Source organism: Dorea sp., assembly GCF_977044405.1.
The window spans coordinates 1-57,671 of the sequence record NZ_CDRRQK010000014.1 but is presented as its reverse complement, the minus strand read 5'-3'; the positions used below and the strand labels follow the sequence as shown (position 1 = coordinate 57,671).

Sequence of the window (57,671 nt, the reverse complement as noted above, 5' to 3'; positions counted from 1 at the left end):
AGATATTTTTTTTCTGGAAAATGTTCTTTTAAAAGATCTACATATACGGTATATCCGACGATCACATCACATTGTTCCAGTATCCGGGCTGCCTTTACCGTCATCTGTTCATACGCTCCCGGTCCCATTCCGATTACATATACCTTATTCAAATCTTACCCTCCATGGTTTCCATGCCAGTGCCACTGTGACACCATTTTTTGCCTGTTTTTTCACATGCAGACAGCCGCCACCTGCACATACTGCGCTTCTTTCGCACACATTATCCACACCGGTAACCCCCTGTACAAATGCTGACGGGCTGAATGTTCCCGGTACTTTTCTTAATTCTTCCGCTGTATAAAACTCCGGTTCGATCTGCTGCTTTCTGCAAAATGCAAGTAATCCTTCTTCTTCCTTTTTCAGATCTATACTTGCGATTCTTCCGATGCTTGCCGGATGGATCTGTTCTCTTTGCAGTACTTCCCGGACACTTGCCTCAATTTGTGTCAATTCTGTTCCTTTTTTACATCCAATCCCTGCCGATGCAGCTCTTGGAACCAGTTGTAATATAGGATTTCCACCTTCCATCAGTCTGTATTCCGGCTTATGGATTCCTACATATATATCCATCTTCTCATCCGACTCCGGTACAAGCTCTACTTCTTCCGGAATCTCTCCGATTACCGCTTCTACTCCGCCTTCCACAGCCATCCGGATCTTCTTTCCTTCCAGAATATCTGCTGATATCTTTTTCGCCAGTGTCATATCTTCTATATAAAGATGATTCTTTTTTGCAAATACATCTACTGCCCATCTCTGATTGATATCTGTCGCTGTTGTAATCACCGGAAGTGCACCTGTCTGCTTTCCAATCTCTACCGCCATCTCATTTGCTCCACCGATATGCCCGGACAAAACCGGAATACAATACTGTCCTTTTTCATCCATTACAAGAACCGCCGGATCCGTCACTTTGGATTTTAGAAATGGTGCGCTCAGACGTACGGCGATCTGTAAAGCTCCGATGAAAATCAACACATCCTGCGTCCGGAACATTCCTGCGGTCCAGTCTTTTACACTCATGGCCATAGACTCTTCTAACTGCTGACATTTTACACTTTCCAGAACCTCATGTCCACTTATTCTTAACTTTTCTGCCAGATCCTTTTCAAGATTCCTCCCGCGTCTGGTAAAACAGAGCATTGCAATCTTCATTTTTATTTCCTTTTCCTGCATATTATTCCGTTTTCGTTATTCCCTGCCGGAACTCTGTCGTAAACTCCGGATCATACAGCTTCGACCGCTCATATCTGTGATGCGTCACTACATCCCCGACAATAATCAATGCCGTCTTCGTGATCTGATACTCTCTTGCTGTCCTGGCAAGTGTGCTGATCGTGCAGATATGCGTCTCTTCCTCCGGCCAGGTTGCCTTATACACAATTGCCGCCGGCGTATCTGCCTTATATCCGCCTTCCATCAGCTGCTTTTCCAGTTTATCCAGAAGTCCTGTACTTAAGAATAGTACCATAGTTGCCCCATGACTTGCAAATGACGCTACCTTCTCCTTTTCCGGTACCGGCGTCCGCCCTTCCATACGGGTAATTACCACACTCTGTGACACCTCCGGCAGTGTATATTCCAGATCCAGTGCCGCAGCCGCTCCGCAAAATGAACTCACCCCCGGACACGAATCATACGCAATTCCAAGTCTGTCCAGCTGATCCATCTGCTCCCTGATTGCTCCATACAGACACGGATCTCCCGTGTGCAGCCGCACTGTCATCTTCTTTTCTTTTTCTGCATCCATCATGACATCCAGCACTTCTTCCAATGTCATCTTCGCACTGTTATAAATCCTGCATCCTTCTTTTGTACTTTTTAAAAGCTCCGGATTTACTAAAGATCCCGCATATATCACCACATCTGCCTGCTCCAGAAACTTCTGTCCCCGGACCGTGATCAGATCCACGGCTCCCGGTCCTGCTCCTACAAAATGTATCATTGCCTTTTCTCCTGTCTTTCTTACTATCTATTTTCCATCTGTATATCAGCTTCTTTCCTTAACGAAAGCATATATCAGCTCTTCCGCCTTATCTGTCTTTCCCAGAATTCCGTATACATTGGAAAATGTAACCACTCCAATCTCCATCTCTCCTTTTGTACGGTAATTCAGGTATTCCTCCATCCGTATCATCAGCTGTTCCATAATCTTCTTCCGTTCTTCTTCGCTGCACTTTTTCAATGCATCATCCGTTGTCACACAGTCTAAAAATGCCCTTGCTTTTTTGCCGTCTATCCCTGCTCTTAGTGCTGCTGTGGCAAAAAGATCCATCCGGCAATCCGCCCATCTGGAATGGGTATTCATAATCCCGCCGGCAACTTTAATGAGTTTCCCGATATGACCGGCCAGAAGCACTCCTTTGCATCCCTGCTCCATCGCCATATCTATGGTCTGACCAATATAATTACTACATTTTACCACATCATTTTCTTCTATACTATACTGTTCTTTTAAAAAGTCCAGACCATAATTGCCGGGAGCTATGATCAGATATCTATATTTTTCCGCCAGGCAGACTTTCATCTCTACTTCAATGGTATCGATCAAAGCCTGTTCACTCATCGGATTCACAATTCCGGTCGTTCCAAGTACCGATAAGCCGCCTTCTATTCCCAGTCTCGGATTAAATGTCTCTTTTGCAAGACGTACTCCTTCCGGTATCGAGATCACTACATCAATCCCTCCGGTATACCCGACTTCTTCACATGCTTCTTCCACTTCTTTCCGGATCATCTGCCTTGGCACACGGTTGATTGCGGCTTCTCCTACCGGCTGGTTCAGTCCGGGCTTTGTCACTCTTCCAATCCCGGTTCCACCATCTATATGGATTCTGTCATATTTTTTCTGCCCTGCTCTTTTCTTCCTGTTCGAAGCTTTTGCTTCACAAAATTGTTTTTCACATTGCCCTTCTTCCGGAACTTCCAGCGTATTCTTTTTTACTTTGCTATACACCAGCACACCATTCGTAATATCCGGGTCGTCTCCGCTATTCTTTTTTACCGCACAGGTTACTTCTTCCGGAAGGCTTTCATCTTCTTTGTATTCCATCCGTATATCCACAATATCCAGCTGCAGGTGCTCTCCCTGCGGAAGTTCAACCGATATCTTTTCTACTTTTTCTCCTGTGAAAAGCATCTGCATCGCAGCTTTTGTTGCAGCCTGCGCACAGGTTCCTGTTGTATAACCTTTTGCAAGTATTTTCTTTGGCATATCCGGCGTCCTTTCTTTTACATAATTCTGCAAAAATAAATGGAGGCATGCATTTATTTACATCCTCCACCAATTCTAGCGTTTTCACGCTTCCATGTCAAATTTTACTATTGGATAAACATGGCATCTCCAAATGAGAAAAATCTGTATTTTTCTTTCACAGCCTCTTCATAAGCCGCAAGTACATGCTCCCTTCCTGCCAGTGCAGACACAAGCATGATCAATGTCGATTCCGGAAGATGAAAGTTCGTGATCAGGCAATCCAGCACTTTGAACTTATATCCCGGATAGATAAAGATCTGTGTCCATCCACTCTTTGCTTCCAGATGACCATTCTCATCCGCTGCCGACTCTACCGTTCTGCAGCTTGTGGTTCCCACGCAGATGACACGGTGGCCGCTCTCTTTTGCACGGTTAATCTTTTCTGCTGCTTCTTCATCGATCATGAAAAATTCCGAATGCATATGATGCTCTGTAATCTCATCCACTTTTACCGGACGGAATGTACCAAGACCTACGTGCAGCGTAACTTTTGCAATATCCACACCCTTAGCCTTAATCTCTTCCAGAAGTTCCGGTGTAAAATGAAGTCCCGCTGTCGGTGCTGCCGCAGAACCTGTATGAGTTGCATACACGGTCTGATAACGGTTCTTATCTTCCAGCTGATGTGTGATATATGGAGGCAGCGGCATCTGTCCCAGCTGATCCAGAATCTCCTCAAAGATTCCGTCAAAGTCGAATTTGATCAGACGGTTTCCTTCTTCTACCACATCGATGACTTCTCCCATCAGAAGACCATCTCCAAAGCTGATCTTCGCTCCAACTTTTGCCTTCTTTCCAGGTTTTACAAGTGTTTCCCAGACATTGTTTTCTTTTCTTTTTAACAATAATACTTCAATTTTTGCATTGGTCTCTACTTTGGAACCAATCAGTCTTGCCGGAATTACCTTTGTATCATTGATTACCAGACAGTCTCCCTCATGCAGATACTCTGTGATCTCTTTGAACACATGATGGGAAAAAGCCCCGGTCTCCTTGTCAAGGACAAGAAGTCTGGAGCTCGAACGATCCTCTAACGGATCCTGGGCAATCAATTCTTCCGGTAATTCATAATAAAAATCCTGACGTTTCATAATTATGAATCCCTTTCCTTTATTCTTCTGTATCTGTTCCCGATACAGCTTCATCTACAATTGCTTTTGTCTTTATTTCATTTTCTACCAGACGATAGCCATTATACACATTTTTTTTCTGTTTCTCAACGACTTTTTTCAGATATACCACTCTTGTATCACAGAGCATATCATGAAATCCGCGCTTTTCCGAATCAATTCCGGCAACGATATACCCGATATTCACAGGAAGACTACATAAGAATCTTCCAACTGTCTCACGATACACGACATCCAATAAAGTAAGCTTCCCGTCCGGATTTTTCGAAACCACCCGAAGATTCATCGCACGTTTTCCAAGTGTCGTCCCTGTCAGATAGGTAAATGCAATAAAATACAGAACTTTCAATCCATATAATACGATATCTTTTAACGAATAATGGAACAATATATCCATTCCTGTTACCGCACCGCCGCCAGCCAGCGAGATTCCCACAAAGATCAGTCTGACGATCAGAAGTCCCGCAAAGACGATCAGACTGTCAAGCGCATAAGCCGCAAACCTGGCCCAGAATCCCGCATACACAAGACTCTCCTGATTTTCCATCTTTGTCTGCCTATCCTTATCTTCCTGTTTTTCCGGAGTTTTCTGACTTTCGAAGCTTATCTGACTACTGTAACTGTTCTGCATAATACATCGGCACCCCGCTTTCTACACTTTTGGCGGTTTCAGTCAGAATCTGTGCTTCTGACTTCGGAACTAATGATTCAGCTTTGGAAAATAACGTCTGTAAAAGTCCTTCATCGGCTTCCATCTCATAAAACGTTGATGTTCCAAGTTCTTTACTCATTGCTTTTTTCATATACGGATACAGACTGATCTCATCGATCAGACCATTTTCTTTAGCCTGTTTTGCAGTGTACGTTCTTCCATCAGCCAGCTGTTTTACCGCATCCTCTGACATATTTCTTCCATCAGCTACAATACCTACGAATTTTTCATAATATTCATTGATCTGGTCCTGATAGATTGCGATCTGTTCGTCTGTGAATTTGCTACTATCCTTATTCGCACCACTTGTGATACTTACGTAACGGATGCCAAGCTTCTCATAAAGCCCGGACATATCATACCCGGACATGATCGCACCGATCGATCCGGTCGTTGTATTCGAATTGGCATAGATTTTATCTGAAGCCATCGATACCATGTAACCTCCGGATGCCGCATAATGCGCCATATAATCCCAGATCGGACGTTTTGTTTTCTCTTTATATTCTTTTAATTTCAGATACAATTCTTCTGACTCATACACCGTCCCACCCGGAGAATCCACATATAAAAGAATGCCTTTATTATTCTCGTCATCCATCAGTTCATCGATATAATTCATCGTCGAATCATGCTGATATCCACTGGACGTTTCGAACACACTGCTCTCTGTCTGCTCCTGGATCGTACCTTCCACTCTTACAATTGCAATATAATTTCCAGACGGTGGATCAAATTGATAGGAACCACCAAGATCAATTGCATCCTCCACACTGCTCTGAAGCAGATTTTTAGAAATATTGTTGGTAAATACGCTGGCAGCACTGACTCCAACAAACAGTGCTGCCGCTACTACCAGACCTATGATCTGTTTTTTCTTCATACGTAACCCTCTTATTTACGCAGTTCGATACCCATACCTTCCAGTGCTTTTAAGATACGGTCCATTGCGGCAGATACGTCCGCATCTTCCAGAGTCTTATCTTTTGCACGGAATACGATAGAGTATGCAACGGATTTGAATCCGGCCTTGATCTGTGCACCTTCGTAAATATCAAACAGTGCATAGCTTTCCAGATATTCTCCGCCCTTGCTCTCAATAACATCTTCAATCTGTCCTACCAGAATTTCTTTTGGCATTACCATACTGATGTCACGTGTAACAGCAGGGAATTTTGCAATTCCTGTGTACTTACGGTCGAATGTAGCTCTTGCTACGATCTCCGGCATATCGATAACTGCAATGTAAGCTCTTGTTCCGATTCCATAGTTATCTGCAACTTCCGGATGAACTTCTCCAAGGTATCCTACAACTACACCATCATAGATGATGTTAGCCTGGCGTCCCGGGTGAAGGAATGATTTTCCTGCATTTGGATCGTATTTCTCTTTCTTATGAAGACCAACTTTGTCGAAGAACTCTTCTACAACACCCTTCATAGTGAAGAAATCGCCCTCTCCATACATACCAAGTGTGAACTGTACTCTTTCATCCGGCAGTTCTGTAAGTGGAAGTGCCTTTGGAAGGTAAATATTAGCCAGTTCGTATAATTTTACATCTTTATTTCTTCTGTTATAGTTTGTTGCAAGTGATGTCAGCATACCATTTAAAGAAGATGTACGCATAATACTGTAATCTTCTCCCAGTGGGTTCATGATCGGAATAGCCTTACGAAGTTCTGAATCTTCCGGAATCAGAAGCTTGTCAAATACCTTCGGGCTTTCGAATGAATATGTCATTCCCTGACTGAATCCACAGAACTCTGCGATATCACGGGCAACCTGCTCTACTCTTAACTTGAATGATAATTTTCCTGTTGTAGCTTCTCCGCTTGGAAGTGTAGTAGGAATGTTATCATATCCATAGAATCTTGCAACCTCTTCTGCAAGGTCTGCGATACGGAATAAGTCGTGGCGGAAAGTAGGCGCGATCACTTCGCTTGTCTCTTCGTCAAATTCCAGATCGATTTTCTTGAAGTATCCAAGCATCTCTTCTTTGGAAATATCTGTTCCAAGAAGTTTATTGATCTTATCTGCATCAAATGGTACTCTTACAGGTTCTTTCTTCTTGCTGTATACATCAACCATTCCTCCGACAACTTCACCTGCTCCGAGTTCTTCGATCAGCTGGCATGCACGGTCGATAGCTGCTTCTGCATTGTTTGGATCCAGTCCTTTTTCGAATTTACCGGATGCATCTGTACGAAGTCCGATCTTCTTGCTTGACTTACGGATATTTGTTCCATCAAAACAGGCTGCTTCGAATAACATTGTCTGAACATCATCTGTGATCATAGAGTTTTCCCCACCCATGATACCTGCGATACCGATGGATTTCTTGCCATCACAGATCATCAGTACAGATTCGTCCATCTCTCTTTCCTGTCCGTCAAGAGTTGTGAATTTTTCTCCCTTTGCTGCAGTACGTACTACGATTTCTTTATCTTCGATCGTATCAAGGTCGTATGCATGCATTGGCTGTCCATATTCTTCCATTACGTAGTTTGTAATATCAACCAGGTTGTTGATCGGGCGGATTCCTACAGAAGCCAGACGTCTCTGCATCCATTTTGGGGATGGTCCGATCTTAATGTTCTTTACGATTCTTGCGCAGTATCTTGGGCAAAGTTCCGGATTCTTTACTGTAACCTTGATATAATCTGCTGCGTTCTCATCGTTACCTGTCGGTGTTACAACCGGTGGATGGAACTCTTTATTAAATGTAGCTGCTGCTTCTCTTGCGATACCTACTACGCTGAAGCAGTCTACACGGTTGGATGTTACTTCGTATTCTACGACAACGTCATCCAGACCAAGTGCTTTGATTGCGCTCTCTCCTACAACTGCATCTTCATCGAAGATGTAGATTCCGTATTCCGGAGCTTCCGGATACATGTCTCTGTTAGAACCAAGTTCTTCGATGGAACACATCATACCGTCACTTTCAACGCCACGGAGTTTTCCTTTTTTAATCTTGATTCCGCCTTCTACACGCTGTCCTGGCTCATGTCCGCCTGCTACACGTCCGCCTGCTAATACTACAGGTACTTTGTCTCCTTCTTTTACATTCGGAGCACCTGTTACGATCTGAATCGTCTCAGTTCCGATATTCACCTGACAGATGATCAGCTTATCTGCATCCGGGTGTTTCTCGATCTTGTCGATCTGTCCGATTACGATCTTATCAAGATCTGCATCTAATTTTTCAAATCCTTCGACTTTTGTACCAGACAAAGTCATTGCATCTGTATATTCCTGGGCTGTAACATCAAGATCCGGAACATACGCTTTTATCCATGATAATGAAGTATTCATTTATAAATCTCCTTTTCGTATTATTACTCCAAAATCCAGCATCTGCGATGCTGCCGCATCATTTCATGATGCTCTTCGATTTTGTCGTGCCGTTCGCACAAAGAAGTAAATACTCACTTCGTTCGTGCTTCCTTCTTTTTGTGCTCACTAAAACTGTTTTAAGAATCTGATATCATTTTCATATAACAGTCTCATGTCGTCGATCTCGTACTTCAGAAGTGCGATACGCTCCAGTCCTACACCGAATGCGAATCCTGTGTATTCTTCCGGGTCGATTCCGCACATTTCCAGTACGTGTGGATGTACCATTCCGCATCCAAGAATCTCGATCCATCCGGAACCTTTACAGAAACGGCATCCTTTTCCACCGCATTTGAAGCAGCTTACATCCATCTCGGCACTTGGCTCTGTGAATGGGAAGTGATGTGGTCTGAATTTTGTCTTTGTATCTTCTCCGAATAACTCTTTTGCGAATACTTCCAGTGTTCCCTTTAAGTCTGCAAATGAAATATTCTTATCAATGATCAGTCCTTCGATCTGGTGGAAAGAAGGTGAATGTGTTGCATCTACTTCATCTGAACGGAATACACGTCCTGGTGACAGGATGCAGATTGGAAGTTTTCCCTGCTCCATGATACGTGCCTGTACAGGAGATGTCTGTGTTCTGAGCACGATGTCTTTATTGATATAGAATGTATCCTGTTCATCTTTTGCAGGATGTCCATCCGGAATGTTCAGTTTACGGAAGTTATATTCATCGTATTCAATCTCCGGTCCTTCTACAACTTCGTATCCCATACCGGTAAATACACGCTCTACTTCTTCCAGTGCGATTGTATTTGGATGACGGTGTCCGACAGCATTTTTCTTAGCCGGAAGTGTTACGTCGATGACTTCTTTTTTCAGCTTTTCTGCACGGATTGCTTTTTCCATCTTCTCTTTATTTTCTTCCAGAACAGCTTCGATTGCTGCTCTTGTCTCATTTACCATCTGTCCAACCTTCGGTCTGTCCTCAGGTGCAACGTCTTTCATACCTTTTAATACAGCGGTAAGTTCTCCTTTTTTACCAAGGAACTTTACACGCACATCATTCAGTTTTTCAGGCATATCAGCAGATTCAATTGCTTTTAATGCTTCTTCTTTGATGTTCTGCAGTTTTTCTTTCATCATTTTCTTCCTTTCTTTCAATACAGAGTATCTACAGAACCTGCCACCGGCAGCTTCTTTCGAACGCATGGCGATAAAAAAAGTCCCGTCCCAAAAGGGACGAGACATAAAACCCGTGGTACCACCCTGATTTCCGTAAGTTCTCTTACGGACACTCATTGCTGCGTAACGTGCATCATACGGCATTCTCTACTGCTATTTCAAGAACACAGCTCACGCGGGAAATTCATTCACCATCTGAACCCAAGGGAACTTCCAGCCTGTCGATTCCCTCTCTCTATCGGAAAATGGGTCATTACTTACACGGTCATTGCTTTTATCTCATAATACTTAATTATTGTATCACATGAGCCAAAGTTGTCAAGGTTGAATTTCTCCCTGCTCTAAATCTCTTATCACAACATTAACCTCTCCACCAAGCAATATGATGTACATACTAAAATAAAGCCAGAGCATGATCAGCACAATCGTTGTAAGACTTCCATACATAGTAGAGAATCCCTTGAAAATATCCAAATATACAGAAAATATCCACGAAAGTATCATCAGCCCCACCGCAGAAAATGCTGCTCCCATCAGCTGCACTCTGAACTGCACAATATGGTTTGGCAAAAACTTATAGATCATCATCGTAAATGCAAACAGTAAAACCGGAGTGATCACTCCACGGATCCGTATCATCTGATCCGCGAACCGTTCCATTACCGGATAATGTTCTGTAATAAATATATTCAGTGTATTACCGAATACCGATAATACCAGCAAAAATATAATTACTATAATGAATGCTACGGTATAAAAAGTAGCACGGATTCTCAAAATAAAATAATTACGTGTCTCTTTACACCCATATACACAGTTCAGTCCTGTCGTAAGTGCAAGTACACCTTTTCCGGCAGACCATAATGCCACGATAATGGTTAATGAGATAATTCCTGTAGATTGATTATAGACCTGATTCACAATTGATACGATCAGGCTGTCAACGGTTTTGGGAAATACCTGAAGCACCGCTGTCATAACATCTGCTTTTGTAACCGGTGTATATTGTACCAGTGTGATCAACAGCATGATGATGGGGATCAGACACAGCATGAAGAAATACGCCGCCTGTGCCGCATATGCCCCCACATGGTCTTTCCCAACGCTTCCGGATATTTCCATCGCCTTATTATATAGAAACTTTACCTTTTTCATTGTTTACTCCCAAATCATTCGTTTCTATATTCTACCCGATTTTACCTTATTTGTCTATCAAAATTATTTTTCTGCCTTTTCTTCCTCACTATTCAATAACTGTCCCCGGATAAAATGTCTGTAATATTTCCTGATAATTCTTTCCTTTTTTCGCCATCTCATTCGCCCCGTTCTGGCTCATACCTACCCCGTGGCCATATCCACCGCCTTTTATGGTGTAGACATTCTCTTTCTTTTCAATGGTAAAAAATGCACTTGGAAGCAGCGCACTGCTTTTTACTTTTTTTCCATCCTGTCTGCAGATTTCGTATCCTTCTCCGCCCAGTGCTCTGCGGATTTTATTCTCTGTATCTACGGTTACTGCACCTTTATCGCCGGTTGCTTTTATCTGAAGTACAACGTCTCCCGGACCTTTCTTTGTGATCTCCAGATTCTGAAGTGTTCCGATATCTGTCTTCGTATTCACACAGATCAGCTTCGACAGGACATCCGCCGATATGTCAGCCTCCCACCTGTACCAGGGAATCTGCGCTTCATAATCTCCATCCTGGTCTTTCACTTCTACGGATTGCAGGTAAGCATTTTCCGGACTGTCTGCATCTCCCCAGGCCTCCATGGTCGTCGTCTTTCCACAGGATGTAGAATAATAATATGTCGTTACGATCTGTCCCTGATACTTTACCAGCTGCCCTTTTGTCTCCTGCACCGCCTCCGATGCCGATTCCTGAGATGCCGAATTATTATATACCTGAAAATCCGTACTGTCGTTGACATGTGCCTGATATTCCGGATATGCATAATCTTCCATCTGGCGTCTCGCATAGTTTCTCGCACAAACTGCCTGCGCTTTTAACGCTTCCTTCTGATACGCTGCCGGCATTTCACTTGGTACTACTTTACAGAGATAATCTTCCACCGGAAGCTCATTTACAATCACAACCCCTTCCGAAGTCCTGTATAATTCCAAAGCTCCTGCATAAGACGGCGTCCCATATCCTCTCTGCAGATTTTTAATCGTAATCTCTGCATTATTCCTGGCTTCAATCTTGATTGTACCATTCTGAAATCTTCCATCATCTGCCGCTATCCGGACTTCCTGATTACCGGGAATTTCTTCTGTCTGTTCCACCCCTGCACTATTTTCCGGTCCTTCCGGCGAAATACTGCGGATTACCAGTCCCTGATCTGAGGAAAGTACTGCTTCTTTATGTACGATTTCCTGATAACCGTCCGTCATGATCAACACGCGGATCTTATCAGAGTTTTCTATCGTCCCATCTGGTTCCGTCTGGTTTTCCCCGTCTGTATTTTGTGCGCTTTCATCCTTATTTTCTCCTATTTTAAATAATTCTTCCAGCCGGCTCTGTATGGAGATTCCTTCTTCTTTTTTATGAACATCAGAGACACTTTCTTCTATTCCGGTCTTTAGGCCTGCGATCATACATAGTAACAATAAAATCCATGTAATATATACACTATAATGTCTTTTCTTTTTCACATTTACCGCCTCTCCACAATCTTGCTTTCCTTTTTCGCACTTACTGTCTATCAACCCATTCACAGGTATTATTTGCAACATTGACCTCAACACGACCAGCCCACTCATCTACTCTCCTGGAAGTCATTTACAGATAATCAAACATCAGATAGCATTTCCTACATACTCCAATATCTCCAGAGCTTGCCGCCCAGATTGTCTTGTATACTTCGCACGTCGAAAAAAAGACAGCCGTACGAGACGACTGCCTTTTATCTTTTGTATATTCCCCAAAATGCCGGTTCCTGTATTCTGACTCCTAGCACCCAGCTAGGTGGGTATCCGCATCTGCTTTTCTGCCTTCCACTGCGAAATCGATGGCCTGACATATTACAGAGATGTAAGACTCCCGTTTAAAGTATTGTAGGTTCAAAACTACAAGAGTATCGAACATTCCAGGTTTCCACTGCACTTATTATAACCCATTTACATGGATTTTACAACCCTTTACAATTGTCTGATTTTAATCAGATTCATTAGCGCTTCTTATAACTGTGGTCCTGCTGAAACTAAAGCTTTACCAGCTTCATTTCCTTCGTATTTAGCAAAGTTCTTGATGAATCTTGCAGCAAGATCTTTTGCTTTTTCATCCCACTCAGCTGCATCAGCATATGTGTCACGAGGATCAAGGATTCCTGTGTCAACGCCAACGAGTTCTGTAGGTACTTCGAAGTTGAAATATGGGATTGTCTTTGTTTGAGCGTTCTTGATATCTCCGTTTAAGATAGCGTCGATGATTCCACGTGTATCTTTGATAGAGATACGTTTTCCTGTTCCGTTCCATCCTGTGTTAACCAGGTATGCTTTTGCTCCACTCTTCTCCATCTTCTTAACAAGCTCTTCTGCATATTTTGTAGGATGCAGTTCCAGGAATGCCTGTCCGAAGCAAGCTGAGAATGTTGGTGTAGGCTCTGTAATTCCACGCTCTGTACCAGCAAGTTTTGCTGTGAATCCTGACAGGAAGTAGTACTGTGTCTGCTCTGGTGTCAGTACAGATACTGGAGGAAGTACTCCGAATGCATCAGCTGACAGGAAGATTACATTCTTAGCTGCCGGTGCTGAAGATACTGGACGTACGATATTTTCAATATGATCGATTGGGTAAGATACACGTGTATTCTCTGTTACACTCTTATCTGCGAAATCAATCTTTCCGTTTTCATCAAGTGTTACGTTCTCAAGAAGAGCGTTACGTTTGATTGCGTTGTAGATATCTGGCTCAGATTCTTTGTCAAGGTTGATAACCTTAGCGTAGCATCCGCCTTCGAAGTTGAATACTCCGTTGTCATCCCATCCGTGCTCGTCATCACCGATCAGAAGACGCTTAGGATCTGTAGAAAGTGTTGTCTTTCCTGTTCCTGAAAGTCCGAAGAAGATTGCTGTGTTTTCTCCGTTAAGGTCTGTGTTAGCTGAGCAGTGCATAGAAGCCATTCCTTTAAGTGGAAGGAAGTAGTTCATCATAGAGAACATACCTTTCTTCATCTCTCCGCCGTACCATGTATTAACGATAACCTGCTCTTTGCTTGTGATGTTGAACATTACAGCTGTCTCTGAGTTCAGTCCTAATTCTTTGTAGTTTTCAACTTTTGCTTTAGAAGCATTGTATACGATGAAGTCTGGCTCAAAGTTCTCAAGCTCTTCTGCTGAAGGTTTGATAAACATGTTTGTTACGAAATGAGCCTGCCAAGCAACTTCTACGATGAAACGGATTGCCATACGTGTATCTTTGTTTGCTCCGCAGAATGCATCTACAACATAAAGTTTTTTGTTAGAAAGTTCTTTGAGCGCAAGGTCTTTTACTGCGTCCCAAGCTTCCTGTGTTGCAGGATGGTTATCATTCTTGTATTCATCAGATGTCCACCATACAGTATCTTTTGAATTCTCATCTACTACGATGAACTTATCTTTAGGAGAACGTCCAGTGTAGATACCAGTCATTACGTTAACTGCACCAAGTTCACTTTCCTGTCCTTTTTCAAAACCTTCGAGTTCTGGTTTTGTTTCTTCCTCAAATAATAATTCATAAGAAGGATTGTGTACGATTTCTGTCGTTCCTGAAATGCCATACTTGCTTAAATCGATTTTAGCCATCTTCATTTAACCTCTTTTCTTTTATTTGCTGCTGTATATTTATAAATTTTGTTTTTTCATATTCTCCCACAACAGCATTTGCTTTATTATTGCATTTTTCTACGCAAAAGTCAACACTTTAACAATCTTTTCACAATGCGTTTTTGCAAGTTTTATTCATAAATCTTTTATTTTCAATACTTTTTTCTCGTTATGAAGCAAAAAATGCAAGATTTGAAATCAAATCTTGCATTTAATACTTTTTATCAATTATGAATTTTCTTTATTTTTAATAGAAGTCTCTTCTATACTTCCAGAATCCCCTGTACCATTTCTTTCATCTTATCTGCATCACATTCCAGATCATGAAGGATATTGGCATTCAGAATATCCTTGATTGCCTGTGGCATCTCGCGTCCTGAAGTCTCTTCCAGTACGCTTAAAAGACTAAATTCATCCTGTTCCTCGTATTTTTTATCGATTGCACTCATAACGCTCTTTACGAATTTGTACGGGCTTGCTGTAGAGGCAATGACACATTTCTTTGTATCCCCGCTGTTCTTCTGATAACAGTCACATACATAAGAAGCTACACTTGTGTGTGTATCCATGACATATCCTGTCTTGTCATATACTTTTTTGATATTTTCCGCACACTCTTCTTCTGTTGCATATCCTGCGGCAAAATCATCCAGACGCGCTTTCATATCTTCTGTGATCGTGTATTTTCCAGCTGATTTCAGCGCTTCCATCATGTCTTTTGTCTTCTGGTCATCGTCTCCGCTGATTCTGTAGATCAGACGTTCCAGGTTGCTTGAGATCAGGATATCCATAGATGGTGATGTTGTCAGAATGAACTCTCTGTTCTTATCGTAATCTCCTGTCTGGAAGAAATCAAATAGTACTTTATTATCATTTGATGCACATACGAGCTTGTCGATCGGAACTCCCATCTGTTTTGCATAGTAAGCAGCCAGGATATTTCCAAAGTTTCCTGTCGGAACTACAACATTGATCTGCTCGCCATCTTCAATCTCTTCATTTTCCAGAAGTTTTGCATATGCATTTACATAATATACAACCTGTGGAACCAGACGTCCGATATTGATAGAGTTTGCTGATGAGAACTGATATCCGTTCTTTGCAAGCTGCTCTGCAAGTTCTTTGTCTTCGAACATTGCTTTTACACCACTCTGAGCGTTATCAAAGTTGCCATGGATTGCTACTACGTCTACGTTCTGTCCTTTCTGTGTTACCATCTGAAGTTCCTGTACTTTGCTGACTCCGTTCTTTGGATAGAATACAATGATTCTTGTTCCTTCTACGTCTGCAAATCCTGCAAGTGCAGCTTTTCCAGTATCTCCGGATGTGGCAGTCAGGATTACGATCTCATTTTTTACATTATTTTTCTTAGCTGAAGTTGTCATCAGATGTGGCAGAATCGATAATGCCATATCCTTAAATGCAATCGTTGCACCATGGAATAGTTCCATATAATATGTATCGTCTACTTTTACAAGTGGAGCAATCTCTTCTGTATCGAACTTACTGTCATATGCTTTGTTAATACAGTTTTTCAGCTCTTCTTCTGTAAAATCCGTCAGGAACTGCTTCATTACGAGATAAGCGATTTCCTGATATGTCTTTCCTTTCAGATCAGACATTGATACATCCAGTTTTGGAAGTTCGGATGGTACAAAAAGTCCTCCGTCCGGAGCCAGTCCTTTTAAGATTGCTTCAGATGCTGTTACTTTCAGATTCGAATTTCTTGTACTTTTGTAATATAAACCCATGCCAACTCTCTCCTTATATTGATTACTTTCTCTTGCTGTTTGTGTATTTTACCAATCCACCTGCTGTGATCAGTTTCTGCATGAATTCCGGGAATGGCTGTCCCTGGAACTCTGTTCCTTTTGTTCTGTCGTAGATCTTTCCGCTGTCAAAATCAATTTCCACTTCATCTCCTGCTTCAATTGCTTTTGCTGCTTCCGGACATTCAATGATCGGAAGTCCGATGTTGATCGAATTACGGTAGAAAATTCTTGCAAATGTCTCTGCGATTACACAGCTTACTCCTGCTGTTTTAAGACACAGTGGTGCATGTTCTCTTGATGATCCGCATCCAAAGTTCTTATTGGCAACAATGATATCTCCAGGCTGTACTTTGTTAACGAATTCCGGATCAATATCAGCCATTGCGTGACTTGCAAGTTCCTGTGCATCATAAGAGTTCAGGTATCTTGCCGGAATGATTACGTCTGTATCTACGTTATCTCCATATTTAAAAACATGTCCTAAAGCTTTCATTATTTGTCACCTACTTTCTCTGGGTTTGCGATATATCCTGCGATTGCACTTGCTGCTGCTACTTCAGGTGATGCCAGATAGATCAGGGAATCTACATGTCCCATTCTTCCTACGAAGTTACGGTTTGTTGTAGATACGCATTTTTCACCGGCTGCCATAACACCCATATGTCCACCCATACATGGTCCGCAGCTTGGTGTGTTAACCGCACATCCTGCATCAACAAAGATTTCAAGAAGTCCCTCTCTGATACACTGTTTGTAGATCTTCTGTGTTGCCGGAACTACCATAACACGCACATCCGGATGAACCGTATGTCCCTGAAGAATAGCTGCTGCCTTTCTCATATCTTCCATTCTTCCATTTGTACAAGATCCGATTACAACCTGATCGATCTTGATCGGCTCCATAGCCTCGATCTCATCGATGGTCTTTGCATTACCCGGAAGATGTGGGAATGCTACCGTCGGACGGACTTCAGAAAGGTCGATTTCTACAACGTTTTCGTATTCTGCATCTTCATCTGCTTCATATACTGTGTACGATTTCTTTGTATGTTCTTTTAAGTATTCTTCTGTCTTTTCGTCTACCGGGAAGATTCCGTTCTTAGCACCAGCTTCGATTGCCATATTCGCCATGGTAAATCTGTCTGCCATTGTAAGATTCTTGATTCCGTCTCCGGTAAATTCCATAGATTTGTAAAGTGCACCGTCTACACCAATCTTTCCGATGATGTGGATGATGATATCTTTACCGCTTACATATTTGCCCGGCTTTCCTGTCAGTACGAATTTGATCGCGCTTGGAACTTTGAACCACAGTTCTCCCATTGCCATACCTGTTGCGATATCTGTTGTACCAACTCCTGTAGAGAATGCCCCAAGAGCTCCGTATGTACATGTGTGCGAATCTGCACCGATAATACATTCACCGGCTGCAACTACACCTGCTTCTGGAAGAATTGCATGTTCTACTCCTGATTTTCCCTGTTCAAAATACCAGCTGAGTCCCTGATCTTTTGCAAACTCTCGGATTGCCTTTGAGTTCTCTGCTGATTTGATGTCTTTATTTGGTGTAAAATGGTCTGGAACCAGTACCACTTTATCTTTATCAAATACCTTGTCTGCCATCTGTCTGAATATCGGCAGGGCCATCGGTCCTGTAATATCATTCGCCATGACTACATCTAATTTTGCTTCTATTAACTGACCTGCTGTTACGCTTTCAAGACCTGCGTGAGCTGCCAGTATCTTCTGTGTCATCGTCATTCCCATAACGCACCTGTACCTCCTTGATTTCTGATAGTCTTACGGAGTATTTTAGCACACTAAAATATCTCGTGCAATAAATTATACATTTTCGTGCATATTTTTTCTTAATACAATCCAATATTTTCTGTGTTTTTTAAGCAGAATGAGCAATACATAATTCTTTTAATAACCGGAAAGTGAATTATATATTGCTCATTTTTATGCAGCTTGTCCATACTGCCAGACATCTCTTATTATTTTATTTTCTTTATGTTATGCAGATATGGTATCTCAATCGGGTCAATCGGCGTTGCCGGATTCTCAATCTGCCCTTTCATGGTTCTTTTATGCTTCTTTAAAAGCGCTCCGCCTTTATTATAAAACCAGAAAGAATAGGTCAGAATCTTGTGCGCCGGTCCCATCTTGTCTTTTGCCGTCTTACCATACAACACACCACCTGCTTCGATCGCCGCCTTATTTCGTATCAGTGCGATCAGCTCCGTCTCACAGGTCACTCTCTCCGGCAGTATCGTATACCCCGTCCCGATACAGTCCGGTCTGTGCGCATCACTTCCTCCGATTCCCGGCTTTTTATACTTTTCTGCAAGCTTTCTTGCTCCTTCGTTTGATTCTGCTGACTCGCAGGCATTAAATGCCTCAATAAAATCAAATCTTTTGATCAGTTCCGGTGATTTGTAAAATCTGCTCGTGTTCGTAAAGCTCAGATATTTTTCTCCACAAGGATGAGCCGGTCCCAGAATTCCTCCGTGTCTGTGCACAAAGTCGATCAGCACAGACAATGGCAGTCCTTTCACTTCCAGGAGGCGCATCTTCACACCTTCCGGCATAATACAGATGATGTGCCCGGCGTCCAATGTATCATACTCGATTCCTTTCAGTACTACAAAGTCCTGATGCACCTTTCCTTTCATCTGATATTTCCAGTGACGGTAACCATGATACGTATCATGATCTGTGATCAACATCCCATCGAATCCTTTTTCTTTTAAGGTTGTGATGTATTCATCCAAGCTTACCCGGCTGTCAACCGATCCTTCCCGGACGTGACAATGCATGTCTATCTTCATAAGTAAGCCTCCTTAACTTTATTCTTAACAACATTATAGCACATCCCTTATAAAATACAATAAATGTGCCGGTTCTGCTTTCTTATATCTTTCTTAATTTGTTATATTTTCCTTCTTGCAGCCTGTGGCACTTTATAGAGACCACCACCTGCAGTTTCTTCCGGACACATGGCGATACAGAGAACTTACCACTGTCAGCTTCTCTTGCATACTTTGGTATAAAAAAATACCCATTACCTTTTATTTTAGTAACGAGTATTTCCATTTTCCATTCATTTTATAATATGATACAATGGTCAAAAGGTCATGCGAAAGCATGACTTATTGACCCGCAAAACACCGAAAAGCAGCCATTTTTTCGTAGAAAAATGAGCGGAATTGAGGTGTTATACTTTAATCTATATCATCTAACTTTGTAATTCCGGATTCTCCAGTTTCAAAGATTTCAATATCGTCATCATCGTCCAGATATCCTTCTTCCGGTTCCGGAATCTCGATACGTTCAATCTCATCACTGTCCAGATTATCTTTCTTCTTTGCATCCAGATCATCGATATCGAAAATTTCTGTAACAGTGGTTCCACTTGCTACATCATCTTCATTCTCTGTTGTTTCCATTTCCTCTTCTTCCGATTCATCTTCTTCCAGCCACATTCTTGCCTTTTCCACTTCGGATTCCATGGATACTTCTTCTTTGATCTTTTTCGAAAAGATCTTTTCTTTTCTTCCGATCTTTCTTGACTGCATCATAGTCTGGATCACAATACCGATCACTGCAATCGCAAGGCTCAGAACATATCCGATCCATGTTACTTTCGTCATACCAAGTAAAAATGGAAGAATCATTCCTGCCTCTACGCCGCCAACAATACCTGTCACAAAGATTACAAGGAACTCTGCAAATACCACTGTAAGGATTGCCAGTATCAGTGATACTACTGCACAGATGATCAATACTACCTGAATTTCTGATTCGATCAACATAACAAATGTAGCAAATGAACAGCAGAATGTCATAACGAATATTCCAAACTTACGTAACGCCGCACATAATACGCACAATACAATTCCACAAACCGCTATGACTGCAATTGATAATGTTGTATTCAGCCCTGCTGCGATCGCAATTGCCACTCCGGCTCCTGCACCAACAATCAGACCTACGATTGCAGATATCACTCTTACTAATTTAAGTCCAAATAATGCCATGATCACGCCCACAACTACACATGCAATCATAACCCCTGTTATTACCGGCGACTTGGCTGCAACAAAAATACTGGTAGGCCCGTCTGCCGAATTCAAAATACTTGTTACACTTTCCATATTCATATTCTACTCTCCTTTTGCGTTGAAAAGGCTGTGCATCCAAAGATCCACAGCCCCGTTCATTCCAAAGTATGCATGAGAAAATGTTACTGCCACATCTCTCTGTATATTTCAGTTTTCTTAGAAAGCTACTGCTCCGGTCTCTGTCTCGTTGATTACGTAATATACCGCAGCCTCTTCTGGTTTTATGTAGAGATCCATTGTCTTAATATCTCCAACTTTATGTCCAGATGAAGTCCATGCCTTTTTCACTCTGGCAATGATTTCTTTTTCTTCAACCTGCTTTCCAAAATATTCAACATATGCATTGACCTTAACTTCTTTTTTTGCGGTTGTCTTTCTTGTTGTAGTTTTCTTAGCTGGTTCTTTCTTTGCTGTCTCTTTTGCTGCTTTTTTCTTTGTCTCTGTCTTCTTAGCAGTTGTTTTCTTTGCTGCTGTCTCTTTTTTTGTAGTTGTTTTTCTTGTTCTTGTCTTCTTAGCTGGTTCTTCTTTTGCTGTCTCTGTCTTTGTAGCTGCTGTCTTTGTAGTTTCTTTTTCAACAGTAGTTTCCGGTGTTTTCTTTGTCTCCACTTTTTCTTCTGTCTTTACTTCTGCTACTTTTTCAACCTTTTTCTCTACTGGCTTAGCTGTCTCTTCTTTTGCTGTCGGTTTTACTGGCTCTTTTTCTATCTTCTTTGGCTCTGCTGATGCCACTGCCTTTACTGCTGCTTCTTTCTTAGCTGGTTCTTCTTTTACTGTTACTGTATTTGCCGATACCTTAGCAGTTACATCCTTTATAGTTGCTGTTGTTTCTTTTTTTGTAGCCATTTTATTTCCTCCTAAATCTTCCTAAGCCTTATTACCTAGTTGTCAATATTATAACACATTATTTTAAAAATGCAATTCCAACCAAAATCCTCTATATTTATACACCAAAAATCTCCAGAAGCAGTCCTGCTATGACTGCAATTCCATATAATACTGCAATGATCTTTAAGTTCTCTTTTTTATCCGGATTCACCTTAAACAGTACTACAAGTCCGATTCCCGATCCGGTACATAATCCTGCAATTACAGATGCGAAAGAAATCGCACCACTTAGATAAAGCTGGGTTAAAATTACCGATGCCGCACAATTCGGGATCAGACCGATCAATGCTGCAATGAACGGCTGAAGCACCGTATCTCCAAGCATCATTGCCGAGATTTTATCTATTCCAAGTACCTCGATACAAAGATTCAAAATTGTAGTAAATACAAACAGATATAAAAATATCTTCCCAGTATGACGAAGTGCCGGTTTTACAATCCCCGCTGAATGTTCATGACATCCACAGTCATCACAGAGCTCTCCTTCATGCTTTGGAACTGCAATTTTTTTCTTAAAGAATATATCCACAAGATATCCTGCAACGATTGCAATAATCACCTTCATCAGAAGTAATACACCAATCTTTCCTGCATATTCCGGGTTGCCCATAATAATCAGTACCGCTTCATCAGAAGTTGCAAGAAATACTGCAATCAGTGTTCCTATCGTAACGATTCCTCCTGAATACAGATTTGCCGCCATTACCGAAAATCCACACTGTGGGATGCATCCTACAATCGCACCAACAACAGGACCTGCCTTATCTACTTTTATCATGAGTTTTTTTGTAAAATCACTGGAATAATGTTCCAACGCCTCTATCAGCAGAAAGGCAACAAACAAAAACGGAAGCATCTTTACACAATCAATCGCTGCATCTAATAATACGTCAACAAGCATTTCCATTACTATTGTCTCTCCTTTATTCATTTTTTTGATAACATTCTTATTCTAGATGCTGGAGTCATATTTTTCAAGCAAAATTCTGCCCAGACTTTATATTATTTTTCTCAATTATTCTGTGATTTTCAGTTTTTATTCTGTATAATACAATATATATAGTATTTTACAGAAGGGACGTGAATCTATGAGTACATTTGAACGAATCCAGTCCGGCCTTCCGGGACTTGACTCCATGCTCGATTCCATTCGGATGGGTGATAATGTTGTCTGGCAGGTATCCAGCATGGATGATTATATGCAATTTGTAACTCCGCTTTATAACCAGCTGCAAAAAGAAGGAAAAGAACTTCTGTATATGCATTTTGCCGGTCATACGCCTCTGCTTCAAAAAAGTCCCGGTATCCGGATCTATAAATTTGATCCTTCCGACGGATTCGAAGCTTTTACCATGAACGTCAGACGCAGGATCAAAGCCGAAGGCCGTGATGCATTCTATGTATTTGACTGCCTTTCCGATCTGCAGGCTGCCTGGGCTACCGACCTTATGATGGGCAACTTTTTTAAAGTTACCTGTCCGTATCTGTTTGAGTTAAACACGGTTGCATATTTTCCTCTTCTGCGTGGACAGCATTCTTTTGATGCGGTTGCACGTATTCAGGAAACCACCCAATTGCTTCTGGACGTATACTCAGATAATGAAAATCTCTATATTAATCCGCTCAAAGTCTGGAACCGTTATTCGCCAAATATGTTTCTTCCTCATAAATATATAGAAGAAAATGGTTCCTTTCTTCCATTAAAAGGTGGCTACGAAATCAGTCGTTTTTATTCGCTGGTAGATTCATTGACAACCACCGCTGAAAATCAAAATCTGGATAGCTGGGAACGTTTTATCACAGATACAAGACGTACCTACCGTAAAGAAGGGATTTTTACTCCCGCTGTTGAAGATATCATCTCTCACACGATGATGTCTAATGACGACAAAATCCTTTCCTTATTGAGAACCTATTTTGAACCGGATGATTATTTTCTTGTTTATAAACGTATGATCGGAACCGGATGTATCGGAGGGAAAGCCTGTGGCATGCTCCTGGCAAGAAAAATCATTCAAACAGATAATCCCGGAGCATTTGCCCGCATGGAACCTCACGATTCCTATTATCTGGGCTCCGATGTATTTTATACCTATATCGTCCATAATAAGTTCTGGCGTCTTCACATTCACCAGAAAACAAAGCAGGGATATTTTAAGCTCGCTCCAGAACTTGAAAGAGCATTTCTGCAAGGTTCTTTCCCTGAAGCGATCCGGCTTCAGTTTATCCGTATGCTGGAATATTTTGGTCAGCGTCCGATTATTGTCCGCTCCAGCAGTCTTCAGGAAGATGCTTTTGGTAATGCATTTGCCGGAAAATACGAATCCGTCTTTTGTATCAATACCGGAACCATGGACGAACGACTAAATGAGCTTGAAAATGCCGTCCGCACGGTATATGCAAGTACCATGAATCCATCTGCCCTGGAATATCGAAGACAACGTGGTCTTGGTTTCAAAGACGAACAAATGGCGCTTCTTATCCAGCGTGTATCCGGATCTATGTACGAAGACTTTCTCATGCCAAATGCCGCCGGTGTCGGATATTCCTACAGTGCCTATAAATGGGACAATTCCATCAACGCATCCGATGGTATGCTTCGTCTTGTAATGGGACTTGGCACCCGGGCCGTTGACCGTACCGAGGGCGATTACCCGCGGATTGTGAATCTCTCTGCCCCGGACCGCTCTACCCTGACCGCAAGCTGGGCAAAGCACCAATATTCACAGCGTTATGTTGACCTTATGGATTATACTACAAAATCTCTTTCTTCCAGACCTTTGATGGCTGTAACTCCCCATATGGACAACTGGTATAAAAAGCTGGTGTTAGAACATGATTATGATGCAGAGCGGACATTTCGCGAACGTGGACAGCACCGTGAAATTCTCTTTGCAAGCTGTGAGGGACTTGTACGGAACAAAGAATTTACCGACTGCATGAAATCTCTTTTACATACCTTGCAAAATGCTTATCAATATCCTGTCGACATTGAATTTACCATCAATGGAAATGATGACGGTGAATTTGTCTTTAACTTATTACAGTGCCGGCCGCTTCAGGTAGGCACAAGGCGCGATGCTGTAGTTGTTCCTTCTCTTCCGGATGAAAAGACAGTTTTTTCCGTTACAGACGCTTCCATGGGCGGCTCGCGGGCAGAAGATATTGACTATGTGATCCTGATCGATGCGAAAGCTTATTATGAATTTCCATATAAGCGCAAACCAGACATTGCACATATTATCGGCGATATCAACCAACATTTTCGTAAATCAAAAAAGAACCTGCTTTTATTTGCTCCCGGCCGTATCGGAACTTCTTCTCCGGAACTTGGCGTTCCGGTAAGCTTCGCTCAAATCAATCATTTCTGTGCGATCTGCGAAATGTCCGATAGCGAAGCCGGATATATGCCTGAGCTCTCCTATGGCAGTCACATGTTCCAGGATCTTGTTGAAGCGGAGATTTTTTATACTGCGTTATTCGATAATCAGAAAACACGGCTGTTCCATAAGGATATTTTTCATGATATGTCTAACATTCTTACAGAGATACTGCCTGATTGCAAAGACTATGAAGATATTGTAAAGTTTTATCATACCGGGGATATGCATTTGAAATTATACTCAGATATCCAGAATGAGAAAACCATACTTGGATTCGAGTAATATCCGGTATATACAGAGGACCCGCCACTGGCAGCTTCTCTTGCATACTTAGGTATCAAAATGAGCAGTGTATACATAACGATCCATTCCCACTTCGTCTGTATATACACTGCTCATTCCTATTTTATATAACTCTGTCAGCTCATAACTTTCAAACTGATTTTATCCTACTTTTTATAAATTCCCTCTAACACATCAACCGTTCCTTCTATTCCAAGAAGGCTTGCATTTAAAAGTATCTGGTGGGAACTGATGCTTCCCCATTCCAGTCCCGTATGGGATTCATAATAATATTTGCGTTCCCGGTCCATACGTTTGATCCGGTCAAGCGCCTTCTTTTCTGACACATCATACCGTTCGGCAATGCGTTTTACACGGTCTGCCCTGTCAGCACAGATAAATACGTTTATACAGTTCGGATTGTCTTTTAATACATAATCCGCACAACGTCCAACGATTACACATGAACCTTTTGCCGCTAACTTTCGGATAATTTCCGACTGAAGTTCGAACATCTGCTCTGTGAGCGGCTGTACATATTCTTCTGAATTAATATAGGAAGAATATCCCATCGGTGAGATCACATAACTGGATACAAATCTATTAAGCGATGTCTCGTCAATCGCTTTTGCCGTCTCTTCCCTGATATCCATCTTCTCTGCTGCCATTCTGACCAGATTGTTATCATATAACGGAATATCCAGTCTTGTTGCAAGCAGATTCCCAATCTCATGACCGCCGCTTCCAAATTGTCTGCCTATTGTAATAATCTTATGTTCTGTCATAGGTATCCCTCCTTCAGATAAAAAGTAACGCAATAATTTGCCTTTATTATACCTTTTTTCATCAGAAAATACCATATATTTTCCCTGATTATTCTGTTAATTACCGCAGTTTATTTTTTCAAAAGTATGCCTGTTATTGCTTTAACTCACCTGACGTTTTTCTTCAACCAGAAAGCCCTTTTTACGTAACTCTTCTTCAATCAGATCCAGTGTTTCTTCACTGTCTGCGCTGACCTTATGATAATGATAATTGGATGTGATATTCTTAAGCGGACTTGATTTTCCACTTCTGATATCTTCCATAAATGCACCGACTTTTCTTCTGGAACTAAGTGCCAGATCCGCCTCCATCTTGCCATAGACTCTATGATGGATCATTACATTATCTACACATCCTCCAAGGTCTACGATGGCATTCAGTTCCTCTTCCAGCTGTTCATCTGTATGCTGTACTTTGAAGATTCTGCTCACCGTTTTTGGCTCGTTCAATATATATCCACGGTTTGTTGATATGATCTCATATCCTGCCGCTCTGATCAATGCAATATCCTGCACGATCACCTGACGGCTGACATTATAAAGAGAAGCAAGCTTTGTCCCTGATACCGGAGCTTTACTTTCCTGAATCTGTCTGATTATCTGTTCTCTTCTTTCAGATCCGTGCATTTTTCTGCCACCTCCCAATTCTTTATTTTCTGCTATTTCATCTACAGATTCTACCACTGGCTGATCTATCCGGATTGATCCATTTCTATGCATTTCCGCAATCTTCGAACAGATTAAATCGCATGGAGGTGTTTTAAAGAAATATCCAGAATCGGAGCCGAATGTGTCAGTGCCCCACTGGAAATGTAATCAACACCAAGCGAGGTCAGTCGTCCGATATTTTCTTTTGTTACATTTCCGGAACACTCTGTCTCTGCCCGTCCATCAATGATACGTATTGCCTCCTGCATCTCTTCCGTAGACATATTATCCAGCATGATGATGTCTGCACCTGCTTCTACAGCTTCTTTTACCATGTCAAGATTCTCTACTTCTACCTCGATTTTTCTTACGAATGGTGCATAGTCTTTTGCCATCTGTACGGCTTTTGTTACACTTCCGGCTGCACCAATGTGGTTATCTTTTAACAGTACCCCATCGGAAAGATTATAGCGGTGATTGTATCCGCCGCCGACTCTGACTGCATATTTTTCAAATATTCTCATATTCGGAGTTGTCTTTCTGGTATCCAGAAGCTTTGTTTTACTTCCTTCCAGAAGAGAAGCTACCGAATGTGTATAAGTTGCAATTCCGCTCATTCTCTGCAGATAGTTCAGTGCAACACGCTCACCGGAAAGAAGCACACGGATATCTCCCGTTACTTTTCCCATCAGCTGTCCGTTCTTTACTTCCTCTCCATCTTTGCAGAAGAATTCTACCTTTGTATCTTTATCCAGAAGTTCGAATACTCTCTGGAAGATCTGAAGTCCTGCGATTACTCCGTCCTGCTTGCAGATTAAGTCTACTTCTCCCTTTACCGCTTCATGCATAACCGCATTCGTTGTTACATCTTCACTTGAAATGTCTTCTTTTAATGCCTCCAGGATCAGATGATCCACCTGTAATGTCATTGTTATATTATTCATAGCCTGTCTCCTTTTTCCCTTATCTAATTTGTCTTACATCAGAGTGTATTTTTTAATTCTTTTTGTTTTCTATTGCTGCTTATACATTCTACAGACAGTATCTGACAGTTACACAGCTTTTTTCTCGGATGCTTTTTCCTGTATTTCTTCTGCTGTAATCTTTTTCGCTGCCCGTTTTGCAAATACCAGACTTTCCAGAAGCGAATTACTTGCCAGACGGTTCGCTCCGTGAACTCCGTTGCAGCTTGTCTCACCAACCGCATACAGATGTTCCATAGATGTCCTGCTGTCTGAATCCACCCAGATTCCCCCCATAAAATAGTGCTGTGCCGGTACAACCGGGATACATTCTTTTGTTACATCATAGCCTTCTTCCAGGCAATGCTCGTAGATGTTTGGGAAATGTTTTAAAATGGTCTCTTTTGGAATATGTTCCATAGAAAGCCATACATGGTCTGTTCCGTCTTTTTCCATCTCTTTCCTGATTGCCTTCGTCACCACATCTCTTGGAAGAAGCTCATCTACAAAACGTTCTTTGTTCTTATTATAAAGGACAGCCCCCTCGCCTCGTACGGACTCTGATATCAGGAAGCGTCTTCCCGGTTTCTTGGAATACAATGTTGTCGGATGGATCTGTACATAGTCCAGATGCTCCAGACGAATTCCATGCTTTTTAGCAATCTCAATCGCATCACCTGTCAGATGTGGGAAATTTGTAGAATGCTGGTAAGTACCTCCGATACCACCACTTGCAAGAATCGTATTCTCTGCATAGATTTCATAAGTTCCTTTTTCATTCTTTGCTTTGATTCCCACGCATTTTCCGTCTTCGATGATCACATCTGTCATCTCTGTATATTCATACATTTTCACATTTTTCATTTTTTTCACTTGCGCAAGTAATTTGCTGGTGATTTCTTTTCCTGTAACATCTTCATGGAACAAAATTCTTGGTTTTGAATGTGCACCTTCTCTTGTATAGGCAAATTCTCCATCCTTCTTTTCAAATTCCACTCCGTATTTTACCAGATCATTGATGATATCTCTGGAATTACGGATCATAATATCTACGGATTCTTTGCGGTTCTCATAATGACCTGCTTTCATGGTATCTTCAAAGTAGCTGTCATAGTCACCTTCGTCTCTTAATACACAGATTCCCCCCTGTGCAAGGAAAGAATCGCTGCTTTCCAGATCAGACTTGGTAATTAATATAATATCCTGTTCTTCTGGTAAATTCAAGGCACTAAAAAGTCCTGCAACCCCACTTCCTACAATTACTGTATCCGCATTCATTTTCATAATAACATCCTCTTTTCATATACTGCGTTTTTCCGTCCACAGCCAGTGATACTGACTGTTCAAACTTTCCACATTATACCACTGTTATTTACATGTGACAAGACACATGTTGCATTTTCCTTTACAGTAGAGAGTGCTATTGCTGTTTAATACATTAATTTGGGTTGGATTCCCGGTCCTTGCGTATGCCTTGGTATAAGATCTGGTCCGCGACTCCATGAAGCAAGAAGTAGTAAGAGAGCCTGAATTCCCTAAAAGCAACAGAAAGCAAACCCAAACTCGCCTGTTGGCTCAAACAGTGGATTTGCTTTCTGTTAACGGGAATCCAGACTCTCTAACTACTTCTAAGCCTCATTCCGAATGCTACCCAGCCCTTATACCAAGGCATACGCAAGTCGCGACTGGCAGGCGATAATTAATGTATTAAATGGAGGGCGTAACTGAGGATGCTTACCCCGGTAGTTCTTTTTATGATACTCCCGGGGTAAGCACTCACAGTTACGCCCTCCAACTATTTCATACACTACCGCCTGCCAATCACGACATGAGAAAGCGCTGGTATCCTGTTTGCAGCGTTTTTTGGCGCGATGTGTAGAAGTTCTTAGGCAGTTTGACTTTCCGTTAAAGGGACGGAGCGACACTGTTTGAGCCGAACGGCGAGTTTGGAGCGGAGTCCCTTTCGTCCTTGAGAGCCACGGGGACGTGAATTTCTGGCTTTTTTAGTGTCCCTGGTGGCTCTTTTATGATATTACCGGGGGAAGTTACCACGGTTACGCCTCCAACTATTTCATACACTTTCGGCTCCAGTCACGACATGAGAAAGCGCTGGTATCCTGTTTGCAGCGATTTTTGGCGCGATGTGTAGAAGTTCTTAGGTAGTTTGATTTTCCGTTAAAGGGACGGAGTGAAACTGTTTGAACGAAGTGAGTTTTGAGCGGAGTCCCTTTCGTCCTTAGGAAAGTCGGACTGCCTTAGAACTTCTGCATCGTGACATCTAGCGCAAACAGGATACCAGCGCTTTCTCATGGACCGGGAGGCCAGAACGAAATAGTGTATTAAACACCAAAAGTATTTTTTTGTGTGGAGAATGTATTGACAACTATACTTGTCATCTACTATAATGAATTTGACAAGAATAGTTGTCAAAAATGCAAATGTGAAAAGGAGATGATTATGTGCCTTTACTAAATCATTTGAAAGAATACAGATCAAAACTTGGCGTCAATCAGACGGAGATGGGAAGGCTTGCCGGGGTATCCAGGCAGACGATTAGTCAGATTGAACGAGGGGACTATTCACCGTCGGTAACATTGGCGCTTAAGCTTGCGAAGATCTGTCAGGTGAGTGTGGAAGATATTTTTGAGTATGAGGAGGAGTAGGTTATGAAGAAAACAAAGAAAAGCAGTTATTTTTCAGCAACGTGGAAGATGTTACTGGCTATGTTTATAGGCGGGATCGCAGGTGGTGTAATGGCAGTCGCTTATGAATTGATGAGAAATGGAATAAATGAAGGATTAAGGTCTGTTACAGGAACCATACAGCATTATATATTTCCTGCATTAGTTGTGGTAGCCGTTGTAACAGTTATCATCGGAGAATATAGCATGCATAGATTAAAAGAAGTATATAAAGAGATGGAAGATGCTGACGAGGAAAGGTTTTACGAATTAGATTATGAAGAAGAAATGTGGGGCGGATGGATATCTGGTAGTAATATCGTATCGCAGGTCTTCTGTATTATCATACTGTCATTTGGATATTCGTTAAAGTATATCAGATCTGGAAGCAGCAATTATTTCCTGGCAGCCTGTATTATATTCTGTTTATGTTATTTTTATGACCTGTACCTTTCTGTAAGATATGTAAAATTGATTCAGAAAGCACATCCGGAAAAACAAGGAGACCCATCTTCCAGAAAATTCCTGGAACAGTGGGTGGAAAGCTGCGATGAGGCGGAAAAAGAGGTTATATATAAAAGCGCATATAAGACATATGTAATCCTGAATAAGGTAATACCTGTATTATTACTTCTTACGATGATCTCTAATTTATTCTTGAATACCGGTATTATGGCGGTTCTTATTGTGGCAGTCATCTATCTGATTACAGGGCTTACTTATATCAGATCAAGTATGGTTTTTAAGGCAAAAAAAATAGGATAATCGGTTGATAGTATAAATATATTATGTTAAGATGAATGCACTGGAAGCAACCAGTGCATTCAAACGTTAAAAGGTCTTTTTAGAAAAGGAACATTCAGTTCCATTCATAGGGATATATCAATCCCGAAAGCTCCAATGTTTGAAAAGTTGAATCTGAAAATTTGATATGGGAAAGATGGTGATGTTATGTTTATTGGAAAATACTAGTTAGAATTTTATAATAATCAATAAATATACTTCAAACTATATTTGTTGCAGTGTTGCAATACTTAAAAGATAAGTTTATACTGAAAGGAGAAAATGGATGGAAAGTATCAAATTGTCTGATGTAAATTCTGTAGATGAACGATTTCATTATTACCAGCAGATGCTTGAAAAATTGCCAGAATCAAAAGTGATTTTTATTGTAGATGATGAGTCAGAGAAAAATGTAGAACCAATTTTGCATATAAAACGTACTGTAAAAGAGACCGGAAAAAATTATGATGATAAAAGTGAAATAATATATATTAATGCATTGATTCAGGAAGATACAGAATTAGGAAAACTAATGCATGATTTTCATTGTAGCAGGGCAGACGATATGTATAGTGAAGTATTGGCAAATAGGGTCAGAGAGCTGAAAGAAACACAGGAAGGGGTGAAATTTATGTGTAAAGAGATGGATAAAATTTATCAGGCTGGTGAGATAAGGGGAAAATATGAAACCGCAATCAAGCTAATTGAGCTGGGAGTAAACGAAGAGATGATCGCAGAAGCAGTAGGGCATAATATAGAAGAAATACAACGCTGGAAAAATAACATGAAACGATAATAATTTGATGAATAAAGATAATGAGAAGAAGTAGAAAAAAGGAGAACGAATCATGAAAGTATTCTTATACAGAAAATGCAGCACCTGCATGAAAGCTCTAAAATGGCTGGAGGCACATAACATAGAATTTGAAGAGCGTGCAATGAAAGAAGAGAATCCGACATATGAAGAGTTAAAAGAATGGCATGCAATGAGTGGATTCCCACTGAAGAAATTTTTCAATACCAGTGGTATGCTGTATAAGCAGATGAATCTCAAAGAGAAGTTAAAAGACATGTCCGAGGATGAACAGTTAAAACTTCTGGCAACGGATGGCATGCTTGTGAAGCGGCCATTGGTTATCGGAGACGGGTTTGTCCTGACAGGATTCAAAGAAAAAGAGTGGGAAGAAAAACTTTTGGCATAATGAGAAAGTGGTGGATGGATGAAGTTAAAAAAAGGCTTGTGGATCTGCAGCCTTGCTGTTATGAGTCTGTTTATTACATCTTGTACAAAGAAAGCAGAGGTTAAGGATTCTGACAAAAGTATTTACGAAGGAAGTATTCAGGATGCAGATGTGTTTATCGATATTCCGAATCTTCGTCAATACGGCGGTTACACATGTGGAACAACCTGTGTGCAGATGTTGATGAACTGGATCAATCCTTATCAGGGGGACCTGAATCTGAAAGGGTATGAAGAAGAACTTGGGACAACAGAGGATGCAGGCACTTCACCAGAACAACTGATGAATTATTTTGAAAAAAATGATGTAAAAGCCATTGCCAAAGAAGAAAGGACCATCAAGGATCTGGTGTCTGTGCTGGATAAAAAACATCCGATGCTGATGTGTATACAGGCATGGGGAGCGGAAGGATATAATACGCAAGATAAGACAAAGACGGATACATACCTGGCAGAAGGTCACTGGGTGATCTGCGCTGGATATCAGAAAGTGAAAAATGATTATGTATTTTATTTTAATGATCCGGCCTGTGTGGGATATTGCATGATGAATGAAAAAGATCTGAAACAGCGTTGGATTGACATGGATGCGGATGGCAGAATATATGACCATTACGGGATTGAGATTGCGGAGAATGAAAATATATATGATCCGCAAGGGGCGTTTTATCTGGAATAAAGGAGATAAAAGAACAGAAAATATATGGCATTGATTATTAGAAAAATCTGATGATCAGTGCTATATTTTTTGCTTTCATTCGGTTGACGGTAGTTCGTTACGCCGCCCTCATTCAGACAAAATCTCCCACGAATTATGACATATATCTTACAGAAAGCATTTTTAAGACACGCCTGGACCACGTCTTAAATAAATATTTTGACATTCAAAATACTTGACAAACAAAATATCCTGGTATATACTTTGAAAGTCAAAATAATTTAGAATCAAAATAAATCAGAGGTATTTATAATGACTGGAAGAATATGTGGGACAGGGTCTTGCGTTCCATCGTTTGCAATGGATAACAATGACATTGCAAAGCTGGTTGATACCAGTGATGAATGGATCCGGGAGAGAACCGGAGTGGTAAGACGTCATATCATCAGAGAAGAGACAACAGTATCCATGGCAGGTGAGGCTGGGAAGCGTGCACTTGATAATGCGGGGATTTCTGCAGAGGATGTGGATCTGATCATTGTTTCTACGATTTCTTCAAATGTAATACTTCCATGTACGGCATGTGAGGTTCAAAAAGAACTTGGAGCAGACCATGCGACTTGCTTTGATCTAAGTGCAGCATGTACCGGATTTGTGGTTGCCTATAATACAGCAGTGGCTTATCTGAATGCCGGTGTCTATCAGACCGCTCTGATCATTGGAAGTGAAAGCTTATCGAACCTGACGAACTGGAAAGACCGGGGAACATGCATCCTTTTTGGAGACGGCGCAGGAGCGGCGGTACTGAAAAAAGATGACACAAGATACTACCTCCCGGTAACGCATTCCAACGGTTCCAGGGGTGGCGCACTTACCTGTAAGAGCAGGTATGACAGGAGCGAGCTATCACTGCCGGATCTGACCAAGCCAGATGAAAAAGAATATCTGATGCAGATGGATGGAAGAGAAGTATTTATGTTTGCTGTAAAGAGTGTACCGCAGGTGATCAGGGAAGTACTGGAAAAGAATGATGTGGCGCAGGAAGAAATCAGCTATTACATTTTACATCAGGCGAATAAGCGGATCGTGGAAGCGATTGCAAAGAGATTAGATGAGCCGATGGAAAAATTCCCGGTAAACCTGGAAGAATACGGTAATACATCTTCGGCAAGTATTCCGATTCTGCTGGATGAGCTGAACCAGGAAGGGAAGCTTGAAAGAGGACAGAAAATTGTCCTTGCCGGATTCGGAGCAGGTCTTACCTGGGGAGCAAGTATTATAGAGTGGTAAGACAATTACATTGGGAAAAATACTTTATAAACGCCGGAACTTAAGGACAATAAGACGTGCGTGAAGAGCAGAAGTAGAAGTTATAAGTAAAATAATGAAAAAAATGATGAAAATAAAAAAGGAGAACAAAAACATGTTTGAACAGATTAAAAAAATGGTAGCAGAAAACTTAGGGGTAGAAGAAAGCCAGATTACAGAAAGTGCATCTTTCAAAGACGATCTCGGAGCAGATTCGTTAGATCTTTTTGAACTGACAATGGCACTGGAAGATGAGTACGGAATCGAGATTCCATCTGAAGATCTGGAAAAGATCGTCACAGTAGGAGACGTTGTAGAATATGTAAATGCTCATAAAGAGTAGATAAAGATCAAAAGACAAAAATTGAAAGTAAAAAAATGTTACTGTCTGCAAAACGCGTAAACAGTAACAAAAAAACAAAACCGTATATCAACAAACAAGACAATACACTTGAAAATGAGATTATAAAAGACAGGGAGTATAAAGATTATGCAGACAGAAGTAACCAGATTATTAGGAATCGAATATCCAATCATTCAGGGCGGCATGGCCTGGGTGGCAGAATACCATCTGGCTGCGGCCGTATCAGAAGCCGGCGGCCTTGGACTGATCGGGGCAGCAAGTGCTCCGGCGGACTGGGTCAGAGATCAGGTACAAAAAGCAAAAGAACTGACAGATAAGCCATTTGGGGTCAATATCATGCTGATGAGCCCATATGCTGATGAAGTTGCAAAGGTTATCGTTGAAGAAGGCGTGAAAGTAGTAACAACTGGTGCGGGTAATCCGGAGAAATACATGAAGATGTGGAAAGAAGCCGGAGTAAAAGTGATTCCGGTAGTTGCTTCTGTGGCCCTGGCAAAAAGAATGGAACGCTGCGGAGCCGATGCGCTGGTAGCAGAAGGCTGTGAAGCCGGAGGACATATCGGGGAAAGTACAACGATGGTACTGGTTCCGCAGGTTGTTGATGCAGTTAATATTCCGGTTATTGCAGCCGGAGGAATTGCAGATGGAAGAGGGATTGCTGCTGCGTTCATGTTAGGAGCAAAGGGTGTACAGATGGGAACACATTTTGTAGTAACCGATGAATCCCAGGTGCATGACAATTACAAAGAAAGAATCATCAAAGCGAAGGATATCGATTCCAGAGTAACAGGAAGAACCACAGGACATCCAGTCAGAGCCCTTCGCAATGATATGACGAGAAGATATCTGGAACTTGAAAATGCCGGAGCGGGATTTGAAGAACTGGAAAAACTTACACTTGGCGGTCTTAGAAAAGCGGTTGTAGACGGTGATGTAAAGAACGGAAGTGTGATGGCAGGACAGATTGCCGGTATGGTAAAAGAAAGAATGTCTTGTAAAGATCTGATCCAGAAACTGGTACAGGAAACAGATGCATTGATCGGAGGAAATGGATTCTATGAGTAAGATTGCATTTATTTATCCGGGACAGGGAGCCCAGAAAGCAGGCATGGGAGCTGACTTTTACGAAAAAAGTGAGATCGCAAAACATATTTTCGATCAGGCGGGCGAAGAACTGGATCTGGATATGAAGGCCCTTTGTTTTGAGGAAAATGAAAAACTTGACCTGACCGAATATACGCAGGCAGCAATGGTTACCACCTGTCTTGCGATGACAAGAGTTGCAGAAAGCAAAGGCTTAAAAGCAGATATCACGGCAGGATTAAGTCTTGGCGAATATCCGGCAATCGCAGTTGCCGGCGGGATGAATGATATGGATGCCGTCCGTCTGGTAAGACAGAGAGGAATACTGATGCAGAATACAGTTCCGGCAGGTGAAGGGGCAATGTGTGCAGTAATGTCCATGGATGCAGAGGAGATCGAAAAGGTAACCGGACCGATCGACGGTGTGTCGATTGCAAATTATAACTGTCCGGGGCAGATTGTGATTACCGGAAAAAAAGAAGCAGTGGAAGAAGCGGCAGAAAAGTTAAAAGAAGCTGGCGCAAGACGTACCGTTATGTTAAATGTCAGCGGACCATTTCATTCACAGATGTTAATTCCGGCAGGTGAAAAGCTTGCAGAAGAGCTGGATCGGATCAGATTCCATGAGCTGAAGATTCCATATGTAACGAATGTATCCGCAGAAAAAGTGACAGATATTAAGGAGACTTCCGGACTTCTTACAAAGCAGATCAGTTCGCCGGTGCGCTGGATGCAGAGCATGGAACATATGATCGCAGACGGTGTTGATACATTTGTAGAGATCGGACCGGGCAGGACACTGGAAGGATTCTTAAGAAAGATCGACCGGAGTGTGAACGTATTCCACATTTCTCAGTGGGAGGATGTGGATAAAGTCTGCGCAGAACTTGCAGAGAGTGGAAATGTGATGGAGGAAGCGTAAAGATGAGTCAGACAATGGAAGGAAAAGTTGCGGTTGTGACCGGAGCATCCAGAGGAATCGGGAAAGCAATTGCGATCAATCTTGCATCCAAAGGTGCGACGGTTGTGATTAATTATAATGGTTCAAAAGAAAGAGCCGAAGAAGTAAAAAATATAATTGAAGCTGCAGGTGGCAGGGCAGTTGTTAGGCAGTGTAACGTGGCTGACTTTGATGCATGCAAAGAATTCATAGAGACGGTTATCAAAGAGTACGGCAGAATCGATATTTTGGTAAATAATGCAGGAATTACAAAAGACGGACTGCTTATGAAGATGTCGGAAGAAGATTTTGACCAGGTGTTAGATACGAACTTAAAAGGAGCGTTTCACACGATCCGTTTCGCACTGCGCCAGATGATCAGACAGAGAAGCGGACGCATTGTGAACATGGCATCCGTGGTAGGTGTCAGTGGAAATGCAGGACAGGCGAATTATGCAGCATCCAAGGCCGGTGTGATCGGTCTTACAAAGACTGCGGCCAGAGAAGTCGCATCCAGAGGAATTACAGTGAATGCGATTGCGCCTGGATTTATAGAGACAGATATGACAGAAGTACTTCCGGAAAAAGTAAAGGAAGCAAGTATTTCCCAGATCCCGCTTGGAAAGTTTGGAAAAGCGGAAGATGTGGCGGATGCAGTTGCATTCCTTGCTTCGGATGAGGCAGCGTATATTACCGGACAGGTGTTGCATGTGGACGGCGGTATGGTGATGTAAAGGAGATTAGGAAATATGAAGAGAAGGGTTGTAGTGACTGGACTTGGAGCGGTGACTCCGATCGGTAATACGGTAGAAGAGTTCTGGAATGGCATCAAAGCAGGAAAAGTGGGAATCGGAGAGATCACAAAATTCGATACCACAGAATATAAAGTAAAGATCGCAGCCGAGGTAAAAGATTTTCAGGCAAAAGACAGAATGGATTTTAAAGCAGCAAGAAGGATGGAGCCATTTTCCCAGTATGCGGTAGCGGCCGCAAAAGAAGCTTTTGAAGACGCCGGGCTTGATATGAAGAACGAAGATCCATTCCGTGTCGGAGTAATCGTAGGATCTGGCATCGGAAGCCTTCAGGCAGTGGAAAAAGAATACGAAAAGATCAGAACAAAAGGACCTGGAAGAGTCAATCCGCTTCTGGTTCCGATGATGATCTCTAACATGGCTGCAGGTAACATTTCCATCCAGCTTGGATTAAAGGGAAAATGTACCAACGTAGTCACAGCCTGCGCAAGTGGAACGAACTGCATCGGTGATGCACTGCGTGCCATCCAGTACGGAGATGCAGAGGTCATGCTCGCCGGTGGTGCAGAAGGATGTATCTGTCCGACCGGAGTGGCGGGATTTACAAGCCTTACAGCACTTTCAACTTCGACAGACCCGATGAAAGCATCCAGACCATTTGATAAGGACAGAGATGGATTCGTTCTTGGCGAAGGTGCCGGTGTGGTCGTGCTGGAAGAACTGGAACATGCGAAAAACCGTGGGGCCAGAATCTATGCGGAACTTGTTGGATATGGTTCTACAGGAGATGCTTATCACATTACATCTCCGGCAGAGGACGGAAGCGGGGCTGCAAAAGCAATGGAGCTTGCAATGGAAGAAGGTGGAATTGAACCTTCCCAGGTGGACTATATCAATGCGCACGGAACAAGTACACATCACAATGACTTGTTTGAGACACGTGCGGTCAAGCTGGCACTTGGTGATGCGGCAAAAGATGTCGTGATCAACTCGACGAAATCCATGATCGGTCATCTTCTTGGTGCTGCAGGGGGTGTGGAATTCATCACTTGTGTGAAGACAATCCAGGATAACTTCATCCACCAGACGGTGGGAACTGAAGTTGCAGATGAAGAGTGTGATCTGAATTATGCAATCGGTGCGCCGGTAGAAAAAGAAGTAAATTATGTACTGACCAACTCACTTGGATTTGGCGGACATAATGCAGTTCTGCTGTTGAAAAGATATGAGGCCTAGTAACCACAGGAGGGACAAAGAAGCATATGGAAATGGAGAAAATGATCGAACTCATAGACGCCGTGTCAAAATCAGACCTGACAGGATTCAAATATGAGGAAGATGGTATCAAACTGCATTTGAGCAAAAAAGAGAATACATGCTATGTGACGGAAAATGTGTCTGCCCCGGTGAACCAGGCAGGTATGATGACTTCTGCTAAGAGTGTAAATGAAATGGAAAAAACAGATGCAGAGAAAAAAATGGTAGAAGAAAAAGAAGAAGCCGCAGCTGGAAATGTCGTAGAATCCCCGCTGGTAGGAACTTTCTATGCAGCCCCGGCAGAAGATGCACAGGCATTTGTCAAAGTCGGTGACAAAGTAGAAAAAGGACAGACACTTGGAATCGTGGAAGCGATGAAGCTGATGAATGAAATCGAAAGCGATTACAGCGGAACAGTTGCAGAGATTCTGGTACATAACCAGGAAGGCGTAGAATACGGGCAGCCGTTATTCCGTATCGTGTAGGAGGCAGATATATACTATGAATCATTTGAATATTAAAGAAATCCAGGAGATTATCCCGCACCGTCATCCATTTCTTCTGCTGGATTACATCGAAGATTATGTACCGGGAGAGTATGCGGTTGGGTATAAATGTGTGTCTTACAGAGAAGAATTCTTTGCAGGACATTTTCCAGAAGAGCCGGTGATGCCCGGTGTACTGACAGTGGAAGCACTGGCACAGGCAGGTGCGGTTGCAATCTTAAGCCTGGAAGAGAATAAAGGAAAGATCGCATATTTTGGCGGGATTAATAAATGTAAGTTCAAAGGAAAGATCGTTCCGGGAGACAAGGTACGTCTGGAGACGAAGATCATCCGCAGGAAAGGACCTGTCGGCGTTGGTGAGGCAGTTGCCAGTGTGGATGGAAAAGTCGTAGTAAGTGCAGAACTGACATTCATGGTTGGATAGTCAGTTACACATCTGATGGAAGCGTGGCAGCAGGAATGTAAAGTCATTCTGCATTGACAGAGATGAAAAGGGATCAACATAGGAGTGTAAATAAAAATGATAAAAAAAGTATTGATCGCAAACAGAGGAGAGATTGCAGTGCGTATCATCCGCGCTTGCCGCGAGATGGGAATTGAGACCGTAGCGGTCTATTCCGAGGCAGACAAAGAAGCATTGCATACCAAGCTTGCAGATGAAGCCATCTGCATCGGACCTGCTCCGTCAAAGGACAGTTATCTCAGCATGGAAAATATCATCAGTGCAACCATTATCAGCGGTGCAGATGCAATCCATCCGGGCTTTGGATTCTTATCCGAGAACAGTAAATTTGCAGAGCTGTGTGAGCAGTGCAACATTACTTTCATCGGACCAGATTCGAAAGTCATTGCAAGTCTTGGAAACAAACAGGTTGCGAGAAATACGATGATGGCAGCAGGGGTGCCGGTGATTCCGGGAAGTAAAGAGCCAGTCTATGATGCAAAGACTGGTGCCGCATTAGCACAGGAGATCGGCTATCCGGTTATCATCAAAGCAGCTTTAGGAGGCGGTGGTAAAGGCATGCGTACCGCCTGGACACCGGAAGAGTTTGAATCTGCATTTCAGACAGCACAGAAAGAGACGGAGATGGCATTTGCAGATTCAACGATGTATATCGAACATTTTGTGGAAAATCCAAGGCATATCGAATTTCAGATTCTGGCAGATAAATATGGCAATGTAATCCATCTTGGAGAAAGAGACTGTTCGATCCAGAGAAATCATCAGAAGCTGATCGAAGAATCCCCATCGGTTGCATTGTCAGATGACTTAAGAAAGAAGATGGGAGATGCGGCAGTCAAAGCTGCAAAAGCAGCAGGCTATGAAAATGCCGGAACCATTGAATTTCTGTTGGAAAAATCCGGGAACTTTTACTTTATGGAAATGAATACAAGGATTCAGGTAGAGCATCCGGTCACTGAATGGGTGACGGGGGTGGATCTTGTAAAAGAACAGATCCGTATCGCATCCGGCCAGAAATTATCTTATACACAAGAAGACATAAAACTTACCGGTCATGCGATTGAATGCAGGATCAATGCGGAAAATCCGGAGAAAAACTTCCGCCCGTCTCCGGGAACGATCACGGATATGTATCTTCCGGGAGGAAAGGGAATCCGTATTGATTCGGCGATTTACAGCGGGTATACCATCCCGCCATATTATGATTCTATGGTGGCCAAGCTTATCGTGTGGGCAAAGAACCGCCAGGAGGCAATCAACAAGATGCAAAGTGCACTTGGAGAAGTCATCATAGAAGGCATTGATACCAATGTTGATTATCAGTATGGCATTGTAAATCACCCGGATTATATAGAGGGAAATATAGATATTGAATTTATTGAAAGGCTGTAGAGGTGACTGCTGATGAAGCTGGACAACGTATTTAAAAAGACCAGAATTGCTGTCGGGAGAAAGAATTATATTACATTTACCAGACGACCGGAAGTTCCGGAAGGATTACTTCGCAAATGTAATAAATGCGGAGGAGCGATTATTGCAGAAGATGTAAAGAGAGATTATTATATCTGTCCGAAGTGCGGAGGATATTTCCGTGTGCATGCAAGACGAAGGATCGAAATGGTGACAGATGAAGGTTCTTTTGAAGAATGGGATGAAGGTTTTCAGGGAGGAAATCCACTGGAATATAAAGGCTATGAAGAAAAGCTTAAAAACTTACAGGAAAAGACCGGTCTTTCGGAAGCAGTCGTAACAGGAAAAGCAAAGATTGACGGCCGCGAGGTGGCTATCGGAGTATGTGATGGAAGATTCCTGATGGCAAGTATGGGAGAAGCAGTTGGAGAGAAGATAGCAAGGGCAGTAGAACGGGCAACAAAAGAAAGACTTCCGGTCATCTTATTTGCCTGCTCAGGGGGGGCCCGTATGCAGGAGGGAATCATCTCTCTGATGCAGATGGCAAAGACTTCCGCAGCACTTAAGCGCCACAGTGATGCAGGATTTCTTTACATCAGTGTACTGACAGATCCCACAACTGGCGGGGTAACTGCAAGCTTTGCGATGCTCGGAGACGTGATCCTGGCAGAGCCAAAAGCTCTGATCGGGTTCGCCGGACCAAGAGTGATCGAGCAGACCATCGGACAGAAACTTCCGGAAGGCTTCCAGAGAGCAGAATTCTTGTTAGAACACGGATTCCTTGATGCAATTGTAGAGCGTCAACAGATGAAAGAGACACTTTCTAAGATTCTTGCACTTCATGACGCAGGAGAAAACATAAAAGACAGTGAAGAGTATGGAAGAAAAGAAGTGAATCTGAACAATCTAGACAGCCAGAAAAATGAGCTGACTGCATGGCAGAGAGTAGAACTTTCCAGACGCAAAGACCGTCCGGTAGGCAGTGATTATATTGATGCATTATTTACAGACTTCATAGAATTTCACGGAGACCGGTATTTTGCAGATGACAAAGCCATCATTGGCGGCGTGGCAAGATTCCATGGCATGCCGGTAACGGTAATCGCACAGGCCAAGGGAAGAAATACAAAGGAAAATATCGAAAGAAACTTCGGTATGCCACAGCCGGAAGGTTACCGGAAAGCATTAAGACTTATGAAGCAGGCGGAAAAATTTGGCCGTCCTGTAATCTGTCTTGTCGATACACCGGGAGCATTCTGCGGACTGGAAGCAGAAGAACGAGGACAGGGGGAAGCCATTGCCAGAAACATCTATGAGATGTCCGGGTTAAGGGTTCCAGTGGTTTCTATCATCATTGGTGAAGGCGGAAGCGGCGGTGCACTTGCGATGGCAACTTCAGATGAAGTCTGGATGCTGGAAAATTCAATCTATTCCATTCTCTCACCGGAAGGATTCGCAAGCATCCTCTGGAAAGACAGTTCCAAGGCAAAAGAAGCTGCGGAAGTAATGAAACTGACTGCGGAAAATCTTAAGGCACAGGGAATTGTAGAGCGTGTTTTTGAAGAACCGGAAGATTATACGGTGCAGAATATGAACGGCGTGATTGCGCAGATGGATGAAGCAATTGATACGTTTCTTTTGAAATATGAGGCATTATCGGAGACAGAGTTATTAGACCACAGGTATGCACGTTTCCGTAGCATGTGAGGAGAAATATATGAAAATACAACCACTGAAAATAGGAGAAAAGATTGCAAAAGTTCCAGTTATCCAGGGGGGCATGGGAGTTGGCATCAGCCTTGGAAATCTGGCAGGAGCAGTTGCAAAAGAGGGCGGCATAGGGATCATCTCTGCCGCCCAGCCTGGCTATAGAGATGAAGATTTTGAAAAAGATCCGTTAAAGGCCAACCTAAGAGCCATCAAATCAGAATATGAAAAAGCACGGAAAATTGCACCGGATGGAATCATCGGATTCAATCTGATGGTTGCCATGGAGCACTATGAAGAATATGTGCAGGCAGTAGTAGAATCAGGAGCAGATCTGATCGTATCAGGAGCCGGACTTCCGACCGATCTTCCCAAATATGTGGGAGACTCTGATATCCTGCTCGCACCAATTGTGTCAACGGCAAAATCAGCAAATGTAATATTGAAGTACTGGGATAAAAAGTACCGAAGAATCCCGGACCTGGTAGTGATTGAAGGACCACTTGCCGGGGGACATCTGGGCTTTCATGAAGAGCAGCTGGAGGAATATGGGATAGATGTTGGCAGACAGGAAGATTCCGGAATAAAAGAGAATAGATATTTTGAACCTGTGCCGGATGGAAATACAGATAGAAGATATGTAGAACCTTTTGAGAATACAAAGTATGAAAAAGAAATCGAAAAGATTATAGAGGTTATTCATACATTTGCAAATAAATACGCTAAAAAAATACCGGTAGCACTTGCAGGTGGAATCCATGACCGTGAAAGTGCCACGCATGCATTTTCATTTGGAGTTGATGCGATACAGGTGGCGACAAGGTTCGTTACGACGGAAGAATGTGATGCGGATATCCGGTATAAAGAAGCATATCTGAATGCAAAAAAAGAAGATATTGTGATCGTAAAAAGTCCGGTTGGAATGCCGGGGCGTGCAATCTTGAATCCATTTATGAAGAAAGTAAAAGAACTTGGAAGGCTGAAACCTGCTCACTGTTTCCAATGTCTGAAGCACTGTAATCCGGGAACGACACCGTACTGTATTACACAGGCACTCATCAATGCGGCAAAAGGAAAGGTTGATGATGCGTTACTTTTCTGTGGTGCCTATGCATATCAGGCAACTCGTCTGGAAACTGTAAAAGAAGTTATTGATTCTCTGATACCAGAAAGGGTATAATAAAAGACAAGAGTAAAGAATGAAGGGTGAAAGTAAAGGATAATACGGAAGATGGGAATGGATGACGCATATAAGATGATCAATCAGACGCTGGTGAGTCTGATCAATGAAATATGGGAGCTGGAAGAAAAGGCAATTATTACGGATGAATTCAAGGATCTGACGAATAATGATATGCATGTAATAGAAGCAGTCGGGCTTGGAGAAGGGAATAATATGTCTTCCATTGCCAGGAAACTTAATATTACCGTAGGATCACTTACGACAGCCATGAACAGTCTGGTGAATAAAAGATATGTGGAACGTCACAGAAGTGAGGAAGACCGCCGGGTCGTTCTTGTAAAACTGACGGAAAAGGGTGTAAAAGCTTATCACCATCATGAAGATTACCACAGACAGATGACGCAGGCAATTCTGGATAAGCTGGATGATACAGAATTACCGGTTCTTGTAAAGACACTGGATGCATTATCGGAGTTCTTTACCGGTTACAGTGCGAATAAGGAGTCTTAGTTATGGTAAAAGGTGTTATATTTGATATGGACGGAACGATGTTCGATACAGAACGTCTTTCTACAAAAGGATGGATGTATGCAGGAGAGAAGCTTGGCGTAGAACTTCCAAGATCACTGGTTGATGCATTCCGTGGAACCAATCCGACAGCAATCCGTAATAAATTCACAGAATATTTTGGTGACAGACTGGATTATGATAAGACCAGGGCGGTAAAGCATGAATATTTTGAAATGGCAACCAAAGACGGAATTCCATTGGAAGAGGGACTGGTTGAATTGCTGGAATATCTGAATGCAAATGGAATACCGGCAGCAGTGGCAACTTCTACAGAACAGAAGCGTGCAGAGATGATCATTAAAAAAGCCGGAGTATATGAGATGTTTACCGGATATACATATGGTGATCTGATCGAACGCAGCAAACCGGCACCGGATATTTTCCTGAAAGCGGCAGAACTTATCGGACAGAAGCCGGAAGACTGTCTTGTATTAGAGGATAGTGCGCCTGGACTGGAAGCTGGTAAAGCAGCCGGTGGATATACAATCTATATTCCGGATGAGGCAATTGTGCCGGACGAGGCAAAAGAAGGAATATCAGCAGAACTTCCGACACTTAACGAAGTCATTGACTGGATTGAAAAAGAGAATCATAAATAAGAGAAATAACTGAGATAACTGTCGTGCAGAAGTTGATTATGCGGACAGTTATTTCTGTATATTGGTGTAGTAGAAGTGTGTTGTGCATAGCATGATGTGCAACTGTAGAGTGGAGACAGGAGGAAAAACTGATGTATGAAAGTGAAGTAGAAAAATTACAGAGTATCATTGATGACAGTGAAAGAATTGTATTTTTCGGAGGAGCGGGTGTATCGACGGAGAGTAATATTCCGGATTTCAGAAGTGCGGACGGCTTGTATCAACAGAAGTATAAATACTCACCGGAGCAGATTGTAAGTCATAGTTTCTTCATGCATAATCCGGAAGGATTTTATGAATTCTATAAAGAAAAGATGATGTTCCTGGATGCAAAGCCAAATGCGGCACATCTGAAACTTGCAGAGCTGGAAGAAGCAGGAAAATTAACGGCTGTGATCACGCAGAATATTGATGGACTGCATCAGGTGGCAGGAAGCCGGAATGTATTGGAACTTCACGGAAGTATTCACCGTAATTACTGCATGAAATGCCACAAATTTTACGATGCGGCATATGTAAAGCACGCAGATGGAATCCCAAGATGTACCTGTGGCGGAATGATCAAACCGGATGTTGTTCTCTATGAAGAGGGACTGGATTCTGACGTGATCAGTAAGAGTATTAAGGCGATCAGTGAAGCGGATACGCTGATTATTGGCGGTACTTCACTGGTTGTATATCCGGCAGCGGGATTCATCGACTATTTCCGCGGAAAGCATCTGGTGGTTATTAATAAAAGTGCGACAGCCAGAGAGGTTGGAGCGGAACTTACGATAGGGGCACCGATTGGGGAGATTTTGGGAAAAATTGCTGTTTAATACACTTGTTTATTGTGGCCTCTCATGTCGTGACTGGCGTGCGGTAGTGTATGAAATAGGTGGAAGGCGTAACTGTGAGTGCTTACTCCGGGAGTATCATAAAAAGAGCCACCAGGGACATTAAAAAAGCCAGAAATTCACGTCCCCGTGGCTCCGTATGTCTAATATGCATGAAAATATCCCAAATTAACAGAGACACTAAATAAAATCAAAAATAAATTTCGTCCAATCATAAAAAGATAAATGACACTGGCTATTATGGCAATTCCCATTACATTCGGATTATCTGTGCAAAAAATACTATGAATACTATTTATAATATTAGCAGATAAAAACAATGTAAACAGGATCAGAAAAGGAAGCGCATAAATGTTAAAAAACATCATTAACAAATAAATACATATTGCTACAGGAAAGGTAAAATAAATATATTTTTTTCGCATATATACCTCCATATCACAAGCTCAAGTTGAAAATCATCCAATACATTTCTGATACACAAGCCGCACTTCTCCATTGGCAAGTGTGGTATGTCCACAACAAGAAAATCCTAATTTTTTTAGCAAATGCTGCATCGGAATATTATCGTCGTGTGTATCTATTTTTATATTCTGAAACTGCTCATAGGCCCAGTTGAGACAATAAGTAGCTACACCTTTTGTGTCAGGCGCCGTAGCAACTCTGTGGACAACAGCATATGTATCGTCATTTAACCATGCACCGTCAATTTCTTTATAATCCGGATCGTCCTCCTGATGAAAATAAAATACGCCGCCAATTTTATCCTGCTCATTTTCCTGTATAATACAGACATAACAGCATCCGGTATGAATATCCTGCGTAGTGAGTTCAACCGGTGGATAACTATCTCTCCATTGATCTGGATTACCATGTTCTTTCATGTATGTTCTGGCGTAACTGTAGATGGCAAGGATGTCTGGAAGATCCTTTGAGGTTGCTTTTCTAATAAACATATGAAATCTCCTTTTTAATTCATCATGCGTTTTCGGGAACCCTGCTTATAACTGTGGGAATATTTCAATACTCCGTTCCAGAATGCCCTTCATATAAGCAATCGCAGTTCCATAGTTGGTAATAGGAATCTTTGCATCACCGGCACATTTCAGCCGGTATTTCATTTCGCGTTCATTCAGCATACAGCCGCCACAGTGGATGATCATTTTATATTTATCCAGATTTAAAGGAAATTCCGTTCCACTGGTAAATTCAAATTGAACATCTTTACCGGTATATTCCCGTACCCAGCGTGGCAGTTTCACAGTGCCGATATCATCACACTGCCGGTGGTGCGTACATCCTTCACTGATCAGAAGTGTATCACCATCATTTAACGTATCCAGTGCTCTTGCACCATGTACAACCGTTTCTAGATTTCCTTTATATCTTGCAAATAAAATGGAAAAAGATGTTAGCGGGATATCTCCCGGAGTATCTTTTGCCACTTCTTTAAAAGCCTGACTGTCTGTAATTACAAGTGCCGGTTTCTTTCCAAGTGATTCCAGTGTACTACGAAGTTCTGTCTCTTTTACAACAATCGCAGTAGTATTCGCATCCAGAAGATCACGGATTGTCTGTTGCTGTGGAAGAATCAATCTGCCTTTCGGTGCCGCAGAATCAATTGGTACAACAAGCACAACAAAATCCCCGGGATTTACAAGATCCCGGACAATGAACCGGGAAGAATCTCCGGAAGGAACAAGCCTTGCCAGTTGTTCCTTTAATTCGTAAATGTGATGTTTTTCCGTTGTATTTACCCATAAAATATTTTTCTGTGCTATCTGGTATTTGTCCTGTGCGGACAGAATCATCTCTGTCTGAACAGATTCAGGAACCATATCAGATTTATTAAATATCAGCAGAAGCGGAATGTTCTTATCCTGAATCCGGTTAAGAATCGCCTCATCTTGTGTGGTAAATCCAGTGGTTCCGTCGATAACAAGAACTGCAATATCCGTTTTATTCAGAACCTGATACGCTTTTTGAATCCGCAGCTTTCCAAGTTCTCCTTCGTCATCCAACCCCGGAGTGTCGATCATAACAACCGGTCCCAGTGGAAGAAGTTCCATTGCTTTCAGAACCGGATCGGTCGTAGTTCCCTGAACATCTGACACAATTGCAAGATTTTGTCCCGTGAGAGCATTGATCAAACTGGATTTTCCGGCATTTCTTCTGCCAAAAATTCCTATATGTGTACGTTCAGAGGAAGGTGTGCTGTTTAAACTCATATTAAAATACCTCGCTTTCTGTTAAGAGGACAACTCATTGATCCGTAAATGTTATGGTTCATTGTTCAAAGAATCACCTCTGTTCGTTACCACCTGGTATCCGACGGATTTCATGCGCATTTCCAGACAATGTCTGCACTGGGCGGATTCGTCACCGGTACAGATTTTATTATCATATAACAGATAATCTTTACGGACTTTTGTCGGTGACAGGTTTGGCATGACAACATTCGCCCCCGCTTTTATCCCAAGCTCACGTCCTTTTGGATGAATGGTTCCAAGTGCGGTTGTAGCCGGAAGCAATACTTTGGGTATCATGAGACGGATAAGACCAAGCATGAATAAAGTAAGCTCCAACGTGCCCGCCGTTTCATCCGCAAATGGTGTATCATGATGCGGAATAAATGGACCGATTCCGATCATATGTGGATTCAATTCTTTCATAAACAGCATGTCTTCTGCCAGATGTTCCGTAGTCTGATACGGAGAACCAACCATAAAGCCACATCCTACCTGATAGCCGATTTCCTTCAGATCCCGCAGACACTGCTGTCTGTGTTTGGCACTCAGATTGGATGGATGAAGCTTACGATAATGTTCCTCATTATATGTTTCATGACGCAACAGATAACGGTCAGCACCAGCATCGTAATAAGCCTTATAACTTTCTTTTGATTTTTCACCAATAGAGAGGGTAATTGCACAATCCGGATACCGGTCTTTGATCGTCCGAACCAGATGGATGATCCGTTCATCTGTATAATATCCATCTTCCCCACCCTGTAAGACAAAGGTACGAAATCCCAGTTCATACCCTTCTCTGCAGCAATTCAGAATATCTTCTTCTGTCAGACGGTAACGGTGTACATGACTGTTGCTTTTACGTATTCCACAGTAAAGGCAGTCATTTTTGCAATAATTGGTAAATTCGATAAGCCCGCGGACATATACATCATGCCCGTAATACCGATGACATTCTTCACGTGCAAGAGAAAAGAGATATTCTGAAAGTTCAGGTGTACGTCCATCGATCAGTGTAATCCATTCTTCCTTTGCAAGCGTTTGTTCTTTATGTAATTTATCGATTAAATATTTTAAAGGTAAATACGTTGTATTCATATAAGGAATCCTATCTTATTGTTCGTTTTGATTTTATAAAAATTTCCGATTCAGAAAATTCTATCCTGTAAATGGTAACTTTTTGTATTTTTCTTTTCATTATAAAATTGCAGGATGTTTTTTGCAATGATAACTCATAAATGAATCTGTGTTATATTTTTATTAAGTATGTGCTTCATCATTTTCTTCCAATGCTTCTACATTGAGTCCCCGTGGTTCAACCGGTGTAGAGAATACAATCTGGGTCTGAGTCTTTCCAAAATGCTGAAGCTGACCGATGAATCCATCAAGCTCAATTGTACTTGGGAATGCTACTTTCATAAGCATAGAATAGTTTCCCGTCACACAATTACACTCGATCACATTTGGAATACTTTCAATAAAAGGATAGAATTCCGGTTTCTGTACGGGTTCTAATTCCATATTGATAAATGCTGTGATGTGGAATCCAAGCTTTAGTGGATCGATTCTGACTCCGTACCCTTTTATAACGCCTTCTCGTTCCATCTTTTCGATTCTGGCCGAAACTGCAGGTGTTGATAAATATACTTCCTTTGCCAGATCTTTCAAAGACATCCTTGCATTTTTCTGCAGTAAATAAATCAAATGCTCATCTATGTGGTCCATATGTCTACATCCTTTCTTAGATTTTTACTTATTGCTTGTTTTCCTGAATTTTCTATAATTCTATTCTTACACTCTTTACTTAATAAGTACACGTTTGTATTGATAAAAGTACAATCTTTTCGGGACTTAGACTTAAGAAAATAAAGTCAGATACTTCATCTCTTAAAAATGAAAAGTAATATCTGTGAAAATTGAAATTATTTTCACACTCTTTTTTTATCTATTTACAAATACGACTTACAGGTGTAACCTATGCAACATAATTCAGACAGAGCTCTTACAAATACCAAACAAAGATCTCTGATAATATCATTTTAACGACAAGCAGGAGGATGTAATCATGATGAGAACAAGAACAGAAGCAGATTCAATTGGTGTAATGGAAGTCCCGGCAGAAGCCTACTATGGAGTTCAGGCATTAAGGGCAAAAGAGAACTTTCCAATCACACACCAGCAATTACATCCTGAATTTATAAAAAGTATGGCAAAACTCAAAAAGGCCGCAGCCATCACGAACCGCGATGCAGGACTTCTTCCACTGAATATTGCTTCAGCAATTATGAAAGCCTGTGACGAGCTGATTGCAGGGAAATATACAGATTCATTTATTGTAGATGCCATACAGGGCGGCGCCGGAACATCCGCAAATATGAATGCAAATGAAGTGATTGCCAACCGTGCGATTGAAATTCTTGGCGGAACAAAAGGTGATTATTCTATCGTTCACCCGAATGATCATGTTAATATGGCTCAGTCCACCAACGATATCATTCCAAGTGCCGGAAAACTTACAGCAATTACTTTACTTACCGGTGCTATCAAAGAACTGGAACGTCTTTATGAAGCACTTATGGATAAAGCAGAAGAATTTGATTCGGTTTTAAAGATGGGACGTACTCAGTTACAGGATGCCGTTCCAATGCGTCTCGGCCAGTCCTTCCACGCATATGCCTCTGTCCTTCACAGAGACATTTTAAGATTGGAAGATGCCATACATACGCTGGAAATGCTGAATATGGGAGGAACCGCTATCGGCTCTTCCATCAATGTAAGTCCGTTATATCTTAAAAACATCTGTAAAAATCTGAACAAAATCACAAAAGGGAACTTCTATCTGGCAGATGATCTGTTTGATGCCACACAGAATCTGGATGGGTTTGTATCGGTGTCTGGTGTCTTAAAAACCTGCGCTGTGAATCTTTCGAAAATGTGTAACGATCTCCGGCTTTTAAGCAGTGGTCCAAAGACTGGTATCGGCGAGATTAATCTTCCGGCAAGACAGAACGGTTCATCTATTATGCCTGGCAAGATCAATCCGGTCATTCCGGAAGTTGTATCCCAGGTCGCTTTTAACATTATCGGACATGATTATACAATTACGATGGCTGCAGAGGCCGGACAGTTAGAACTCAATGCTTTTGAACCGGTAATCTTTTATACATTATTTGAATCTATTGAAACTTTAGGTCATGCTGCTCAGACGCTGACGGATAACTGTATTCTTGGAATTACAGCAAATGAAAAACACTGCAAAGATCTGGTAAACGCAAGTGCCGGTATCGCAACAGCTCTTTGTCCGTCAATTGGATATACTGCTTCAGCTGCACTGGCTAAAAAATCTTTGAAGATGAATGTACCGGTTCGTGAACTGGCTATTAAGGAAGGATATGTGACGGAAGAAGAGGCTGACAGGTTATTGGATCCTTATACCATGACAGGGAAGGCTTTTGAACGAACTTATTATGAACATTCAGCATTTACCAATGATAATTTGAGACCTGTATATCAGAAATGTACAGTATAAATAAAGAGAACCTGCCACGGGTAACTCCTTCCAAACGCATGGCGATCTACAGGACCTGCCACTGGCATCTACTTACGAATACATAGCAATAAAAATTGCTCCACAATATCCTGACAACGGTATTGTGGAGCGGTTTTTGTTAAGAAAATTTATGGATGACTTAAATTTGCAATGATAATTAATAAATTAATTAATTTTACTTTTTGAAATCATCTACAAATACCATAGAATATAAATTTTTTTGAGCATTGATTAAAAATATTTCGGATATTTGTTTCTGAATATGAAACGATTACCGATGGTCTTATAGACCTTAGAGTTTTAGATACTAGATATTCCCCTCAAGTATGATATAGATTAACAGATATTATTGCTTATGTAAAGAAATAAATTCACTCATAAGAGAAAATTGTTACCAGTGAACAGTAACAGAAAATTTTCTATCTGAGTGAATTTATAGTAATTTACTATTTATCCAAAAGTATTAAAGGACATCAGATGTGTTTGAAGAAACATCTTTACTTAGTTGATAATATAAGATATATATTTGGCTTTTTAAATATTTTAAAGAAAGGCGTCTATTTTGCTCTTTGGCTTCAAGAAAAGTAAGTGTATTGTTTATCGTAATTGTTTGTAACTCCGACTGAGTTCCTGAATCTTGTATTTTATAATAAATAGTAACTTTAGATTTTTTTAATAAAGGGTATTTCTGAATTTTCTTTATTAAATAATGAACAGATTTTGCAAAATCTTCTTGTACCATTGATGAAGGACAGAGTAAGATAATTTTATTATCTGTTTCAATTAATTGTATATTTGATTTTTGGTGCTTAAGCATTTCTTGTTCTAAAGAAGTTACTAATTCAGTAGAAAATGTGTCTGTTCCGTATATATTAGAAGGGGTAGGCGGATCTATGATATAAATGTTTGTATTGATATGATTTTCAGGGTAATAAATACGTTTGTCTTTTGTGGTGCTTTTTAGCTGGAATTTCATATCGTATTTATTTTCTAAAAGGTCCAATTCGTGTTTTGAATCCCACTGAAATTCCTTTTTTAGAAATACATAGCATGGCTCATAAAATTTTGGCTGTGGAGCTGTAGATGCAAATTGAGCAATAAAAGTACCATTGTCCATAATAATAGTGTTGGTGATACGTTTTTCGTTTGAAATATTAGAAGTAATAATTACTATGATGCACAAAGTAAGAAAACGTATTTTTTTTGAAAATTCAAATTTTGAGATAGAAATCGATAGCCCAAATAAGGAAGATAGTAAGAATAAAAGTAATATTTGAGTTTTTGATTGTAATTTTAAAGAATACATATTTAATATAAAATAAATAATTATACATATTGTAATAAATGAAAAATATAAAAAAAGTGGAAAATATTTGTGATGTTTTTTATGCATAAATATACTCCTTTACAAAATAATTTTGATATCTTAATATAACATTTCGTAAAAGAGAAATAAATTTAGATGGAATAAAAGGTATTTGAGGTTGAATAAAAAGTAAAAGATAAACTAAATAGATAAAAATACGAGGGGGAAAGTTATGTTACATATATCAATCTGTGATGATGAGAGCATTATGGTTCAAGAAATGGAAGAAATAGTGACAAAGGCATGTAATGAGAAGAAAATACAATTTCAAATAGAAAAATTCAGAGATGGTGAAGAATTTTTAAAGAATTACATGATCAGAGATGATGAATTAATAATTATGGATATAGACATGCCGATAAAAAGTGGAATCGATGTTATGAAAGAATTAGAAAAGACACAACGTAATGAAATGGTAATATTAGTTACGGCATATGATTCTCTTGCGCTGGACTCAATGGAATATGGACCGTATTGGATTGTTAGAAAGAAAACTATGCAAAAAGACCTTTTTAAAGCGATAAACAGTTTTTTGAAAATGAGAAGTCGAAGTCAAATGGTATTGGAAATACATATCAGGAATGAAATTCGACATATTGCTGTTAAGGAAATTATGTATATAGAAAAATATAAGCATTACAGTTATATACATTTAAGGGATGGGAATATTATTGAAGTTAGAAAGAATATCAGGGATTATGAAAGTGAACTGGCAGGATTAGGATTTGTACGTTCTCATGCCGCTTATATAGTGTCACTTAGATATTGTAAAGAATATTTAAGTGATTATATTGTTCTGGTGGATGGAAGAAAAATTCCAATAAGCAGAGAGCGAAGAAAGATGACGAAAGAACAATTTATGATCAGCAGGAGAAAATGATGGAAAGCTTAAATTTTGTCGTGGGGGAAATATGTAGTTTATTTGAAATAATAATTGTAATAGATTTTATATGCAGTAGTTTGGGATGGAAAGAAAAAATAACACATGAAAATAAATGTTTCGCTATATTAACGATAATATTATTTGGACTTGCCCAAAGCAAGGAAATAATAAATAATGGGGAATTAATTATTGTTATAGCAGATTTACTTATAATAACCGGATTCAGTTGTGTGTGCTTGAACGGTGAATTGAAGAATAAAATCCTGACATGTATTATGCCGTTTTTATTAATTTCGTTAATCAATATTGCATTGATACAGGTTGTTGTATTATTTTGTCATACTACGGTGGGAGATTTTATTGATACTACAAATTATGCTTTTATTATTGCAATGGTTATTTCGAAAGTCATCTTTTGGGTTATTTTGAATCGGATTAAGAATATTATTCGGAAATTATATCTCTATTTATCGACCACGCAGGTCGTAAAAATAAATATTTTAATTATATATACAATAGTCATGGAAATGTGCATTTTATATATGCTTAGTGTTAGAACCATAGAACGCACTACTTTTTATTTGCTTAATCTGATTTCTCTTGGAATATTGCTGTTAAATATATATGTTATACATTCAATATATGATATCTGTAAACAAAATGAGAGATTAATGAGAATGAATTTGGTTAGTTTGCAAAATCAAGAAAACGGACGAAGAATCAAAGAACTTGAAGATGCAGAACAACGAATTAAAAAATTACATCATGATTACAAAAATCATTGCATGAATATGAAAAATTTACTGAGAAAACAAGAACTTCAGCAGTTGGAAGTATATTTAAATAAAATGGCAGGAGAAGAAGGAATAGAGCAAGAATATATAAAAACAAAATGTCCGATCATAGATGCAGTGTTAAATACGAAAATATATCAAAGCAAACGATATAATATAGATATCTCCTGTTATGTATTGGGTGATTTAAAAATAAATGGAATAGAAGTTGCCAGCGTTTTATTTAATTTGCTGGATAACGCGATTGAAGCATCAAAAAATAATAAAAGTGAGAAAACAATAATTTGTCAAGTTGTAGAAACAAGTAGCGATATAGATATTTGTATTAAAAATCATATAGAGAATTCTGTTTTAGAAAATAATAGTAATCTGGACACGAAAAAAGCGAATAAAGAGAACCATGGACTGGGTCTGAAAATAGTTGAAGAAATTGTGGAAAACATGCATGGAATGTGGGAAATATATGAAGAAGACGATATGTTTTGTGTACACATATATTTGCCAATTGGAGAAATAGCCAAATATGTTTGAAATTGAACCAATTATACCGAATTGTTGCAAAGTGAAAAAGAAAGGGTGTAATATGACCTGGGTGATGCGTTCAAATGAAAAAGAAAATTTGTATTCTATTATCAGGAATACTTTTAATATTGCTCGTAGTAGTAGGATATGTGTATTTCAACCAAGCAACAAAAAGTATTATGTATGAAGACTTCCGGATTGAAGGAAGTACTGCAACATACAACTATAATACCAGAACGGGAATGGTAGATTTAAAAATTGTATATAAGGGCGGCGGGTTAAAAAAACTATTTTTAACATCGGATGATGTTATTGGAAATGGGTTTGATTTTATTGTTGATGTCGGTAATTCAATTGCGATATACGATGGAAAACGTAATTTGAAATGCCGGGGCTATGAAATAGATTATGGTGGAAGTACCCAGAAAGTAAGAATTAGTTATACGGACCGATATGCCAGAATAAAAGAAGGTAAGCTTACCGTTAAAGTAATAGATTCTAATAGTAAAAAGGTAAAAGCAGAAGTACCTGTGAAATTAAAATTCGATAAGGAATATAAAAAGTTTGATCGGGTAACAGGGCCGGAAGGAGAAAGAACTGGAGCGGTGTATATATCGAAAAGTGGGATAAGAGTCTTGACTGATCAGTCGGTTGCAATGGAGCCGGAGTATAATAAAACTTCAACTATATATTTGAAAAAATCAAAACCATCCATTGTAGTAATCACAGATCCATCAGAGAGTATGAAAAATACAAAAAATGAAAGAATAACAAAAGCCAGAGTTTTTGATGTGAATTCAAATGCGGGAGAATATGTCTACGCCTTAGAGTTGGAAGAATGGAATCAGGTAGTACAGGCAGGAATCGGCAGATACATTTTTAAAAAATAAAATTTGACAATTCAACCATATACGTTTTAAATATAAGTATATAGTTAAGAGAGTAAAGAAACCACACAAGAAAAATCATAAGAAAGGAACAGATTATGGGAATTGTCAAAAGAATATTAACGATACTGATTGGCATTGTGTTCATTGCAAGTGTATCGGTTTTAGGAGCAAGCTTCCTGGCCAAGCCGGTGCTGGTAGAAGCAATTGGCCAGGCCGGAATTGATACAGCAATTTCACACAGGATGATGGATGCAGTATTTGGCTATGCAGGAGCAGATGATACGCAGTGGATCGCCAAGATTCAGAATAAGATCGAGAAGAACGAAGAAGTCCAGAATATTACAGAGAAGATCATGGACGAGATGATCAGTGATCTGGCAGCAGGAAAAGATTACAAAGATGTGGATATATCGAAAGAACTGGACAGACTTCTGGAAGATAGTATGCAGGAAATTCAGGATACGAATACGGAACTGAATGAAGATATGCTGAACATGATGAAAAGTCATCTGAAAGAAGAGGCCGAAGATGTACAGAACGTATTAAACAATTACGCATCGGGAATCTATGGAGATATGCAAGATACCAATACTATGCAGGGGAAGGTTGCGAAAGTCTATACGATACTTGTATCAAAGGAATGCAGAATTGCAGCAGGAGTTATCATAATCTTATGTGCAATACTGACGATTCTTTTAGGAAGTCCAAGATATAGAGGAATCTTCTCGCTTGCAGTAGAAAGTGTACTCTGCGGAATCATCTTTGCACCGGGAATCGGACTGCTTGGAAATAAAGCCATGGCATTCTTATCAAACCGGATGCTGGGACGTACGATCAGTGTAAGTCTCGGATCGTTCTTGTGGCTTGGATGCATATTTGCCGGAACAGGTGTAGTATTCCTGATCGTGGGTGTGATTGTGAGCTGGAAAGATAATAGAAGAAAAAAGGGAAGAGATCGATAGGATAATTGACTGGTTGCGAAAGAGCCAGAGTGAATGTAAAGAAGAGTTATAAATAATAGAAGAAAAGGGTATAGAATATAACAGGCAAGAAAGATGTTATGTTCTATACCCTTTGCTTATTATAAAGTAAACGCAAAATAATTCGACGGATTGTGTTGCCCTAAAAATCAATCCATAATAATCATTAGAGAATGCAAGCATTTCACTTCATTTTCTCTTGCTAGAAATGATAGATGCGAGCATTTTACTCTATTCAAGTTATGGAGGTGTGCTCATGAGAAGCAAAAGAATACCTGCTGAAGAACAATACCGTCTCATCATGGAATGTCGTCAAAGTGGATTGACAGATCATCAATGGTGTGTGGAACATGATATCAAGCCAGGAACTTTTTACAACTGGGTAAAAAGACTGCGTCAGAAAGGTTGTGTGGATTTGCCGGCGTCAACTGGAAGCACCTATCGTGCACCAGAAAGCCAGGAAGTTGTCAGAGTGGATTTTCATGATACTGACCCGATTCCTTATGAACAGCCATTAAATATAATTCCGGCAGCTACGGAAAGAAATAACCTTTCTGTAGCAGAGCCAATGAAGCTGTCCGTAGGAAGCTTTCATCTAACAATACCAAATGGAACAGATCCTCAGCTTCTGGCTCAAACGCTTCGCATTGTGAAGGAGTTGGAATGTTAGGGGATATCACAGCCGCCGATGAAATCTATATCGTAACAGG

The 57,671-nt window shown here is 41.0% G+C and carries 56 protein-coding genes, 1 other RNA gene and 1 other annotated feature (1 of these 58 running past the window's edge); of the genes, 27 read left to right on the top strand and 30 right to left on the bottom strand.

From position 1 onward, the window contains the following. The 20 genes from cobJ to ACWJAF_RS07910 all read right to left on the bottom strand — a co-directional run. Positions 1–152: the 5' end (the start) of a precorrin-3B C(17)-methyltransferase gene (gene cobJ, locus ACWJAF_RS08005; RefSeq protein WP_296032286.1), read on the bottom strand. Its footprint begins 577 nt before the window's first position; 152 of the gene's 729 nt are visible here — the first part of the coding sequence; its start codon is at positions 150–152; its stop codon lies off the left edge, out of view. Beyond that, positions 145–1,218 (bottom strand): cobalt-precorrin 5A hydrolase, encoded by a 1,074-nt coding sequence (locus ACWJAF_RS08000; RefSeq protein WP_448863153.1) that lies wholly within the window; start codon positions 1,216–1,218, stop codon positions 145–147. Before ACWJAF_RS08000 ends, cobJ begins: the two co-directional genes overlap by 8 nt. A 1-nt stretch (position 1,219) precedes the next feature. Continuing rightward, entirely contained in the window at positions 1,220–1,987 is a 768-nt protein-coding gene (gene cobM / locus ACWJAF_RS07995) for a precorrin-4 C(11)-methyltransferase (RefSeq protein ID WP_448863152.1), read from the bottom strand. A gap of 45 nt (positions 1,988–2,032) precedes the next feature. Then, positions 2,033–3,256, bottom strand: a complete 1,224-nt coding sequence (gene cbiD, locus ACWJAF_RS07990) for a cobalt-precorrin-5B (C(1))-methyltransferase CbiD (protein ID WP_448863151.1) — start codon at positions 3,254–3,256, stop codon at positions 2,033–2,035. Between the two features lie 107 nt (positions 3,257–3,363). After that, positions 3,364–4,389, bottom strand: a complete 1,026-nt coding sequence (queA, locus tag ACWJAF_RS07985; RefSeq protein WP_448863150.1) for a tRNA preQ1(34) S-adenosylmethionine ribosyltransferase-isomerase QueA — start codon at positions 4,387–4,389, stop codon at positions 3,364–3,366. Positions 4,390–4,408: 19 nt separating this feature from the next. Continuing rightward, positions 4,409–5,059, bottom strand: coding sequence for an RDD family protein (locus ACWJAF_RS07980; protein WP_448863149.1), 651 nt, complete (start codon positions 5,057–5,059; stop codon positions 4,409–4,411). Then, complete coding sequence (gene sppA, locus ACWJAF_RS07975; RefSeq protein ID WP_448863148.1) at positions 5,040–6,023, bottom strand: signal peptide peptidase SppA; 984 nt, start codon at positions 6,021–6,023, stop codon at positions 5,040–5,042. The genes ACWJAF_RS07980 and sppA overlap by 20 nt, the downstream gene beginning before the upstream one ends. An 11-nt stretch (positions 6,024–6,034) precedes the next feature. Then, positions 6,035–8,455, bottom strand: coding sequence for a phenylalanine--tRNA ligase subunit beta (gene pheT / locus ACWJAF_RS07970; RefSeq protein WP_448863147.1), 2,421 nt, complete (start codon positions 8,453–8,455; stop codon positions 6,035–6,037). Between the two features lie 147 nt (positions 8,456–8,602). Next, positions 8,603–9,622, bottom strand: a complete 1,020-nt coding sequence (gene pheS, locus ACWJAF_RS07965; RefSeq protein WP_296032275.1) for a phenylalanine--tRNA ligase subunit alpha — start codon at positions 9,620–9,622, stop codon at positions 8,603–8,605. A 92-nt stretch (positions 9,623–9,714) separates the two neighbouring features. Further along, positions 9,715–9,942, bottom strand: a binding site (T-box leader). A 40-nt stretch (positions 9,943–9,982) separates the two neighbouring features. Continuing rightward, a complete protein-coding gene (locus ACWJAF_RS07960) occupies positions 9,983–10,819 on the bottom strand; it encodes a YihY/virulence factor BrkB family protein (RefSeq protein ID WP_448863146.1) in 837 nt (278 codons plus the stop codon). An 88-nt stretch (positions 10,820–10,907) separates the two neighbouring features. Continuing rightward, complete coding sequence (locus ACWJAF_RS07955) at positions 10,908–12,317, bottom strand: SpoIID/LytB domain-containing protein (RefSeq protein WP_448863145.1); 1,410 nt, start codon at positions 12,315–12,317, stop codon at positions 10,908–10,910. Positions 12,318–12,579: 262 nt separating this feature from the next. Next, a non-coding RNA gene (gene ssrS, locus ACWJAF_RS07950) (6S RNA) lies at positions 12,580–12,761 on the bottom strand. A gap of 81 nt (positions 12,762–12,842) precedes the next feature. Then, positions 12,843–14,447, bottom strand: a complete 1,605-nt coding sequence (gene pckA, locus ACWJAF_RS07945) for a phosphoenolpyruvate carboxykinase (ATP) (RefSeq protein ID WP_448863144.1) — start codon at positions 14,445–14,447, stop codon at positions 12,843–12,845. Positions 14,448–14,731: 284 nt separating this feature from the next. Further along, positions 14,732–16,219: a threonine synthase gene (gene thrC, locus ACWJAF_RS07940; protein WP_296032270.1), complete on the bottom strand. Its 1,488-nt coding sequence runs from the start codon at positions 16,217–16,219 to the stop codon at positions 14,732–14,734. Positions 16,220–16,241: 22 nt separating this feature from the next. Next, a complete protein-coding gene (locus tag ACWJAF_RS07935; RefSeq protein WP_296032268.1) occupies positions 16,242–16,733 on the bottom strand; it encodes a 3-isopropylmalate dehydratase small subunit in 492 nt (163 codons plus the stop codon). Then, entirely contained in the window at positions 16,733–18,007 is a 1,275-nt protein-coding gene (gene leuC / locus ACWJAF_RS07930; protein ID WP_448863143.1) for a 3-isopropylmalate dehydratase large subunit, read from the bottom strand. The genes ACWJAF_RS07935 and leuC overlap by 1 nt, the downstream gene beginning before the upstream one ends. Positions 18,008–18,237: 230 nt before the next feature. Beyond that, positions 18,238–19,071: a PHP domain-containing protein gene (locus ACWJAF_RS07925; RefSeq protein WP_296032265.1), complete on the bottom strand. Its 834-nt coding sequence runs from the start codon at positions 19,069–19,071 to the stop codon at positions 18,238–18,240. A 393-nt stretch (positions 19,072–19,464) separates the two neighbouring features. Further along, entirely contained in the window at positions 19,465–20,403 is a 939-nt protein-coding gene (locus ACWJAF_RS07920) for a hypothetical protein (protein ID WP_448863142.1), read from the bottom strand. 117 nt (positions 20,404–20,520) lie between these two features. Continuing rightward, positions 20,521–21,207 carry a DUF6465 family protein gene (locus tag ACWJAF_RS07915; protein WP_448863141.1) on the bottom strand — a complete coding sequence of 229 codons (687 nt, stop codon included), beginning with the start codon at positions 21,205–21,207 and terminating at the stop codon, positions 20,521–20,523. Positions 21,208–21,304: 97 nt separating this feature from the next. Further along, entirely contained in the window at positions 21,305–22,156 is an 852-nt protein-coding gene (locus ACWJAF_RS07910) for a putative manganese transporter (protein WP_448863140.1), read from the bottom strand. Positions 22,157–22,337: 181 nt separating this feature from the next. Here ACWJAF_RS07910 and ACWJAF_RS07905 point away from each other — a divergent pair, with 181 nt between their 5' ends. Further along, complete coding sequence (locus ACWJAF_RS07905) at positions 22,338–24,914, top strand: PEP/pyruvate-binding domain-containing protein (RefSeq protein ID WP_448863139.1); 2,577 nt, start codon at positions 22,338–22,340, stop codon at positions 24,912–24,914. A gap of 167 nt (positions 24,915–25,081) precedes the next feature. Here the strand turns inward: ACWJAF_RS07905 and ACWJAF_RS07900 are convergent, their stop codons facing one another. From ACWJAF_RS07900 to ACWJAF_RS07885, 4 genes are all read right to left on the bottom strand, one after another. Further along, a complete protein-coding gene (locus ACWJAF_RS07900) occupies positions 25,082–25,699 on the bottom strand; it encodes a cytidylate kinase-like family protein (protein WP_448863138.1) in 618 nt (205 codons plus the stop codon). A gap of 141 nt (positions 25,700–25,840) precedes the next feature. Continuing rightward, positions 25,841–26,365, bottom strand: coding sequence for a 3H domain-containing protein (locus tag ACWJAF_RS07895; protein WP_448863170.1), 525 nt, complete (start codon positions 26,363–26,365; stop codon positions 25,841–25,843). A gap of 113 nt (positions 26,366–26,478) precedes the next feature. Beyond that, positions 26,479–27,330 carry a carboxylating nicotinate-nucleotide diphosphorylase gene (gene nadC, locus ACWJAF_RS07890; protein WP_296034111.1) on the bottom strand — a complete coding sequence of 284 codons (852 nt, stop codon included), beginning with the start codon at positions 27,328–27,330 and terminating at the stop codon, positions 26,479–26,481. A 108-nt stretch (positions 27,331–27,438) separates the two neighbouring features. Next, positions 27,439–28,632, bottom strand: coding sequence for an L-aspartate oxidase (locus ACWJAF_RS07885; RefSeq protein ID WP_296034109.1), 1,194 nt, complete (start codon positions 28,630–28,632; stop codon positions 27,439–27,441). A 1,175-nt stretch (positions 28,633–29,807) separates the two neighbouring features. Between ACWJAF_RS07885 and ACWJAF_RS07880 the strand changes: the two genes are divergently transcribed. The 5 genes from ACWJAF_RS07880 (at position 29,808) to ACWJAF_RS07860 (ending at position 32,731) form a co-directional block, all read left to right on the top strand. Further along, entirely contained in the window at positions 29,808–30,011 is a 204-nt protein-coding gene (locus tag ACWJAF_RS07880) for a helix-turn-helix transcriptional regulator (protein ID WP_296033151.1), read from the top strand. 3 nt (positions 30,012–30,014) lie between these two features. Next, positions 30,015–30,794 (top strand): DUF3169 family protein, encoded by a 780-nt coding sequence (locus ACWJAF_RS07875; protein WP_448863137.1) that lies wholly within the window; start codon positions 30,015–30,017, stop codon positions 30,792–30,794. Positions 30,795–31,161: 367 nt separating this feature from the next. After that, positions 31,162–31,608 (top strand): hypothetical protein, encoded by a 447-nt coding sequence (locus ACWJAF_RS07870; protein ID WP_448863135.1) that lies wholly within the window; start codon positions 31,162–31,164, stop codon positions 31,606–31,608. A 52-nt stretch (positions 31,609–31,660) separates the two neighbouring features. Then, positions 31,661–32,014, top strand: coding sequence for an arsenate reductase family protein (locus ACWJAF_RS07865; RefSeq protein WP_296033155.1), 354 nt, complete (start codon positions 31,661–31,663; stop codon positions 32,012–32,014). An 18-nt stretch (positions 32,015–32,032) separates the two neighbouring features. Further along, positions 32,033–32,731, top strand: a complete 699-nt coding sequence (locus tag ACWJAF_RS07860) for a C39 family peptidase (RefSeq protein ID WP_296033156.1) — start codon at positions 32,033–32,035, stop codon at positions 32,729–32,731. Here the strand turns inward: ACWJAF_RS07860 and ACWJAF_RS07855 are convergent. Beyond that, positions 32,719–32,865, bottom strand: a complete 147-nt coding sequence (locus ACWJAF_RS07855) for a hypothetical protein (RefSeq protein WP_448863169.1) — start codon at positions 32,863–32,865, stop codon at positions 32,719–32,721. The two genes, ACWJAF_RS07860 and ACWJAF_RS07855, sit on opposite strands and share 13 nt — an antisense overlap. Here ACWJAF_RS07855 and ACWJAF_RS07850 point away from each other — a divergent pair. The 15 genes from ACWJAF_RS07850 (at position 32,815) to ACWJAF_RS07780 (ending at position 45,709) form a co-directional block, all read left to right on the top strand. After that, positions 32,815–32,949, top strand: a complete 135-nt coding sequence (locus tag ACWJAF_RS07850; RefSeq protein ID WP_448863168.1) for a DUF6783 domain-containing protein — start codon at positions 32,815–32,817, stop codon at positions 32,947–32,949. The genes ACWJAF_RS07855 and ACWJAF_RS07850 overlap by 51 nt on opposite strands. A gap of 73 nt (positions 32,950–33,022) precedes the next feature. Continuing rightward, positions 33,023–34,000 carry a beta-ketoacyl-ACP synthase III gene (locus ACWJAF_RS07845; RefSeq protein ID WP_448863134.1) on the top strand — a complete coding sequence of 326 codons (978 nt, stop codon included), beginning with the start codon at positions 33,023–33,025 and terminating at the stop codon, positions 33,998–34,000. 133 nt (positions 34,001–34,133) lie between these two features. Beyond that, on the top strand, positions 34,134–34,361 hold the full coding sequence (locus ACWJAF_RS07840; protein WP_296033159.1) for an acyl carrier protein: 228 nt from the start codon (positions 34,134–34,136) through the stop codon (positions 34,359–34,361). Positions 34,362–34,508: 147 nt separating this feature from the next. After that, on the top strand, positions 34,509–35,447 hold the full coding sequence (fabK, locus tag ACWJAF_RS07835; protein WP_296033162.1) for an enoyl-[acyl-carrier-protein] reductase FabK: 939 nt from the start codon (positions 34,509–34,511) through the stop codon (positions 35,445–35,447). Continuing rightward, on the top strand, positions 35,440–36,387 hold the full coding sequence (fabD, locus tag ACWJAF_RS07830; protein WP_448863133.1) for an ACP S-malonyltransferase: 948 nt from the start codon (positions 35,440–35,442) through the stop codon (positions 36,385–36,387). The genes fabK and fabD overlap by 8 nt, the downstream gene beginning before the upstream one ends. A gap of 2 nt (positions 36,388–36,389) precedes the next feature. After that, positions 36,390–37,139: a 3-oxoacyl-[acyl-carrier-protein] reductase gene (gene fabG / locus ACWJAF_RS07825; protein ID WP_296094353.1), complete on the top strand. Its 750-nt coding sequence runs from the start codon at positions 36,390–36,392 to the stop codon at positions 37,137–37,139. 15 nt (positions 37,140–37,154) lie between these two features. Then, a complete protein-coding gene (gene fabF, locus ACWJAF_RS07820) occupies positions 37,155–38,393 on the top strand; it encodes a beta-ketoacyl-ACP synthase II (protein ID WP_296033165.1) in 1,239 nt (412 codons plus the stop codon). A gap of 26 nt (positions 38,394–38,419) precedes the next feature. Continuing rightward, positions 38,420–38,899, top strand: a complete 480-nt coding sequence (gene accB / locus ACWJAF_RS07815) for an acetyl-CoA carboxylase biotin carboxyl carrier protein (RefSeq protein WP_296094348.1) — start codon at positions 38,420–38,422, stop codon at positions 38,897–38,899. Between the two features lie 16 nt (positions 38,900–38,915). Further along, on the top strand, positions 38,916–39,344 hold the full coding sequence (fabZ, locus tag ACWJAF_RS07810; protein ID WP_296033168.1) for a 3-hydroxyacyl-ACP dehydratase FabZ: 429 nt from the start codon (positions 38,916–38,918) through the stop codon (positions 39,342–39,344). Between the two features lie 96 nt (positions 39,345–39,440). Further along, complete coding sequence (locus tag ACWJAF_RS07805; protein WP_296033169.1) at positions 39,441–40,775, top strand: acetyl-CoA carboxylase biotin carboxylase subunit; 1,335 nt, start codon at positions 39,441–39,443, stop codon at positions 40,773–40,775. 12 nt (positions 40,776–40,787) lie between these two features. After that, positions 40,788–42,500, top strand: coding sequence for an acetyl-CoA carboxylase carboxyltransferase subunit alpha (locus tag ACWJAF_RS07800; RefSeq protein WP_448863132.1), 1,713 nt, complete (start codon positions 40,788–40,790; stop codon positions 42,498–42,500). Between the two features lie 10 nt (positions 42,501–42,510). After that, complete coding sequence (locus ACWJAF_RS07795) at positions 42,511–43,680, top strand: NAD(P)H-dependent flavin oxidoreductase (RefSeq protein WP_448863131.1); 1,170 nt, start codon at positions 42,511–42,513, stop codon at positions 43,678–43,680. Positions 43,681–43,737: 57 nt separating this feature from the next. Beyond that, complete coding sequence (locus tag ACWJAF_RS07790) at positions 43,738–44,193, top strand: MarR family winged helix-turn-helix transcriptional regulator (protein ID WP_296033191.1); 456 nt, start codon at positions 43,738–43,740, stop codon at positions 44,191–44,193. A gap of 2 nt (positions 44,194–44,195) precedes the next feature. Beyond that, the gene (locus ACWJAF_RS07785) at positions 44,196–44,852 is read left to right on the top strand and encodes an HAD family hydrolase (protein WP_296094338.1); all 657 of its coding nucleotides are present in this window, start codon (positions 44,196–44,198) and stop codon (positions 44,850–44,852) included. Between the two features lie 131 nt (positions 44,853–44,983). Next, a complete protein-coding gene (locus ACWJAF_RS07780) occupies positions 44,984–45,709 on the top strand; it encodes an NAD-dependent protein deacylase (RefSeq protein WP_448863130.1) in 726 nt (241 codons plus the stop codon). A gap of 476 nt (positions 45,710–46,185) precedes the next feature. On the opposite strand, the gene ACWJAF_RS07775 is transcribed toward ACWJAF_RS07780, so the two are convergent. From ACWJAF_RS07775 to ACWJAF_RS07760, 4 genes are all read right to left on the bottom strand, one after another. Beyond that, on the bottom strand, positions 46,186–46,683 hold the full coding sequence (locus tag ACWJAF_RS07775; RefSeq protein WP_448863129.1) for a GNAT family N-acetyltransferase: 498 nt from the start codon (positions 46,681–46,683) through the stop codon (positions 46,186–46,188). A gap of 45 nt (positions 46,684–46,728) precedes the next feature. Continuing rightward, complete coding sequence (hydF, locus tag ACWJAF_RS07770) at positions 46,729–47,955, bottom strand: [FeFe] hydrogenase H-cluster maturation GTPase HydF (RefSeq protein ID WP_448863128.1); 1,227 nt, start codon at positions 47,953–47,955, stop codon at positions 46,729–46,731. Between the two features lie 51 nt (positions 47,956–48,006). Continuing rightward, positions 48,007–49,074: a [FeFe] hydrogenase H-cluster radical SAM maturase HydE gene (gene hydE, locus ACWJAF_RS07765; RefSeq protein ID WP_448863127.1), complete on the bottom strand. Its 1,068-nt coding sequence runs from the start codon at positions 49,072–49,074 to the stop codon at positions 48,007–48,009. A 162-nt stretch (positions 49,075–49,236) separates the two neighbouring features. Beyond that, positions 49,237–49,701, bottom strand: a complete 465-nt coding sequence (locus ACWJAF_RS07760; protein ID WP_448863126.1) for an Lrp/AsnC family transcriptional regulator — start codon at positions 49,699–49,701, stop codon at positions 49,237–49,239. Positions 49,702–50,044: 343 nt separating this feature from the next. Here ACWJAF_RS07760 and ACWJAF_RS07755 point away from each other — a divergent pair, with 343 nt between their 5' ends. Further along, positions 50,045–51,505: an aspartate ammonia-lyase gene (locus tag ACWJAF_RS07755; protein ID WP_448863167.1), complete on the top strand. Its 1,461-nt coding sequence runs from the start codon at positions 50,045–50,047 to the stop codon at positions 51,503–51,505. Between the two features lie 484 nt (positions 51,506–51,989). Here the strand turns inward: ACWJAF_RS07755 and ACWJAF_RS07750 are convergent, their stop codons facing one another. Next, complete coding sequence (locus ACWJAF_RS07750; RefSeq protein WP_448863125.1) at positions 51,990–52,919, bottom strand: hypothetical protein; 930 nt, start codon at positions 52,917–52,919, stop codon at positions 51,990–51,992. A 145-nt stretch (positions 52,920–53,064) separates the two neighbouring features. Here ACWJAF_RS07750 and ACWJAF_RS07745 point away from each other — a divergent pair, with 145 nt between their 5' ends. The 5 genes from ACWJAF_RS07745 (at position 53,065) to tnpA (ending at position 57,631) form a co-directional block, all read left to right on the top strand. Next, on the top strand, positions 53,065–53,772 hold the full coding sequence (locus tag ACWJAF_RS07745; RefSeq protein ID WP_296032567.1) for a LytR/AlgR family response regulator transcription factor: 708 nt from the start codon (positions 53,065–53,067) through the stop codon (positions 53,770–53,772). Further along, complete coding sequence (locus ACWJAF_RS07740; protein WP_296032565.1) at positions 53,769–55,100, top strand: sensor histidine kinase; 1,332 nt, start codon at positions 53,769–53,771, stop codon at positions 55,098–55,100. Before ACWJAF_RS07745 ends, ACWJAF_RS07740 begins: the two co-directional genes overlap by 4 nt. A gap of 74 nt (positions 55,101–55,174) precedes the next feature. Next, positions 55,175–55,981: a hypothetical protein gene (locus ACWJAF_RS07735; RefSeq protein WP_448863124.1), complete on the top strand. Its 807-nt coding sequence runs from the start codon at positions 55,175–55,177 to the stop codon at positions 55,979–55,981. Between the two features lie 95 nt (positions 55,982–56,076). After that, on the top strand, positions 56,077–56,943 hold the full coding sequence (locus ACWJAF_RS07730) for a hypothetical protein (protein ID WP_448863123.1): 867 nt from the start codon (positions 56,077–56,079) through the stop codon (positions 56,941–56,943). Between the two features lie 319 nt (positions 56,944–57,262). Next, positions 57,263–57,631 carry an IS66 family insertion sequence element accessory protein TnpA gene (gene tnpA, locus ACWJAF_RS07725; protein WP_448863122.1) on the top strand — a complete coding sequence of 123 codons (369 nt, stop codon included), beginning with the start codon at positions 57,263–57,265 and terminating at the stop codon, positions 57,629–57,631. The last annotated feature ends 40 nt before the right edge of the window (positions 57,632–57,671 follow it).

Coding starts and splice junctions, on each gene's coding strand:
- ACWJAF_RS07750 (WP_448863125.1), bottom strand. CDS start 52,919: ATGCATAAAAAACATCACAAATATTTTCCACTTTTTTTATATTTTTCA.
- ACWJAF_RS07745 (WP_296032567.1), top strand. CDS start 53,065: ATGTTACATATATCAATCTGTGATGATGAGAGCATTATGGTTCAAGAA.
- fabZ (WP_296033168.1), top strand. CDS start 38,916: ATGAATCATTTGAATATTAAAGAAATCCAGGAGATTATCCCGCACCGT.
- ACWJAF_RS07900 (WP_448863138.1), bottom strand. CDS start 25,699: ATGACAGAACATAAGATTATTACAATAGGCAGACAATTTGGAAGCGGC.
- nadC (WP_296034111.1), bottom strand. CDS start 27,330: ATGAATAATATAACAATGACATTACAGGTGGATCATCTGATCCTGGAG.
- ACWJAF_RS07845 (WP_448863134.1), top strand. CDS start 33,023: ATGACTGGAAGAATATGTGGGACAGGGTCTTGCGTTCCATCGTTTGCA.
- ACWJAF_RS07840 (WP_296033159.1), top strand. CDS start 34,134: ATGTTTGAACAGATTAAAAAAATGGTAGCAGAAAACTTAGGGGTAGAA.
- ACWJAF_RS07980 (WP_448863149.1), bottom strand. CDS start 5,059: ATGCAGAACAGTTACAGTAGTCAGATAAGCTTCGAAAGTCAGAAAACT.
- ACWJAF_RS07805 (WP_296033169.1), top strand. CDS start 39,441: ATGATAAAAAAAGTATTGATCGCAAACAGAGGAGAGATTGCAGTGCGT.
- ACWJAF_RS07780 (WP_448863130.1), top strand. CDS start 44,984: ATGTATGAAAGTGAAGTAGAAAAATTACAGAGTATCATTGATGACAGT.
- ACWJAF_RS07910 (WP_448863140.1), bottom strand. CDS start 22,156: ATGGAAATGCTTGTTGACGTATTATTAGATGCAGCGATTGATTGTGTA.
- tnpA (WP_448863122.1), top strand. CDS start 57,263: ATGGAATGTCGTCAAAGTGGATTGACAGATCATCAATGGTGTGTGGAA.
- ACWJAF_RS07755 (WP_448863167.1), top strand. CDS start 50,045: ATGAGAACAAGAACAGAAGCAGATTCAATTGGTGTAATGGAAGTCCCG.
- leuC (WP_448863143.1), bottom strand. CDS start 18,007: ATGGGAATGACGATGACACAGAAGATACTGGCAGCTCACGCAGGTCTT.
- ACWJAF_RS07885 (WP_296034109.1), bottom strand. CDS start 28,632: ATGAAAATGAATGCGGATACAGTAATTGTAGGAAGTGGGGTTGCAGGA.
- ACWJAF_RS07785 (WP_296094338.1), top strand. CDS start 44,196: ATGGTAAAAGGTGTTATATTTGATATGGACGGAACGATGTTCGATACA.
- ACWJAF_RS07875 (WP_448863137.1), top strand. CDS start 30,015: ATGAAGAAAACAAAGAAAAGCAGTTATTTTTCAGCAACGTGGAAGATG.
- ACWJAF_RS07925 (WP_296032265.1), bottom strand. CDS start 19,071: ATGAAGATAGACATGCATTGTCACGTCCGGGAAGGATCGGTTGACAGC.
- queA (WP_448863150.1), bottom strand. CDS start 4,389: ATGAAACGTCAGGATTTTTATTATGAATTACCGGAAGAATTGATTGCC.
- fabG (WP_296094353.1), top strand. CDS start 36,390: ATGAGTCAGACAATGGAAGGAAAAGTTGCGGTTGTGACCGGAGCATCC.
- ACWJAF_RS07870 (WP_448863135.1), top strand. CDS start 31,162: ATGCTTGAAAAATTGCCAGAATCAAAAGTGATTTTTATTGTAGATGAT.
- accB (WP_296094348.1), top strand. CDS start 38,420: ATGGAAATGGAGAAAATGATCGAACTCATAGACGCCGTGTCAAAATCA.
- ACWJAF_RS07865 (WP_296033155.1), top strand. CDS start 31,661: ATGAAAGTATTCTTATACAGAAAATGCAGCACCTGCATGAAAGCTCTA.
- ACWJAF_RS07730 (WP_448863123.1), top strand. CDS start 56,077: ATGGGAATTGTCAAAAGAATATTAACGATACTGATTGGCATTGTGTTC.
- fabK (WP_296033162.1), top strand. CDS start 34,509: ATGCAGACAGAAGTAACCAGATTATTAGGAATCGAATATCCAATCATT.
- ACWJAF_RS07775 (WP_448863129.1), bottom strand. CDS start 46,683: ATGTTTATTAGAAAAGCAACCTCAAAGGATCTTCCAGACATCCTTGCC.
- sppA (WP_448863148.1), bottom strand. CDS start 6,023: ATGAAGAAAAAACAGATCATAGGTCTGGTAGTAGCGGCAGCACTGTTT.
- fabD (WP_448863133.1), top strand. CDS start 35,440: ATGAGTAAGATTGCATTTATTTATCCGGGACAGGGAGCCCAGAAAGCA.
- hydF (WP_448863128.1), bottom strand. CDS start 47,955: ATGAGTTTAAACAGCACACCTTCCTCTGAACGTACACATATAGGAATT.
- cbiD (WP_448863151.1), bottom strand. CDS start 3,256: ATGCCAAAGAAAATACTTGCAAAAGGTTATACAACAGGAACCTGTGCG.
- cobM (WP_448863152.1), bottom strand. CDS start 1,987: ATGATACATTTTGTAGGAGCAGGACCGGGAGCCGTGGATCTGATCACG.
- ACWJAF_RS07905 (WP_448863139.1), top strand. CDS start 22,338: ATGAGTACATTTGAACGAATCCAGTCCGGCCTTCCGGGACTTGACTCC.
- pheT (WP_448863147.1), bottom strand. CDS start 8,455: ATGAATACTTCATTATCATGGATAAAAGCGTATGTTCCGGATCTTGAT.
- ACWJAF_RS07915 (WP_448863141.1), bottom strand. CDS start 21,207: ATGGCTACAAAAAAAGAAACAACAGCAACTATAAAGGATGTAACTGCT.
- ACWJAF_RS07860 (WP_296033156.1), top strand. CDS start 32,033: ATGAAGTTAAAAAAAGGCTTGTGGATCTGCAGCCTTGCTGTTATGAGT.
- ACWJAF_RS08000 (WP_448863153.1), bottom strand. CDS start 1,218: ATGCAGGAAAAGGAAATAAAAATGAAGATTGCAATGCTCTGTTTTACC.
- ACWJAF_RS07760 (WP_448863126.1), bottom strand. CDS start 49,701: ATGGACCACATAGATGAGCATTTGATTTATTTACTGCAGAAAAATGCA.
- ACWJAF_RS07800 (WP_448863132.1), top strand. CDS start 40,788: ATGAAGCTGGACAACGTATTTAAAAAGACCAGAATTGCTGTCGGGAGA.
- ACWJAF_RS07735 (WP_448863124.1), top strand. CDS start 55,175: ATGAAAAAGAAAATTTGTATTCTATTATCAGGAATACTTTTAATATTG.
- thrC (WP_296032270.1), bottom strand. CDS start 16,219: ATGGGTTTATATTACAAAAGTACAAGAAATTCGAATCTGAAAGTAACA.
- ACWJAF_RS07790 (WP_296033191.1), top strand. CDS start 43,738: ATGGATGACGCATATAAGATGATCAATCAGACGCTGGTGAGTCTGATC.
- ACWJAF_RS07960 (WP_448863146.1), bottom strand. CDS start 10,819: ATGAAAAAGGTAAAGTTTCTATATAATAAGGCGATGGAAATATCCGGA.
- ACWJAF_RS07920 (WP_448863142.1), bottom strand. CDS start 20,403: ATGAATATGGAAAGTGTAACAAGTATTTTGAATTCGGCAGACGGGCCT.
- pheS (WP_296032275.1), bottom strand. CDS start 9,622: ATGAAAGAAAAACTGCAGAACATCAAAGAAGAAGCATTAAAAGCAATT.
- ACWJAF_RS07895 (WP_448863170.1), bottom strand. CDS start 26,365: ATGCACGGATCTGAAAGAAGAGAACAGATAATCAGACAGATTCAGGAA.
- pckA (WP_448863144.1), bottom strand. CDS start 14,447: ATGGCTAAAATCGATTTAAGCAAGTATGGCATTTCAGGAACGACAGAA.
- ACWJAF_RS07795 (WP_448863131.1), top strand. CDS start 42,511: ATGAAAATACAACCACTGAAAATAGGAGAAAAGATTGCAAAAGTTCCA.
- ACWJAF_RS07740 (WP_296032565.1), top strand. CDS start 53,769: ATGATGGAAAGCTTAAATTTTGTCGTGGGGGAAATATGTAGTTTATTT.
- hydE (WP_448863127.1), bottom strand. CDS start 49,074: ATGAATACAACGTATTTACCTTTAAAATATTTAATCGATAAATTACAT.
- ACWJAF_RS07935 (WP_296032268.1), bottom strand. CDS start 16,733: ATGAAAGCTTTAGGACATGTTTTTAAATATGGAGATAACGTAGATACA.
- fabF (WP_296033165.1), top strand. CDS start 37,155: ATGAAGAGAAGGGTTGTAGTGACTGGACTTGGAGCGGTGACTCCGATC.